Source organism: Streptomyces vulcanius, from assembly GCF_042653945.1.
Taxonomy (GTDB): Bacteria; Actinomycetota; Actinomycetes; order Streptomycetales; family Streptomycetaceae; genus Streptomyces; species Streptomyces mangrovi.
On record NZ_JBHSFK010000062.1, the window covers coordinates 1 to 57,671 of the forward strand.

At 70.2% G+C, this 57,671-nt stretch carries 41 protein-coding genes, 1 tRNA gene and 1 pseudogene (1 of these 43 running past the window's edge); 14 read left to right on the plus strand and 29 right to left on the minus strand.

From position 1 onward, the window contains the following. A pseudogene (locus ACFPIH_RS51935) lies at nucleotides 1-409 on the plus strand (mannose-binding protein); the annotation flags it as partial. A gap of 21 nt (nucleotides 410-430) precedes the next feature. Here the strand turns inward: ACFPIH_RS51935 and ACFPIH_RS51940 are convergent. Further along, nucleotides 431-943: a phosphoribosyltransferase gene (locus ACFPIH_RS51940; protein ID WP_381186654.1), complete on the minus strand. Its 513-nt coding sequence runs from the start codon at nucleotides 941-943 to the stop codon at nucleotides 431-433. 13 nt (nucleotides 944-956) lie between these two features. Beyond that, a complete protein-coding gene (dcd, locus tag ACFPIH_RS51945; protein ID WP_381186656.1) occupies nucleotides 957-1,532 on the minus strand; it encodes a dCTP deaminase in 576 nt (191 codons plus the stop codon). A gap of 502 nt (nucleotides 1,533-2,034) precedes the next feature. Here dcd and ACFPIH_RS51950 point away from each other — a divergent pair. After that, a tRNA-Gly gene (locus tag ACFPIH_RS51950) sits at nucleotides 2,035-2,108 on the plus strand. Nucleotides 2,109-2,441: 333 nt separating this feature from the next. Beyond that, complete coding sequence (locus tag ACFPIH_RS51955) at nucleotides 2,442-2,669, plus strand: hypothetical protein (protein ID WP_381186659.1); 228 nt, start codon at nucleotides 2,442-2,444, stop codon at nucleotides 2,667-2,669. Nucleotides 2,670-2,861: 192 nt separating this feature from the next. On the opposite strand, the gene arr is transcribed toward ACFPIH_RS51955, so the two are convergent. The 3 genes from arr to ACFPIH_RS51970 all read right to left on the minus strand — a co-directional run bounded on the left by arr (nucleotide 2,862) and on the right by ACFPIH_RS51970 (nucleotide 7,722). Beyond that, a complete protein-coding gene (arr, locus tag ACFPIH_RS51960; protein WP_381186662.1) occupies nucleotides 2,862-3,272 on the minus strand; it encodes an NAD(+)--rifampin ADP-ribosyltransferase in 411 nt (136 codons plus the stop codon). Nucleotides 3,273-3,710: 438 nt separating this feature from the next. After that, on the minus strand, nucleotides 3,711-6,719 hold the full coding sequence (locus ACFPIH_RS51965) for a hypothetical protein (RefSeq protein WP_381186664.1): 3,009 nt from the start codon (nucleotides 6,717-6,719) through the stop codon (nucleotides 3,711-3,713). Between the two features lie 199 nt (nucleotides 6,720-6,918). Beyond that, complete coding sequence (locus tag ACFPIH_RS51970; RefSeq protein WP_381186666.1) at nucleotides 6,919-7,722, minus strand: CAP domain-containing protein; 804 nt, start codon at nucleotides 7,720-7,722, stop codon at nucleotides 6,919-6,921. Nucleotides 7,723-8,463: 741 nt separating this feature from the next. On the opposite strand from ACFPIH_RS51970, the gene ACFPIH_RS51975 reads away from it, so the two are divergent. Then, the gene (locus ACFPIH_RS51975) at nucleotides 8,464-9,297 is read left to right on the plus strand and encodes a hypothetical protein (protein WP_381186781.1); all 834 of its coding nucleotides are present in this window, start codon (nucleotides 8,464-8,466) and stop codon (nucleotides 9,295-9,297) included. Nucleotides 9,298-9,330: 33 nt separating this feature from the next. Here the strand turns inward: ACFPIH_RS51975 and ACFPIH_RS51980 are convergent, their stop codons facing one another. After that, the gene (locus ACFPIH_RS51980; protein WP_381186668.1) at nucleotides 9,331-9,933 is read right to left on the minus strand and encodes a peroxiredoxin-like family protein; all 603 of its coding nucleotides are present in this window, start codon (nucleotides 9,931-9,933) and stop codon (nucleotides 9,331-9,333) included. A 71-nt stretch (nucleotides 9,934-10,004) separates the two neighbouring features. Between ACFPIH_RS51980 and ACFPIH_RS51985 the strand changes: the two genes are divergently transcribed. From ACFPIH_RS51985 to ACFPIH_RS52000, 4 genes are all read left to right on the plus strand, one after another. Next, nucleotides 10,005-10,637: a TetR/AcrR family transcriptional regulator gene (locus ACFPIH_RS51985; protein WP_381186670.1), complete on the plus strand. Its 633-nt coding sequence runs from the start codon at nucleotides 10,005-10,007 to the stop codon at nucleotides 10,635-10,637. 206 nt (nucleotides 10,638-10,843) lie between these two features. Beyond that, a complete protein-coding gene (locus tag ACFPIH_RS51990) occupies nucleotides 10,844-12,085 on the plus strand; it encodes an MFS transporter (RefSeq protein WP_381186673.1) in 1,242 nt (413 codons plus the stop codon). A 115-nt stretch (nucleotides 12,086-12,200) separates the two neighbouring features. Beyond that, entirely contained in the window at nucleotides 12,201-14,636 is a 2,436-nt protein-coding gene (locus ACFPIH_RS51995) for a glycoside hydrolase family 3 C-terminal domain-containing protein (protein ID WP_381186676.1), read from the plus strand. Nucleotides 14,637-14,673: 37 nt separating this feature from the next. Then, nucleotides 14,674-15,333, plus strand: coding sequence for a TetR/AcrR family transcriptional regulator (locus ACFPIH_RS52000; protein WP_381186679.1), 660 nt, complete (start codon nucleotides 14,674-14,676; stop codon nucleotides 15,331-15,333). A 135-nt stretch (nucleotides 15,334-15,468) separates the two neighbouring features. Here ACFPIH_RS52000 and ACFPIH_RS52005 read toward each other — a convergent pair whose 3' ends face one another. The 3 genes from ACFPIH_RS52005 to ACFPIH_RS52015 form a co-directional block, all read right to left on the minus strand. Beyond that, a complete protein-coding gene (locus ACFPIH_RS52005; protein WP_381186681.1) occupies nucleotides 15,469-16,680 on the minus strand; it encodes an HTTM domain-containing protein in 1,212 nt (403 codons plus the stop codon). Next, on the minus strand, nucleotides 16,670-17,359 hold the full coding sequence (locus ACFPIH_RS52010; RefSeq protein WP_381186683.1) for a DUF5819 family protein: 690 nt from the start codon (nucleotides 17,357-17,359) through the stop codon (nucleotides 16,670-16,672). The genes ACFPIH_RS52005 and ACFPIH_RS52010 overlap by 11 nt, the downstream gene beginning before the upstream one ends. 162 nt (nucleotides 17,360-17,521) lie before the next feature. Then, the gene (locus tag ACFPIH_RS52015; RefSeq protein WP_381186784.1) at nucleotides 17,522-18,739 is read right to left on the minus strand and encodes an ice-binding family protein; all 1,218 of its coding nucleotides are present in this window, start codon (nucleotides 18,737-18,739) and stop codon (nucleotides 17,522-17,524) included. 31 nt (nucleotides 18,740-18,770) lie between these two features. On the opposite strand from ACFPIH_RS52015, the gene ACFPIH_RS52020 reads away from it, so the two are divergent. Beyond that, complete coding sequence (locus ACFPIH_RS52020; RefSeq protein WP_381186686.1) at nucleotides 18,771-19,055, plus strand: hypothetical protein; 285 nt, start codon at nucleotides 18,771-18,773, stop codon at nucleotides 19,053-19,055. A gap of 173 nt (nucleotides 19,056-19,228) precedes the next feature. On the opposite strand, the gene ACFPIH_RS52025 is transcribed toward ACFPIH_RS52020, so the two are convergent. Beyond that, nucleotides 19,229-19,456 (minus strand): hypothetical protein, encoded by a 228-nt coding sequence (locus tag ACFPIH_RS52025; RefSeq protein WP_381186688.1) that lies wholly within the window; start codon nucleotides 19,454-19,456, stop codon nucleotides 19,229-19,231. Nucleotides 19,457-19,494: 38 nt separating this feature from the next. After that, on the minus strand, nucleotides 19,495-19,926 hold the full coding sequence (locus ACFPIH_RS52030; protein WP_381186690.1) for an Asp23/Gls24 family envelope stress response protein: 432 nt from the start codon (nucleotides 19,924-19,926) through the stop codon (nucleotides 19,495-19,497). 242 nt (nucleotides 19,927-20,168) lie between these two features. Here ACFPIH_RS52030 and ACFPIH_RS52035 point away from each other — a divergent pair, with 242 nt between their 5' ends. Further along, nucleotides 20,169-21,212, plus strand: a complete 1,044-nt coding sequence (locus tag ACFPIH_RS52035) for a fatty acid desaturase family protein (protein ID WP_381186693.1) — start codon at nucleotides 20,169-20,171, stop codon at nucleotides 21,210-21,212. 244 nt (nucleotides 21,213-21,456) lie between these two features. On the opposite strand, the gene ACFPIH_RS52040 is transcribed toward ACFPIH_RS52035, so the two are convergent. The 9 genes from ACFPIH_RS52040 to ACFPIH_RS52080 all read right to left on the minus strand — a co-directional run bounded on the left by ACFPIH_RS52040 (nucleotide 21,457) and on the right by ACFPIH_RS52080 (nucleotide 35,264). Beyond that, nucleotides 21,457-22,806 (minus strand): phosphomannomutase/phosphoglucomutase, encoded by a 1,350-nt coding sequence (locus tag ACFPIH_RS52040; protein ID WP_381186696.1) that lies wholly within the window; start codon nucleotides 22,804-22,806, stop codon nucleotides 21,457-21,459. A 20-nt stretch (nucleotides 22,807-22,826) separates the two neighbouring features. Further along, the gene (locus tag ACFPIH_RS52045; protein ID WP_381186698.1) at nucleotides 22,827-23,591 is read right to left on the minus strand and encodes a nucleotidyltransferase family protein; all 765 of its coding nucleotides are present in this window, start codon (nucleotides 23,589-23,591) and stop codon (nucleotides 22,827-22,829) included. 45 nt (nucleotides 23,592-23,636) lie between these two features. After that, a complete protein-coding gene (locus ACFPIH_RS52050; RefSeq protein WP_381186701.1) occupies nucleotides 23,637-24,479 on the minus strand; it encodes a polysaccharide lyase in 843 nt (280 codons plus the stop codon). A gap of 86 nt (nucleotides 24,480-24,565) precedes the next feature. Further along, nucleotides 24,566-26,533 (minus strand): right-handed parallel beta-helix repeat-containing protein, encoded by a 1,968-nt coding sequence (locus ACFPIH_RS52055; RefSeq protein ID WP_381186702.1) that lies wholly within the window; start codon nucleotides 26,531-26,533, stop codon nucleotides 24,566-24,568. A 108-nt stretch (nucleotides 26,534-26,641) separates the two neighbouring features. Continuing rightward, the gene (locus tag ACFPIH_RS52060) at nucleotides 26,642-28,474 is read right to left on the minus strand and encodes a right-handed parallel beta-helix repeat-containing protein (RefSeq protein WP_381186704.1); all 1,833 of its coding nucleotides are present in this window, start codon (nucleotides 28,472-28,474) and stop codon (nucleotides 26,642-26,644) included. Next, on the minus strand, nucleotides 28,471-29,700 hold the full coding sequence (locus tag ACFPIH_RS52065; protein WP_381186707.1) for a glycosyltransferase: 1,230 nt from the start codon (nucleotides 29,698-29,700) through the stop codon (nucleotides 28,471-28,473). The genes ACFPIH_RS52060 and ACFPIH_RS52065 overlap by 4 nt, the downstream gene beginning before the upstream one ends. A 162-nt stretch (nucleotides 29,701-29,862) precedes the next feature. Next, nucleotides 29,863-30,750, minus strand: a complete 888-nt coding sequence (locus tag ACFPIH_RS52070) for a hypothetical protein (RefSeq protein ID WP_381186710.1) — start codon at nucleotides 30,748-30,750, stop codon at nucleotides 29,863-29,865. Between the two features lie 472 nt (nucleotides 30,751-31,222). Then, nucleotides 31,223-34,348 (minus strand): PA14 domain-containing protein, encoded by a 3,126-nt coding sequence (locus ACFPIH_RS52075; protein ID WP_381186713.1) that lies wholly within the window; start codon nucleotides 34,346-34,348, stop codon nucleotides 31,223-31,225. A 208-nt stretch (nucleotides 34,349-34,556) separates the two neighbouring features. Continuing rightward, the gene (locus ACFPIH_RS52080; RefSeq protein ID WP_381186716.1) at nucleotides 34,557-35,264 is read right to left on the minus strand and encodes a DUF4232 domain-containing protein; all 708 of its coding nucleotides are present in this window, start codon (nucleotides 35,262-35,264) and stop codon (nucleotides 34,557-34,559) included. A 155-nt stretch (nucleotides 35,265-35,419) separates the two neighbouring features. Between ACFPIH_RS52080 and ACFPIH_RS52085 the strand changes: the two genes are divergently transcribed. Together ACFPIH_RS52085 and ACFPIH_RS52090 are read left to right on the plus strand one after the other, a co-directional pair. Continuing rightward, nucleotides 35,420-35,578: a hypothetical protein gene (locus ACFPIH_RS52085; protein ID WP_381186718.1), complete on the plus strand. Its 159-nt coding sequence runs from the start codon at nucleotides 35,420-35,422 to the stop codon at nucleotides 35,576-35,578. Nucleotides 35,579-35,990: 412 nt separating this feature from the next. Beyond that, the gene (locus ACFPIH_RS52090; protein WP_381186720.1) at nucleotides 35,991-39,137 is read left to right on the plus strand and encodes an ATP-binding protein; all 3,147 of its coding nucleotides are present in this window, start codon (nucleotides 35,991-35,993) and stop codon (nucleotides 39,135-39,137) included. On the opposite strand, the gene ACFPIH_RS52095 is transcribed toward ACFPIH_RS52090, so the two are convergent. The 3 genes from ACFPIH_RS52095 to ACFPIH_RS52105 form a co-directional block, all read right to left on the minus strand. After that, a complete protein-coding gene (locus ACFPIH_RS52095) occupies nucleotides 39,115-39,909 on the minus strand; it encodes an ABC transporter permease (RefSeq protein WP_381186722.1) in 795 nt (264 codons plus the stop codon). The two genes, ACFPIH_RS52090 and ACFPIH_RS52095, sit on opposite strands and share 23 nt — an antisense overlap. Next, complete coding sequence (locus tag ACFPIH_RS52100; RefSeq protein WP_381186725.1) at nucleotides 39,906-40,883, minus strand: ATP-binding cassette domain-containing protein; 978 nt, start codon at nucleotides 40,881-40,883, stop codon at nucleotides 39,906-39,908. The genes ACFPIH_RS52095 and ACFPIH_RS52100 overlap by 4 nt, the downstream gene beginning before the upstream one ends. 90 nt (nucleotides 40,884-40,973) lie before the next feature. After that, nucleotides 40,974-44,540: a helix-turn-helix domain-containing protein gene (locus ACFPIH_RS52105; protein ID WP_381186728.1), complete on the minus strand. Its 3,567-nt coding sequence runs from the start codon at nucleotides 44,538-44,540 to the stop codon at nucleotides 40,974-40,976. A gap of 194 nt (nucleotides 44,541-44,734) precedes the next feature. Between ACFPIH_RS52105 and ACFPIH_RS52110 the strand changes: the two genes are divergently transcribed. After that, a complete protein-coding gene (locus tag ACFPIH_RS52110; protein ID WP_381186730.1) occupies nucleotides 44,735-46,243 on the plus strand; it encodes a TIR domain-containing protein in 1,509 nt (502 codons plus the stop codon). Here the strand turns inward: ACFPIH_RS52110 and ACFPIH_RS52115 are convergent. From ACFPIH_RS52115 to ACFPIH_RS52125, 3 genes are read right to left on the minus strand one after another with little or no spacing between them, the layout of a single operon-like run. After that, the gene (locus ACFPIH_RS52115) at nucleotides 46,202-47,245 is read right to left on the minus strand and encodes a hypothetical protein (RefSeq protein WP_381186732.1); all 1,044 of its coding nucleotides are present in this window, start codon (nucleotides 47,243-47,245) and stop codon (nucleotides 46,202-46,204) included. The genes ACFPIH_RS52110 and ACFPIH_RS52115 overlap by 42 nt on opposite strands. A 15-nt stretch (nucleotides 47,246-47,260) precedes the next feature. Continuing rightward, nucleotides 47,261-47,977 (minus strand): hypothetical protein, encoded by a 717-nt coding sequence (locus tag ACFPIH_RS52120; protein ID WP_381186735.1) that lies wholly within the window; start codon nucleotides 47,975-47,977, stop codon nucleotides 47,261-47,263. 40 nt (nucleotides 47,978-48,017) lie between these two features. Continuing rightward, nucleotides 48,018-52,469, minus strand: a complete 4,452-nt coding sequence (locus tag ACFPIH_RS52125; protein ID WP_381186737.1) for a CHAT domain-containing protein — start codon at nucleotides 52,467-52,469, stop codon at nucleotides 48,018-48,020. 271 nt (nucleotides 52,470-52,740) lie between these two features. Here ACFPIH_RS52125 and ACFPIH_RS52130 point away from each other — a divergent pair, with 271 nt between their 5' ends. Continuing rightward, nucleotides 52,741-54,171: a PA14 domain-containing protein gene (locus ACFPIH_RS52130; protein WP_381186740.1), complete on the plus strand. Its 1,431-nt coding sequence runs from the start codon at nucleotides 52,741-52,743 to the stop codon at nucleotides 54,169-54,171. Nucleotides 54,172-54,193: 22 nt separating this feature from the next. On the opposite strand, the gene ACFPIH_RS52135 is transcribed toward ACFPIH_RS52130, so the two are convergent. The 3 genes in view from ACFPIH_RS52135 to ACFPIH_RS52145 are tightly spaced (at most 30 nt apart) and all read right to left on the minus strand, a layout consistent with a single transcriptional unit that may run on beyond the window. Continuing rightward, complete coding sequence (locus tag ACFPIH_RS52135) at nucleotides 54,194-54,850, minus strand: response regulator (protein ID WP_381186743.1); 657 nt, start codon at nucleotides 54,848-54,850, stop codon at nucleotides 54,194-54,196. Continuing rightward, nucleotides 54,850-57,273 carry a sensor histidine kinase gene (locus ACFPIH_RS52140; RefSeq protein ID WP_381186745.1) on the minus strand — a complete coding sequence of 808 codons (2,424 nt, stop codon included), beginning with the start codon at nucleotides 57,271-57,273 and terminating at the stop codon, nucleotides 54,850-54,852. The genes ACFPIH_RS52135 and ACFPIH_RS52140 overlap by 1 nt, the downstream gene beginning before the upstream one ends. Nucleotides 57,274-57,303: 30 nt before the next feature. Further along, on the minus strand, nucleotides 57,304-57,671 hold the 3' portion of the coding sequence (locus ACFPIH_RS52145; protein ID WP_381186748.1) for a cytochrome P450. It continues 40 nt past the right edge of the window; 368 of the gene's 408 nt are visible here — the last part of the coding sequence; its start codon lies beyond the right edge, outside the window; the stop codon is at nucleotides 57,304-57,306.

Genomic DNA, 57,671 nt, shown 5'->3' on the forward strand with positions numbered 1-57,671 from the left:
CCCCAGTGGCAGCCCCTCCCCCACCCCCGGGACCACCACGAGCACCCCCTCCCCCGTCCCCACCCCCGACTGGTCGACACTGGTCGTCCGCCGGGACGAGCAACTGCTCCCGGGCCAGTCCTGGAAAACGAACCGCATCACGCTCACCATGCGGCCGAACGGCGACTTCGTCCTCTACGACGAGCACGGCCGGGCCCGCTGGTCGGCCGGCACGGCAGGCACCGGCTACCGGGCCCTGATGCAGGGGGACGGCAACCTGGTCGTCCACGACAGGTCCGGCCGGCCCGTCTGGAACAGCGGCACGGCCGGCCACGACGGCGCGATTCTCTGCCTCCAGGCCGACGCGAACGTCACGATCCTCGACCAGGGCACGGCCGTATGGTCCACGGGCACCCACGACCGGAACTGACCCCCTCCGCGGGGAGGGGGATCACCCAAGCGCCTCTTTGGACGGAGTCACCGGCTCCCCCGCCGGCCGCACCACCGGCTGCACGCTCCACGGGAAGTTGATCCAGTCGTCGGTCCGCTTCCACACGTACTCGCACTTCACGAGCGACTGCGACTTCTCGTAGATGACGGCGGACCGCACCTCCGCCACGGCGTCGAGACAGAACTCCCGCACCAGCTTCAGCGTCTTGCCGGTGTCGGCGACGTCGTCGGCGATGAGGACCTTCTTGTCGGAGAAGTCGACGAGGTTCGGCACGGGAGCGAGCATGACCGGCATCTCGAGGGTGGTCCCCACGCCGGTGTAGAACTCCACATTCACGAGGTGAACGTTCTTGCAGTCGAGGGCATAGGCGAGCCCGCCGGCCACGAACACGCCCCCACGGGCGATGCTCAGGACGACATCAGGCACGTACCCGTCATCGGCTACGGCCTGAGCCAGCTCACGCACCGCGACCCCGAACCGCTCGTAGGTCAGGTTCTCCCGTGCGCCGCTCATCGTGCCGTCGTCCTCACACCTGGGTCCGATGGAAGTTACGGAAGGACCGGGAGGCGGTGGGCCCGCGCTGCCCCTGGTACCGCGACCCGTACCGCTCACTGCCGTACGGGTGCTCGGCCGGCGAGCTGAGCCGGAACATACACAACTGTCCGATCTTCATGCCGGGCCAGAGCTTGATCGGCAGGGTGGCGACATTGGACAGCTCAAGAGTCACATGCCCGGAGAAGCCGGGGTCGATGAACCCGGCGGTGGAGTGAGTGACCAGCCCGAGCCGCCCCAGCGAGGACTTCCCCTCCAGCCGCGAGGCGAGATCGTCGGGCAGCGTGATGACCTCGTACGTCGAGGCGAGAACGAACTCCCCGGGGTGCAGGATGAACGGCTCGTCCCCCTCCGGCTCCACGAGCCGCGTCAGATCCGCCTGCTCGACGGACGGATCGATGTGGGGGTACCGGTGATTCTCGAACACCCGGAAGAAGCGGTCCAGCCGCACGTCGACGCTCGAAGGCTGCACCATGGATTCGTCGTAGGGATCGATCCGTACCCGCCCGGCGTCGATCTCGGCCCGGAGGTCCTTGTCTGAGAGAAGCACGCCCCGAGGATACGCAAGACGCGCGGAGCCCCCACCATCAGGACGACCCCGCGCGCCAGCCGTTCACCGCTTCTCGAGCGCCACAGGCACCGGCACCGCGCTGCGGAGCCGGGCACACCGAGGACACCGGACGAGCCGCCCGGGGCCGAGCCGCTCGGCCTGCTGCATCGGGAACGAAGCGGTACTGAACACGTGCCCATCGGCACAACGGACGACGGTGCGCTCCATCAAGTCCATGAGTCCCTTCCCCAAGAGCCCCGTCCGGCTACTGCCCACCGGACATCGAAAGCCACATTACGGGACGAACGGGACGACCCTCCAGGCGGCACTCCGACCCCGCCCGACCCCTCTTCCACACCCCCACCGTATCCTCCAACTCCGGCCCCCCGCACACCGATCCCACCCCCTGAAACACACCTGGACCCCAGGGCATCAGCGCCGGAGGTCCAGGATGTTGTAGAGTAACGGGGCGATCAAACACCGACCTCGGTCGGCGTCTCACGCGGGTGTAGTTTAATGGTAGAACATCAGCTTCCCAAGCTGAGAGCGCGAGTTCGATTCTCGTCACCCGCTCCAATATGAACCCCCAGGTCATGGACCCGGGGGTTGTTTGTTGTCTAGACCAGCTAGCGGGGCGCGCACGCGTGTCATCGATGCGCCGTTGGAGCATCTGGATGTTCGAGGAGTGCTATGACGGCCATATCGATGTATTGGGCAAAATCTGCTTCTTCCATCAGGTCGTCATTACCGTCCAGGCAAGCGTGGGCAAACCCGGGCACAGAGCGAGGCGATATCGAAGCAACCGTTCTGCGATGGTCGCCGTCTCCACAGCACGACAGTGGTGTCGTGATCCTCACGGCTTTGCGGTGGCGTCAAACCGCCCGCTGTCCTACCCAATGGGGAGAAAAATTGAAGAACATACGTCGCGTTCTGACTATTTCCGCTGCAGGCGCCATCGCCGCTTCGTCTCTGGCACTGGGAGCCGGTTCGGCCTCCGCCGCCACCGCCACGCCTCGCCTCTTCAGCAGCGCCGTCGCCTGTCAGACCGCGGGCAACACCTGGGCTCAGCAGGGGAAGATCACGGGCTTCCGATGTGCCCAGACCAAGGACAACGCGTGGGCCCTCTACACCTGGTAGACCCTGCTCGGTAAGGGGAGTGGTGCGGACGCACCCCCTCCCCTTCATCAGGAAGGCGGCACCGGACCGCTCGCCGCATTCGTGAAACATCCGGATGCATCCGGCTACATCCACTGTGCGAATATCTCGGCGCCTCGCGAATGACGGCATGCGACCCCGCTCGCCCATCCGCCGGGAATTACGGAACAACCCTTAGTTGATGATTTCGGCGCGGTCATCCAGACGGATTGCGGCCAGGCGGTCTCGCCACATCTGGAGAGCTTCGGGTGTCTGTCGCGTCCAGTCGGTGACCTCGCCAACAATCCGGAGCGGTTCCCTGCTGCGAAAGGAGCGGGTGGGATTGCCAGGGAACTTCTTGTCGGTGACGTTGGGATCGTTCTCGAACTCCCCGGTCGGTTCGACGGCATACACTCGCGGGGCCCCGTCGCCGGCGGCGAGTTCGGCGGCGAGTCCCGCGCCGTCGCGCAACGCGGTGAAGTAGATGTGGTTCATGACGATTTCAGGCCGGTAGTTGGAACGGAAACCGGCGGTGAGGTGATCTCCAACCTGCAGCTCGGCCTTTGTACCGTGAAAGAACGGACCCTCGTCCAACGCCTCGTTCATCGCTACAGGTTATCAACCCAAGCTGTCGTGACGGCGAGCAATGCAGGTTGGCTCGGACGCCGTTGCCACACCAGCGATGGCAAGATCATCCAACCCTGACCAGTGGTTACGGGACAACCCTTGGGTTGGGCTGATCCAGCAACCTCGCCCGAGGCGATCGGGCTGCGAAAACGACCTGAGACGCTGGTCTCTTTGCCTCCGTGGGGAGACCGTGCTGGGGACGGTCGCGGGAGGTTTGGCGTAGGCCACGCAGCCGGTCGTCATGCCGTCGCCCGCAGGCTCCGTCAACATCCTTCGACACGTCCGGCGCGCCGGCATGGCCGGCTGCTGGAGACAGCATCGGGCACTTCCCGCGCGTCGCGTACACCGTGTGCCCGCCGTTCTGTGGGGCCGTGAGACGGCCGTTGTCGTGGCGGTCTCACGGCCGGGCGGGTCCGCTCAGCGGGTGACCATGACGGCGTCCAGGATGACGGTGGATCTTTGGGGTGTGCTGCCGGAGAGGACCCGCAGCTGCACCTTGTGGGTGGTGATCGTGGTGCCGAGTGTGCGGGTGAACACCACTTGCCGGTAGGCGGTCTTCGCGGCGTAGGTGTTCACCATGCCGACCGTTTTTCCGTCCACCACGACCGCGAAGCGCCCGCCGTTCGACTTCCGGGTCGCCACTATGCGCAGTTGGGTGCCGTCCGCCGAGAAGGCAACGTACGCACCCTTGGCGGCGGAGGTACGTTCAGTGCCGGACCAGGCGGAGGATGCCGCCACCGACTTCCAGGTGCCCGTGTAGTGCAGTGCGGCCGCACGGTCGTCGACCGGGATACCGGTGGTTGCCGCCTTGCTCCAGGGGCCGGTCTGGCCGGCGTCGTCGTGAGCGCGGACGTAGAACCGGTAGGTGAGTCCGGACACCGGCTTCACGGGGCTGCCCGCTTTGCCGAAGACCGCGGAGGTGGCCGTGGTGCCGGTGCGCCAGGTCTGGAGTGACCCGAGCTTCCAGACGCCCGCGCTGTTACGGGTGGCGACGCGCCAGCCGATGTCGTACGACTTCACACCTGCGGTCTTCGCCGACCAGGTGACCGGCACGGACGCGGTGGTCGCCGCGCTGCTCGCGACGGTCGGCGCGGTGACGGAGGCGGCAGGGACCACCCGGCGCAGGGTCACCTTGCCGCTGACGTCGGCTGCCGCGCGGCCGGTGACGGTGTCGCGCACGGTCAGCGTCCAGGTGTATGCGCCCTCGGCGGCTGCTCCGCCCGTTTGCGTCCTTCCGTTCCACACCGGTGCGACCTTGCCGTTGGAGGCCGTACCGGTCAGGGAACGCACCTGCGTGGAGCCGGACTTGAGGGTGAGCGTCCAGCTCACCGGCCGGTTGTAGGCCCAGGTGGGGGTCCAGGTGTCGGCCGATCCGTCGCCGTTGGGGCTGAAGCCGGCCGGAGCGGCGGCCGAGGCGGCGGTGGGAACGCCTGCCCAGGTCACGTGGGTGACGCCGGCGGCGTCCATCCAGGCCGCCCAGGGCGCGTCACGGTCGACCGCCCACCGGTCGGCGGCGGCGGAGTTGGCCTTCTCGGGGAGGGCGAACAGGGGCTGCGCCGCGGTGGCCGTCCCGCCCAGCGGCTGGGCGTTCAGCGTGACGGCGCCGCCGTCCGAGGACTTGGTGAAGGTGTAGAGGATGTCCGTGCCGAGGATCGGCGTGTGTACGGAGGCGTCCACGGCGGTGCCGGTCGAGCTCCCCGCCTTGAGCAGCAGGCCGGTGGTGGAGGCGGCCCCGCAGGTGGTCAGCAGGATCCGGGAGCCGCGCACCTGGAGGCCACCGGGAAGGCAGCTCACGGTGGCGACGGTGGTGGCGGTGCCGGTGGTCAGGTCGGTCCGGCGGATCGCCCAGGTGGACGTGGTGCCGTTCCGCACCGAGGAGTACACGGCGCCGCCGTCCAGCGCGGAGCCGGCGGGCACCCTCTGCCTGGCGTCGTTGGCGAAGGCGTCGAGGAGGAGAGTGCCGTCGGACGCGGTCGTCTTGTCCGCCAGCAGGACGTGCGCACCGTCGAAGTCCACGACGTTCACGTCCGAGAGGTCGTAGAAGTCCAGCTGTGTGCCGACCAGCTTGCCGTCCTCGTATACCTGGAGGTGGGCCAGCGCGGGGGGACCGCCCTGCCCGACCAGGACGCGTCCGCCGGCGGCGGCCAGGGTCTGGTGGACCAGGCCGTCGGAGTAGTCCAGGACCCGGGACGGCGTGCTCGCCGAGGCCCCGGCCGGGCCGGCCGACAGGTTCGAGCGGAGCAGGACGCCCTGCTGACGGGAGGAGTCGTCGGCCGTGTAGAGCGCGCCATGGGACAGGGCCAGGGCGTCCAGCCTGGCGGGGCCGGCGGGGATCGTGGTGGCGTCACCGGTGGCGGTGGACACCCGGCCGTCGGCGAGAGTCTGGATCGCGGCGTCCGCATCGGGCCGGTAGAGCGTCACGCGCATCTTGCCGTCGTCGCCGACCGAGAGGTCGGTGAAGGTTCCGCCGAGGTCTTTCGCCGCGGTGGAGCCGTCCCTGGCCATCGCGAACAGCTCGGACACTCCGTCCGACGAGTCGAACTGGTACCAGGCGAGCGTGTCATCGCTGATCCAGTGCGCCCCGCTGACGGGCAGGGTGACGGTGGACGAGCCGTCCCCGGGCGCCGACCGCTGCCACTGTGTCAGGGTCGCGCCGTCGATGACCCCGACACGGCTGGGGGTGAACTCCAGGCCCTGCGGCAGCTCGTCGGTCGTGGGCTCGGCCACGGTGACCGTGCTGCCGGTGGCGAAGTCGACGTACACGATCTCGTGGCCCCAGCCGGGCGCGGTCCGCCGGAGCACCAGGGCGCCATGTGCGTCCGAGGCGAGGATCTCGTACTGCTCGTCATCGGACAGCAGTGTGCGGTCTTCGCTGCCGGGTGCGCGCAGCAACAGGCGCACCCGGTGGGCGGAACTGTCGTCGTCGTAGCTCTGCTGGACGAGGATGGCGTTGCCGGCCTGCCCGCGGTAACGCTCGTCCCCCGCGGCTCCCGAACTGTCGTAGGCGATCGGGAGAACGTCCTCGTCACCGGAGTCGAGGTGGCGCAGAGTGACATGGTCGGCGAGGTCACCGTTCGGGTTGGCGGAGGTGGCGGCGGCCGCCACCCCGTCCTGCACGGACACCGCGTCGACGTTCACCCCTTCGTCGGTGTCCGCAAGCCGGCCAAGGTCCTGGGGGGTGCCTCCGGAGACGGCGAGCCAGCCGTGCGCCAGCGTGTCGGCGGCGGTCTTCTGCCGCCAGACGACCGCCTGACCGGAACCGGATATCTCGTCCGCGGCGGGCGCGGACGTCGTCCGCGCGGCCAGCGTGGTCGACACGTCGGTCGCAGGCACGGCGACGGCCGTGACAGGGGTGATGGCCTGGGCTACGGCGAGCGCTGTGAGGGCTGCCGGGACAGCGAGGAAGCGGCGTCTGTGGGAAGGCATGGCAGCCCGATCTCTGCTCGAACATCAAGGCGCGAATCATGACACGGAGGTCCGCTACGCACAGCGGCCTGATCTTGATTTCTCACCTAACAGGGCGCCTCTCTTACCGAGCAGAGGATTTCGGTATCGCGCCCGGCCAGGGATGGGCGGACGGTCTCAACGGCATCCGCTGAGTGCACGGGCGCTGGCGCGGGCGGGGCTACGCGGCCGACCCGAAGTCCTGGGTCCAGTAGTAACCCGGCTGCGCCAGGCCGATACCGATCTCCTTGAAGCCACAGTTGAGGATGTTGGCCCTGTGACCGGAGCTGTTCATCCAGCCGTCCATGACGCTCTCGGGAGTGTTGTACCCGGCGGCGACGTTCTCGCCCGCCGACCTGAACTTGTACCCGACGCGGGAGAGCCGGTCACTCATGGACGAACCGTCGGAACCGGTGTGGGACATGTTCTCGTGATCGGCCATGTCCTGACTGTGGTCCTGAGCGGCCTTGGTGAGCTTGGCGTTCTCGGTCAGCGGCGCGCAACCGGCCTTTTCACGTTCGGCGTTGACCAGAACCAGCACACGATCCGTGGGACCGGAATCCGCACTGCCGTCGGAGGCGCTGGGGGTGCTGCTGGGGCTCGCGGTCGGCGAGGGGCTCGACGGCGGGGTGGACTCGTCGGCCGCGTCGGCGGCGGGCGTGGCCGTCGGGCTACTGGACGCCGAGGGTGACGCGCTCGGGGTGGCGGACGGAGCGGTAGTGGCAGAGGCAGGAGTGCCCGAGGCGGAGGCGGAGGCGGTCGGGGACGCGGTTGTGGAGGCGACAGGTGACCGCGAGGGCGTCGGGTCGGCCACTGGATCCGGCTTGCCCCATCCTCCCCAGGGGAACGAGACGATGCGCCAGCCTCCCAGCGTGCTGCCGCTCGCCTGGGCGATCGAAGGAATACCCACGGCGCCCACGACCACCACGGCGGCTGCCGCGCCGGCTATTTTCCGGCGTCTCGGTTTCTGGCGATGCCTGGTCATACGTGGCCTCTTTCAGTGGTCCGGTTACCGCCAGCAAATGGTTCCCCACGGCCCATTCGCCGGTCTTGGCCCTGCGGAGCCCGGTCATTATGTGGAGCGGGCGGCGCGCCGGGCAACGAACACCCGTGCCACTTACGGGCGTTCACACCAGGTTTTCCCCGGACCACGAGAGTCCGCACATCCGGCCTTCTTCACACCCTCTCGGCCGCCCACACACACTTGCCACCAGGCCAAAGGCGCCTTTTTTGCAACCGCGACCATCACGCCGAAGGGTCCGGCGAATGACCCGCTCATGGTGGAAAGGTCCCGATCAGCCCCTAAAGCAACGCAGTTATTACCATCGGTAATCAGTCAATCGGCACCATCGAGCGCAATTCCGGCGTGACGCACATCACTTCAATTCAAGGTGTAGGAAATTGTGCTTCGCCTGTGAGGAAAAACAGGCGGCAACCTGACGGCGACGGGCGGCGACCAAGGGGTGGTCAGGTATGTCCGCAGGGGGTGTCCGCACGGGGGTGTCCGCAGTGGACATACGGGGCTGGGACGGCGAGTGGTGCGTCGATGAACCGCCGTCCACAGCCGATGTGTTGCTGTGTCACGGCTGTGCCACGGCGGTGTCCTGAAGGGAAGACTGGGGTGACCTGCGGGCTCTGGGACTCCTCATAGTCAGCACAGAGCGGGAAACCGGCGGAGAACGCCGCCGGCTCCCCAGTACCCCCGCCTCGGAAGGAACCTCCCGTGATGAACCGCCACCTGCGCAAGGCCGTCGTCGCCACCGCCGCGATCACCGCCGGGCTGCTGATGACGGCGTGCCAGAACGGCACCGACGACAGCTCGTCCGGTTCCTCCGACAAGAGCGGAACAGGCGCCCCGGTGGTCGCGGAGAAGGTGTCCGACTCCAAGAACTCGAAGGGTGTCAGCGGTTATTTCAAGAACGGCGAGGTCACCTATCTCGCCCCGGGCAAGTACATCGTGTCCGCACCGGGCAGGGACGACCAGCAGTTCTGGGTCGCCGACGACACCGAGGTCTACGGCGTCGGCACGATATGCGGCGACGCGGGGTCCAAGGTGGACGCGCCCTGCACGCTGGACCAGCTGGAGGCGGCCACCAAGAAGGGTGCCGTGAACGCCGACGTGGAGATGAAGAACGGCATCGCGAGCCTGGTGACCGAGCGGCGTGCCGCCCAGCAGGACTCCGGGTCCGGGTCGGGGTCCGGCTCGTCGTCCGGCTCCGACTCCGACTCCGACTCCGACTCGTCGTCCGACTCCGGCTCCGACTCCCGCGAGACCGCCGTCGAGGGCATCAACGAGGGCAAGGGTGTCAACGGAACCTGGTTCGGCAACGTCTCCTACCTGGCGCCGGGCAAGTACACGGTCTCCGACATGAAGGGCACCGAGCAGCAGTTCCTTGTCGCCGAGGACACCACGATCCTGGGATACGACGACATCTGCTCGGGTGAAGACGGCGAGATGCAGTGCACCGAGGCCGAACTGGAGACGGCCGCCAAGAAGGGCTTCAGCGCCGAGGTCGTGATCAGCAACGGCATCGCGACCACCATCCGCGACGACCACTGAACCGCACCGCCTCGGACGTAACCCCGCCGCCCGTCACCGACCCACCCCATGCGTACCGGGCTTACGCACGGCGTGGGCGGCCAGTTCCAGCAGTTCGTCGACCGACCACTGGTCGTAGACGTGCTCCCCGTACTTGGCAGCGAGGACGCGGCCGTCCTGCGCGATGAGGAAGTCGGCGGGAAGGCCGAGCCGGCCACCGTGCGGGTCGGCCGACGGCAGGTGCTCCTGCCCTCGTACGACCTTCCACGCGCCGCTCAGGACCGCTCGGACGATCGGTCCCCAGGCTCGCGGGCTGAGCAGGGCGCGAGGCGACCGTTCCACGCCGAACTCCGCGTACAGCCGCCTGGCCGGGTCGGCCACGACGGCGAACGGGAGATCAGTGGTGTGGCGCACCAGCTCCTCGGCGGGTGAGTGGAAGACCACGACCTCCCGTACACCGGCGGCCTCTATCTCCCGGTGCCGCCGTATCACCGACCGCAGGTGCAGGTTGCACACCGGGCAGCCGGCGAACCGCCGGAACTGGAGGTGGATCAGCCGGTCAGGGTCGGGAAGGGCGACCTGGTCGCCGGAGACGGCGGTGAGACCGCGCTCGTTCACGGTGGAACCGGGCTCCACCGGCCTGCGGGACATGCGCATGAGCGTTCCCTTCGGTAAGCGTACGGCATACGCCTACCAGCGTAGGCGTATGCCGTACGCTGTCAACCGTCATGCCACGGCCGCGTTCCCTCACCTCCGATCAGCCGGCCTCGGCCGCTCTCGCCGTCATCGACCGCGACGGGCTCGCCGGGCTGTCGATGCGTGCCGTCGCCCAGGAGCTCGGCATGAGCACCATGGGGCTCTACCGGTACGTGCACGACCGTGAGGAGCTCGAAAGGCTCGTCGTCGAACTCGTACTGGGCGCCGTGGACACCGAGCCGCCGGATCCCGACGCGTCATGGCGCGAGCGGATCGAGGCCATGGCGCGGCGCCTGCGGGACGCCGTGAGCGCCCATCCGGCGGTCGTCCCCCTCACCATCACTCACCGCCACCGCTCCCTCGGGGTGCTGCGCTGGTCGGAGGCCGTGCTCACAGTCCTCACCGAGGCAGGTGTCGAGGGCGAGCGGCGGGTCATCGCTCTGCGCGGCCTGATCAGTTACGTCATCGGAGCGATTCAGCTGGAGGACCTCGGGCCCCTGTCCGGTTCGGGGACGGCGGCCATCACCGAGCTGCCGTCAGGCGAGTTCCCGCTCATGTCCGAGACCGCCCGGCACGCCCGGAACGTCGGCGCCGACCAGGAGTTCCTGGGAGGGCTCGCCATGCTGCTCGACGGCCTCGGCGGCCTCGACAGCCTCGACGCATGAGGCGGTAGAGCCGACACAGCCCTGCAAATGACGCAGTCGTGCGCATTCCGGAGCGGCACATAACGATTTCATATACAGACCGTGTACTCGGTCTGTACACGGGATCTGTTCTCGGCCACCATGTCGACCGAAGCACCTGACGGCGAGCGGATCGCAACGAGGAGGCTGGGATGGCAGTGGTGGGATCAGGGGCGAGCGTCTCGGACATGGAGATGACGAGCCCGCCTGTACGCCCGGCCGGCAGGTGGCTGGTGACGACCATGGCCCTGGCGCAGCTGGGGCTGTTCCTCGCCCTGGCGGCCCCGTTGTTCGTCGGCCTGGCGATCAAGGCCCAGGATGTGGCGCCGGGGCACGAGGTGGCGGCGCTGGGGCTGGTGTCCACCGCGGGGGCGGTGGCGGCGTTCGTCGCGAATCCGGTCTTCGGACGGATCAGCGACCGCACGACCGGCCGGTTCGGACGCCGTCGGCCGTGGCTGGTGGCGGGCGCCGTCGGCCTGGCGGTGTGCCTCCTGGTCATCGCGACGACGCAGAGTCTGGCGGTGCTCGTGGCGGCGTGGTTCGTCGGACAGGTGTCGGCGAACGCGGCGCTGGCCGCGCACGTGGCGACGGTGGCGGACCAGGTGCCCACCTTTCAGCGCGGGAAGGTCGCCGGGCTGCTGGGCGTGGTGCAGAACTGCGCGATTCTGGGTGCCGCCTACGCCGGCAAGTACTTCAGCGGGCAACTGCTGATGCTGTTCCTGGTCCCCGGTCTGGTGGCGGTCGGACTGATGCTGCTCTACGCGGTGGTCCTGCCGGACCGTCCGCTGCTGCGGCGCCCGCCGGGCCGTGGCGGACTCAGAACGCTGCTGCAGACGTTCTGGGTGAACCCCCGCCGGTACCCGGACTTCGCCCTGGTCTGGGCGTCGCGGTTCCTCCTGGTCACGGCCGCGTATCTGTTCACCACCTTCCGGCTGCTCTACCTGCAGCACCAGTTCTCGCTGTCGGTCGGCCGGGCGACGGCGGTGATGGCCACCGGTGTCCTGGTCTACACGATCACCCTGGTCGTCGCCGCGCAGAGCACCGGACTGCTCTCCGACCGGCTTCAGCGCCGCAAGGTGTTCGTGTTCACGGCGACGCTGATCTTCGGACTCGGTCTGGCACTGCTGAGCCAGGCCGACACCGTCGGGATGTTCTACCTGGCCGAAATCGTGTGTGGACTGGGGTACGGCGTCTACATGGGCGTGGACCTGGCGCTGGTGATCGACGTACTGCCCGATCCCGACGACGCGGCGAAGGACCTCGGGGTGTTCAACATCGCCAACGCCGCTCCGCAGTCGATCGCGCCGGCCGTGGGCGCGGTGCTGGTCGGAGTGGGCGGCGGCCACAGCTACGGGCTGCTGCTGGGGACCGCGGCCGTGGTGTGTGTGGCGGGTGCGCTGGCCATCGTCCCGGTGAAGAAAGTCCGTTGAGCGCGGAAGCCCTTCGCACTGAAGCCGAAACCCTTCGTATCGAAGCGGAAGCCGTTCGTACCGAGGCGGAAGCCGTTCGAGCTGAAGCCGAAGCCGTTCGAGCTGAAAGGAAGTCATGACTTCAGATGAACTCGGTCACCTGGCGGAGCGGATCGAGAAGGCGATCGACGTGCTCGACCTCGAGCACAAGGTGCGCCTGCTGACCGGGGCGGCGATGTTCGCGCTGCACGCCGAGCCCGCGATCGACCTGGGTGAGGTGCGGCTGTCGGACGGCCCCACCGGCGTACGGGGGCCCGAGTTCACCGGCGGCCGCAGGTCCTGTCTGCTGCCCAACGCCACCGTGCTGGCCCAGCACTGGGACGCGGGCGTCGCCGAGCAGGTCGGGGAGCTGCTGGCGGAGGAGGCCGCCGCCCATGACACACACGTGGTACTCGGCCCGACGATCAATCTGCATCGCACTCCGCTGGGCGGGCGGCTCTTCGAGACCTTCAGTGAGGACCCGCTGCTGACCGGGGCGCTGGCGGGTGGCGTGGTCCGCGGGCTCCAGCGGCACGGTGTGGCCGCCACTCCGAAGCACTTCCTGGCCAACGAGGCCGAGACCGACCGGACCACCGTCGACTCGGTCATCGACGAGCGGACGCTGCGCGAGGTCTATCTGCTGCCGTTCGAGATGGTGGTGACCGACGCCCGCGCGTGGTCGGTCATGGCCGCCTACAACCGGGTCAACGGGACGGCCTCCACCGAGCACGCCGAACTGATCAAGGGCGTCCTCAAGGGCGAGTGGGGCTTCGACGGCGTGGTGATGTCCGACTGGTACGCGACCCGGTCCACCACGGCCAGCGCAAACGGGGGCCTGGACCTGGTGATGCCCGGACCCGGTGGCCCCTGGGATCACCGTCTGGTGGCCGCCGTACGCGCCGGAGAGGTCGAGGAGAGCGCCGTCGACGAGCACCTCCGGCGACTGCTGCGGCTCGCGGCCAGGGTCGGCCGGTTCCCCGCCCCCTCCGCCGGCCCGTCCCGCGTGCTGCCGGCACCCGACAGCCCTGTCCGCCGCGAGCAGTTGCGACGGCTCGCCGCGGGCGGCATGACGGTGCTGGCCAACCGTGACGCCGCGCTGCCGCTCGCAGCCGATGTCGCAAGCGTGGTCGTGATCGGCCGCCATGCCGTCGAGACCATCGCCCAGGGCGGCGGCTCGGCCAAACTGCGCCCGCCCCACGTGGTGTCCGTCGCCGAAGGACTGACCGCCGCGCTCGGCCCGGACAAGGTGTCCGTCGTCGACGGAGTGGAGGTCCGGCACCGCCCGGTGCCGGTCCCCGATCTGCTGCGCGACCCGGAGACCGGACGGCCCGGCATGCGGGTCACCGCCCGAGACGCCTACGGCGAGGTGGTGGACTCCCGGCACGTCGAAGTGACCGAACTCGTCACCGGTCGCGGCAGTTGGCTCGACAGCGCCGACACCATCGAGCTGACGGCCCGTATCGGCATGGACGCGCCGACGCGCATGCAGGTCGGCGTGACGGGCCTGGGCGAATGGACCGTGCGCGCCGGCGCCGAGCGGTACACCGTCGCCCGGGACGGTGCCGCCGCGTTCTCGGCGGGCGTCCTCAATCCGCCGTCCTGGACAACGAACCTCGACCTCGAACCCGGTGCGGTCCTCACGGCCTGCCGCCCCCGGCTGACCGAGCACAGCCGATGCGGCCTGATCGCCCGCCCCGCGTCGCCCCCGCCGGCCGCGGCGATCGGCGCGGCGGCCCGCGCCGCCGCACGCGCCGATCTGGCGGTCGTGGTCGTCGGGCTGACCGACGAACAGGAAACCGAAGGACTCGACAAGACGACCCTCGCGCTGCCCGGGGAGCAGGACGCCCTGGTCGTCGCGGTCGCCGCGGCGGCGAAGCGCACCGTGGTCGTGGTCAACGCGGCGACGCCGGTACTCATGCCCTGGCTCGACCGGGTCGACGCGGTGCTGTGGGCCGGGCTGCCCGGCCAGGAAGCCGGTGCCGCGGTCGCCGCCGCGCTGCTCGGCGAGATCGAGCCGGCCGGCCGGCTGGTCACCACCTTCCCCGCCCGGGACGGCGACGGACCGGTCTGGGGTACCACCCCCACCGACGGCGCGCTCGCCTACACCGAGGGCTCCGCCTTCGGCTACCGCGGATGGGCCGCGGATCAGGGTCCCCGGCCGCGGTTCTGGTTCGGCCACGGGCTGGGCTACGGCGCCTGGCGTTACGACCACGCCGACCTGGCCGTCCAGGACGGCGCCGTGCGGAGTGTGCGGGCACAGGTCACCAACATCGGCGCCCATGCCTCCCGGGAGGTTGTCCAGGCGTATCTGCGCCCCGCCGACCCGGCCGAGCCGGTCCGGCTCATCGGCTGGGCGGGAGCCGAGGTCCTCCCGGGGCGGACGGCCACCATCGAGGTCCCCTGCGACGCCCGCACCCAGCGGCGCTGGGACCCCGGTGCGCGCGCCTGGCGGTCCCTGGAGGGCGGCGAAGTGGTGCTCGCGCGAGGTCTCGGTGACATCCGGATTACCCTGGCCGTGTACGGACCCCGCTGACCGAATCCGGACCGCCTGGCATTGAGGAGCTCCTCGTATGTCCTTCCCACCCCGCTACCGCACCCCTCGTGCGAGGTCCAGGGTGGAGGTGGCCGGCGCCGAATCCCGTGCCAAGGCGGTCCGGGCCGCCGTCGAACTCTTCTCCACCGCCGGCTACCGCGGAACCAGCATCGCCCTGGTCGCCGAAAAAGCCGAACTGTCCCAGTCCGGGCTGCTGCACCACTTCCCCAGCAAGGCCGCGCTCCTCGCCGCGGTGCTGGAACACCGTGAGAACGAGGACGGCCGGTTCCTGTCCGGTTCCGACGAGCGCCCGCCGCTCGGCTGGGCCGCCTTCGACGCCCTCACCGGCCTCGTGGCGCGCAACTCCAACCGGCCCGAACTCGTCGGCCTGTTCGTACGGCTCTCCGCCGAGGCCACCGAGCCCGGCCACCCGGCCCATACCTGGCTGCGCGACCACTACACCAGCACCCGGAGCTGGCTCACCGACGCCATCCGGGACGGCCAGCACCGCGGCGAGATCCACCCCGACGCACCCGTCACCGCCCTCGTCCACCTGACCGTCGCCGTCCTCGACGGACTCCAGCAGCAATGGCTGCTCGACCCCGACGACTTCGACATGGTCGGCGAATTCACCACCTTCGTCTCCGGCCTGCACACGCAGTGGGACACCACCCCCACGACGAGCGTCGGCGCATAGCCGCCGGCCGAAGAGAACGAGAACCACGGCTCCCGCTTCGTGGCGGCCCCGGTGGGATCAGCGGGCGAGGGAGACGGCGAAGGGCCCCACCGATCGCGGTGGGGCCCTTCGACATTCTTCGGCTCGGTTTCCGTCTCACTTGGTCCCAGGGGGGACCTGGGGGGACGCGGGCTCGGGGGCGGGCACGGTGTCCTTCCGCCCTGCCGGGAGCATGACGTGATGCTGCGATCCACGTGCGCCGCCGGGCCCGCCCTGCGCGGGTACGGCTCCGGGGCCCGCCGCTCGTCCGGGTGCCGGCCCACTGCTGTCCGTCCGCCGTACCGGGCGTCGGCAGAGGCGGGGCAGGAAGGTGTAGAAGCGGTCGGGAAGGAACACGGCGTCCGCGACGATCATCGCGCCGGAGAAGAGAGGCAGCCCCATGAGCACTCCGATGCCGATGTGCATGCCCAGCAGCATGGCGAGAACGGGGTACTTGAGCCTGCCGAAGAGCACGAACGGGAAGGCCACCTGCAAGAGCACGGTCAGGTAGCCGGCGATCGCGACCACGAGCGTGTACTCGTCCACGAAGTGGGAGATGGCGGGCCAGGGTCGGAAGAGTTCGAGGTTCAGGACGTAGTGGAGCGCGCTACCGGCGCCCCAGGAAGCGCCCTGGACCTTGTACAGGCCGGCTGATCCGTAGAGAAAACAGACCTGTACCGCGATGACGAACATGCCGCAGTTGTGCACCACCGTGATCAAAGTGGTCCGGGCATCGCGGAGTTGCCGTGTGAAGAGGCTCGTCGTCCGCTCCGGCGCGTTGCCCGCGTGGCCCGCGTGGCCCGCGCGAACCGTCTTCAGCCGGTCTCTGCGCGCGTCCAGGGACCAGCGTCGGCCGCAGGCGGTGAGGGCGAGGTAGATGGCCATCAGCATGATCAGGTTGTCGCCCCCGTCCGTCATGAAGATCGCCCGGCCGTGGAACGAGGTCACCGCGACGGCGAAGAGGACGGACAGGACGCGGGTCCGCCAGCCCAGCATGAACAGTGCGGACGTGACGAGGGCCAGCACGTAGCAGAGCTCGAAGTAGGCGCGGCTGTCGGACAGGGCCAGGATGCTGAACCAGCCCGTCTGCTCGAAGAGCTGGTGTGCCAGGGCGGGCGTCCACGCAGAGCCGGGGCCCCAGATCTCGTCACGGTGCGGGAACTCGCGCAGCAGAAAGACCAGGTAGAGCAGTCCGTAGCCGATGCGCAGCACCGACGCCGCGTACAGGGACACCGGGCGGCCGGTCAGGCGGTCCCACACGGCGGTGATCCGGTCGGCGAGCCACCGGTCGACGCCGGCAAACGCGGTCCTCCGCGCCTCATTTTCCATGGCGGGTCACCTTCCACCAGGGCAGGAGCCGGTTCTCGACCGGAGTCGGCGGGCGATTGCCGACGGCGGGGCCGGGCCCGGCGATGGGTAGCGTGACGACGCGGAGCTGAACGAAGTCGAAGGTGCCGCCCTTGTGGGCGGCGACGCGGTCCGCGGCGATGTTGGTCAGGTACTTCTGCATCATCAGGGCGCGTTCCGTGCGCGCCTCGTCGTCTCCTCCGTGCGAGTCGACGTAGCCGGCCCAGGCGCGACGCAACATGTTCTGCGCGGTGTGGCTCGGGAACGGGTGATGTTCGACTGCGGAACCGTCCACGGCGGTCAGGTCGAACCAGGGACTCACCTGAGCCGATCCGTCGGATTCGGTGTGTGCAGTTCTCGCCAGAATCTGCCGGTTGACGGATTCCGGGTCCGGGGCGAAAAGCCGCCAATTCTGTTCGAAGAAGGGGAACACCCATGCATTGATCTGCGGGCTGTATCGCTTGGATACGGTGTTGGGCGGTGCGACATGGAAGAACACCAGCACCACGTGGACGAGACTCGCCGCCAGGCACAGGACCACGGCGGTGCACAGCCCTGCTTTGAGTACACGGGAACCTCTCGGCAAATTGGGCGGCGCGGCCGTGGCATCAGGATATTTCTGCTCCGCCGGACCGGATTCGGAATGCCGGATTTCCTTCACGCCTGCTGCGTCAATTCCGCTCGACACCGCCTACCTGTCTTTCTCATATCAGCTGCTCGCGTCTGGCGTTTCCTCGGGCTACCGCCGAAGGCGCGCGGCGGATTCGATGAGAATTCCGCCGCGCGCCGTCATCCGGTGAGCGGACCGGCCGCCGTGGGCTGCCTAGCCCTCGTGGCTCTTGGAGTCGTCGTCCTCGTAGCCCTTGGGCATGTCGTCGTAGCCGTAGTTCTCGTCGGGCTGCTTGCCATACTCGTGCTGGCCGTGGTCGTGCTGGCCGTGGTCGGGCTTGCCGTGGCCGTTCTGACCGTGGTCGGGCTTGCCGTCGTCGTGCTGGCCGTGGGCGGGCTTGACCGGCTGGAAGTAGGGGCCGAGGTCCAGCTTGCCGCCGCGGACCGGCTTGTCCGGCGCATGGCCGTTCCCGCCGGCGCTGTTCCCGGCGGTGTTGCCCTCGGTGTTACCGGTGTTCCCGGCCGTGCTGCCCGCGGTGTTACCGGACGTGTTGCCGGCGATGTTGCCCTGGGTGCCGCCGGTCCCGACGAGGATTCCGCCCAGGAGGCCACCCGTGACGAGACCGCCGCTGGTGGTCGTGCCGGTGGTGGTACCCGTCGTCGTACCGGTGGTGGTGCCGGTGGTGGTACCCGTCGTCGTGCCGGTGGTGGTTCCGGTGGTGGTACCCGTCGTCGTTCCGCCAGTGGCGGCTCCGCACGTCGGGCGGGTGATCGTGTTGTTGATCAACGACACGAGCCCGGATTCGGACACAGCACCGGCCAGCACCCGGCCCTCGACCCTCGCGCTGTCCTGCATGGTGATCGAGGTGTGGGCCATGAAGGTGCCCACGGCGAAGGAGCCGCTGCCGAAGTTGGCGGAACTTCCGATCTGCCAGTAGACATTGCAGGCCGTGGCGCCGCCGGTGAATTCCATTCGGCTGGCGGATGCCAGGTTCATCGAGGACGGGACCTGGAACACCCAGACGGCGTCGGGGCCGCCGTTCAGCGTGAGAGTGCCCGTGTTCAGGACCACGCCATCGACGAAGTCGTACAGGCCCGGAGCCAGCCCCGTCGGGCCGCCTGCGCCGTTGAGGTCCGAGCCGAGGGTGCCATCGACGGGGCCCCGGGCCTCGGCGAGGGTGTACGCGTTCTGCAGTGCGGCATGGGCCTGGTTGGCCTGCTGGTCGATCACGTGGACGGACCCGTTGACCACTTCGGCACACGGCGGAGAGGCGGGAATTGCCGGCGGTGGTGGGTCACAGAATCCGGTGACCGAGATCCCCGGCGACACCCCGGCGTCTCCGCTGATCAGGGAAGGACCGGTGTTGGTGACCGCTCCGCCGCCCAGCACCGCGAAGTCGGTGGCAGCACCAAGGGGAACGGGCGTCGTAATGGCAGCTGCCTGTGTCGGCACCATTACCACTGTGGCAGCGGCGATCACCGCCGTGATGACCGCCGCGACACAGGCGGGCATTGTGCGAGATTGGACCGCACCAGAGATTTTCTGCGTCATCGAGGGGACTACTCCTCTAGGGAAATACGGTGAGGGTTTTTTTGCTGTCCTTGTCGAGTTGCCGCGAGCCGACCTCTTCTCGCTGACAAGCGCCGTGGTTTTCAATGGCTGCTCGGCGATGCCGGGGAAAGAGGTTTGTTTCAGATTAACTGGCGAGGAACCACAGAGAACGTCAATGCGCGATGCATTTGGGTGACTTTTGACGGCCCCGGCCAGACCTGAATCGGAATATCACATAAGCTATGTGCGCGACGCCGCAATTGCCGAAGAAACGGGCGGCGGACCGTCCCGTTGTCCTGATGGTCGGCGAGCAGGCACAGGGGAACGACCGGCCTGATTCCCGGCCCGGACGCCGATCGGCGTCACCGGTCACCGCCGCCGGTCTCCCCCAGCCCGTCGCCGGTCATCGCGGATCCGCTCCTGCCGGTCCCGGCGGCGGACGAAGTCACGCGATTCCAGATCACCTTCCATGAAGCGCCCGACCACGAGGCCGACGGCGCCCAGCCCCAGCACCAGCAGGAAAGCCCAGAAGTCACCGAAATACGCGGCGAAACCCAGCGCCATTCCGGCCATCAAGCCCACCACGGCCCTGCTCATCACGCGCCCCTTCACTCAAGCAGGCTGCTCCGCCCCGGCTACTCGATCCGCTGCCGCTGCTCCCCCTCGTCCTCCTCGTCGGGCAGCTTCACGTCGCTGACCACGATGTTGACTTCCACGACTTCCCGGCCCGCCATCCCCTCCACCGCGGAGATCACGTTCTCCCGCACCGCACCGGCCACGTCCGTGATCGAGACGCCGTAGTCGACGACGATCTCCAGATCGATGGCCGCTTGCGACTCTCCGACCTCGACACTGACCCCGCGCGTGGCGGACTTGCCACTACCGGCACCAGGCATCCGCTCCCGCATGGATCCCATCGAGCGCGCGAATCCGCTGCCGAGGGCATGGACGCCGAGCACGTCCCGTGCCGCCATTCCGGCGATCTTCTCCACCACCACATCGGCGATGGTCGTCCGGCCGCGAGAACCGGGTGCACCGCCATGCTTTGCGCCAGTGTTCTCAGTCATCAGGACGTTCCTTCCTCAAGAAGCCCGCTTTGCACCCTTTATTAAGATTATATCCAGCTTTAGAGCTTTCGCCCGAAATGCAGCTTCAGAAGCCCTGTGCTGTCACGGTGTGAGACCTTCCCGGCCGGGAACCCGCATCCCAGGCAGAGGGCCTGCGCTGCCGCCGGCAGCGAAGCACACGTCTCTCAGTAACTCCCGAGGCGGCGCCGAGCCATCTGCCACCTTCGGAGAGAGTCACCGTCATGACCAGAATCACCACGGTCCGACCCCCGCCCTCGGAGAGGTCCGGCAGTGACTTCGCCCGGCTGTCGAGAAAGATCACCGATGCCGGCCTGCTGGGGCGCCGTCCCGGCTACTACGCACTGCGGATCACGGTGGTGGCCGGGCTCTACGGAGGCGGGTGGGCCGCCGTCGCGCTCATCGGCGACACCTGGTGGACCCTGGCGGTCGCCGTCTTCCTGGCCGTCGTCTTCGGCCAGGTGGCCCTGCTCGCCCATGACGCGGCCCACCGCCAGGTGTTCCGCCGACGCCGGGCCAGCGAAACGTCCGGACGGATCGCCTGTGCCGGTATCGGGATGGGATACGGGTGGTGGCAGGACAAGCACACCCGTCACCACGCCAACCCCAACCATGTGGACCTCGACCCCGACCTCGACCCCGACCTGCTGGTCTGGTCCCAGGATCAAGCCCGGGTCGCCAAGGGGCTCCCCCGGCTGCTCGGCCGCTGGCAGGCGTTCCTGTTCTTCCCGCTCCTCACACTGGAGGGCTTCAACCTGCACGTGTCGAGCGTGAGGGCGCTGGCCAATCGCTCACTCAAGCACCGAACGCTCGACGGCACCCTGCTGTTCGCGCACTTCGCGGTCTACCTGACTGTCCTGCTCTTGCTGCTCCCGCCCGGCATGGCGATCGCCTTCCTCGCCGTCCACCAGTGCCTGTTCGGCGTCTACCTCGGCTCCCTCTTCGCGCCCAACCACAAGGGCATGCCGATCCTGACGGGCGAAGACCGCCCGGACTTCCTCCGCCGCCAGGTGCTCACCTCACGCAACGTGCGCGGCGGCCGTCTCACCGACATCGCACTGGGCGGGCTGAACCATCAGATCGAGCACCACCTGTTCCCCAGCATGCCCAGCCCCAACCTGCGCAGGGCCCGGACCATCGTCCGGCGCTACTGCGAGGAACTGGGTCTGGACTACGTGGACACCGGGCTGATCACCTCCTACCGGCAGGCCCTCACCAGTCTCCATCAGGCCGGAGCACCGCTCAGGCACACCCGCGTCCCCGCCTAGGGACGTGCGGCTGGTGGCGCAGTCCGGCGACAGGACGTGTGCCACCCTGATGCCGGACCACCGGACCACCGGACCAGCCGGTCCGCGCTGAGCCGCGAACGCGGTGCCCGCGGTGGTGACGCCACGGGCACCGTGGGAGTACGGCATCCGCCACCGGGTGGGGGCGTTCCTGAAGACCGTCGCCGTCGCTTCCTGCGCCGGTCTTCCGCACGGTCGGCCCACCACCGGACAGCCCCCGTTCGCGTCAGTCCCGCACGAGGCCGAGCACCCGGTCGCGCAGGGCGTCGACGGCACTTCGGAGGGGTGCCTCGACGTTCAGCCGTAGCAGGGGCTCGGTGTTCGACGGGCGCAGGTTGAACCAGCGGCCGTCGCCCAGGTCCACGGTCAGGCCGTCCAGACGGTCGGTGGCGGCCCCTTCGCCGTGGTAGGCGGCCTCGACCCGGTCGAGGGTGCCGGGTACGTCCGCGACCACGGAGTTGATCTCACCGGAGGCCGCGTAGCGGGAGTAGCCGGCGGTGAGTTCGGACAGCGGGCCGTCCTGCTCGCCGAGGGCGGCGAGGACGTGGAGGGCGGTGAGCATGCCGGTGTCGGCGCGCCAGAAGTCCCGGAAGTAGTAGTGGCCGGAGTGCTCACCGCCGAAGACCGCGTCGTGCTCCGCCATCGCGGTCTTCATGAACGAGTGGCCGACCCGGGAGCGGACCGGCGTACCGCCGTGCTCACGGATGATATCGACGGCGGCCGCGGAGGTGATCACGTTGTGCACCACGGCCGAGCCCGGGTGACGGGCCAGCTCACGGGCGGCGACCAGGCCGACGACGGCCGAGGGGGACACCGGCTCGCCGCGCTCGTCGACGAAGAAGCACCGGTCGGCGTCCCCGTCGAAGGCGAGGCCGATGTCGGCGCCGACGGCGCGGACCCGGGCCTGGAGGTCGACGAGGTTCTTGGGGTCGAGGGGGTTGGCCTCGTGGTGGGGGAAAGTGCCGTCGAGTTCGAAGTACAGGGCGTCGACGTCGACGGGCAGGCCGTCGAGGACGGCCGGCACGGTGTGGCCGGCCATGCCGTTGCCGGCGTCCACGACCGCGGTCAGGCGGCGGTTGTTCTTGAGGGGGACGAGGGCGTTCAGGTGGGCGGCGTAGTCGCCGAGGAGGTTCTGGGAGGTGGTGGTGCCGGGGCGGGCCGCCGGTACCGGGATGTCGTCGGCCTCCAGCCAGGACCGTATCCGCCCGAGGCCGGAGTCCTCGCCGATGGGCGCCGCTCCGGCGCGGCACAGCTTGATGCCGTTGTCCTTGGCCGGGTTGTGGCTGGCGGTGATCATCGCACCGGGCAGGTCGAGGCTGCCGGAGGCGTAGTACAGGTAGTCGGTGGAGCCGAGCCCGGCGTCGACGACGTCCGCCCCGGCCATGTTGGCTCCCGCGGCGAACGCCGCGGCCAGCTCCGGGCTGCTGTCGCGCATGTCGCGGGCGACCACGATCCGGGGCGCGCCGGTGAGCCGGACGAAGAGGGCGCCGGCCTTGCGGGCGAGGCCGGCGTTCAGCTGTGCGGGGACCTCGCCGCGGATGTCGTAGGCCTTGACCAGGTGCGAGTAGTCGGTCACGGAACAGCCCTTCGTCGTGGTCAGGCGGGGACCGTCTGGACCCAGCCGAACGCCGTGATCTCCTTCGTCGCCGTCTTCAGGTCCTTGGCGTTGTCCACGCCGCGCCAGTACCCGTTGATCCGGTACGCCGACAGCCGGCCCTCCTGGGCGAGGCCGGGGAAGGTGGTGTCCTCGTGGTCGCCCAGGTCCGGCAGGAGCGCGGTGACCTCCGGCTCGAACAGGTACACCCCGGCGTTGATCCAGTGCGGCAGCACCGGCGCCTCCGTGAAACTCGTCACCCGGTCGGAGTGGGTCATCTCCACGATCCCGTACGGCGACTTGAGCGGCGTCACCGCCAGTGTGGCGAGCGCGTTCCGCTCTACGTGCGCCCGCGCCAGGTCGCGCAGCGAGAAACGGGTGAGGATGTCGCCGTTGAGGCCCGCCCACCGCTCCGAGGGGAACGGGAGGTGGGCGGCGGCGTACTTCAGGCCGCCGCCGCGGCCCAGCGGCTCGTCCTCGACGACGACCCTCACGTGCAGCGGAAGCCCGGTCGCGGCCACGTACTCGCGCAGCACGTCGGCCCGGTAGCCGCAGGAGATGACCACCTCCTCGATGCCCTCGGCCGCCAGCCAGTGCGCCTGGTGCTCGAAGATGGGCCGTCCGGCCACTTCCACCAGGGCCTTGGGGACGTGGTCGGTGTAGGGGCGCAGCCTGCTGGCCTGCCCTCCGGCGAGGATGACGGCCTGCCGGACGTGCGATCCGCCCCAGCCGGTGATGGCGAGAGCCTTGTCATGCGTGATGGTCATGTGTGGGGTCCCTTCGGGTGGGATGCTTCGGGTGGGATGCGGGGTTCAGACGCCCTGAAGCGGGTCGATGGGGGCGTCGGACACGGCGAACGCCGCGAAGTCGGCGTACTGCGAACGCGGCGTCGCCCAGCTCGGGTCGCTGCCGCCGAAGAAGGTCGAGAAGAGCACTCCGTCGATGCCGAGCTTGTCGGTGGTACGGAATTCCAGTCCGCCCCGGTTCATCACCTGCCGCCCGTCGACGTGGACGGTCACGTTTCCGTCGGAGCGGCCCGGCCGGTTGAGGCGTACGGCCTGTTCGACGCAGACCCAGCGGCCGAGCGGCCAGTCCCAGGAGCCACGGCCGAGCGAGGTGCCGTGGGCGACCGACGTCGGCAGATAGGCGTAGACCTCGGCGGCGCCGTGCGCGCGCCACATGTAGCGGGTGGACAGCCCGTCCTCGCCGTCGGGGATATGACGGCCGCTCGTCACCGTCCCGCCGTACAGGCCGGGCAGCTTGCCGCCCTTGACGAAGTCGAAGTCGTCCGGGAACCGCACGTAGTAACGGAGATGGAGGGCGTCGACGGAGCCGTTCGCCAGGGTGAGGTAGAGCTGCGCCCCTCCCTGGGGCCGGTCGTACTGTCGCGCCACGGTCGGGCTGGCGGAGCGCGCCGGGTAGCGCACCCGCAGCAGCCGGCCCAGCGCGGGGTGGCTGCCCGGCAGCAGCTCGGCGCGGGACAGGCCGAACGAGCCGCCGGAACGTGCCGTGAGCCGGGGGCCGAAGAACCGGGCCAGGGCTGCCGGGTCCGCGCTCAGCGGGGTGGCCGGGCCGGCGGAGTGGCTCGGGGAGGATGCGGAGGTGCCGCTCCCCGGGCCCGAGGAGCAGGCGGCGAGTCCCGTACTGCCGATCATGGTGGCCCCCGAAACCGTGATGAACTGCCGTCTGTGCACTGCCGCCGCTCCCGTCTGTGGTTCAGGTCCTCTCACGATCCGGTCCGTCAACTCGTGCTGACGACGCGGTAGTTCACCTCCTGTGTGGTGCCCGGAGCCGTGTGCAGGGTGAGGGTGCCGGCGGCGGAGGCCGTACCGCTCGCGAGGGTGGTGCCGCCCGTTGTCAGCGCGTACTTGGCGCCGGCGGTCAGCCCGGTGGCGGTGAAGGCGAGGTCGGTGCCGGCGGTGCCGGGCGCGACCAGGACCTCGTAGGCTCCGGCGCCGTTGGGGACGCGGCCCGTGGCGGTGCCGCTCGCGGGGACCACCCCGAGCGACTGCGGGGTGACGGTCCGCTGGGAGGTGCCGACGGTCGCCGCGGTCAGGGCCGCCGTGCTGCCGGCCCCCGGGGAGCCGAGAGTGGTGGTGACGGCCGGATAGCCGCTCACCTTGTAGACGGTGCCGGCGGTGCCGGTGAACGTCGCCGAGCTGACGGAGTCCACCGTCACCTTCGTGGACTGCCTGATGTCCTTGAGGACCATGCTGCCCGGTGTGGTCGAGTCGCCCTTCACCGAGTACGTCAGCGAGGTGGGAAGGGTGTTGCCGGAGAAGACCGTCCCCGTGCTCCACTGCGTGAGCACACCGGAGGAGAACGCGCCGCTGAAGGTGTTGCCGGAGAAGACCGTGCCGTCGGTCTGGTTCAGCTTGACCGCGTTGCTGTCGGTGGAGTCGAAGGTGTTGCCGGTGAAGAGAAGGCCACTCGGCCGTCCGGTGCTGTTGGTGTAGGCCGGGAGGTCCGAGCCCTGGTAGGTGAAGACGGCGTACTGGCTGCTGTCGCTCACCGTGTTGCCGGTCGTGGTGATGTCCCGTGAGCCGACGCTGTAGCGCAGCCCGTACTCCGCGCCGGTGACGGTGTTGTCGCGGATGGTGTCGCCGCTGCTGTCGAAGACCGCGATACCGGCGCCGTTGGGCTGGTCGTGGACGTAGTTGTCCTCGATGACGCTGTCGGTGACCCCGCGGTGGATCATGATGCCGTGGACCTGGTTGTCCGACGCGTCGTCGTCGCCGTCCGGGACGTACGGCGGGATGCCGTTGTGGTCGACCTCGTTGTACGCGATCTCCAGGTGGTCGCAGCGCTGCGAGCAGATGATCCCGTGGTCGCCGTTGTCGTGCGAGTGGTTGTGCGTGATCGTCAGGTAGTCGGAGTCGTCGTGCGGGTCGAGCCCGTACATGACGTTGTGGTCGTACTCGTTGCCCGTGAAGGTCATGCCGTACGCGTTGAACGTGTACGTGCCCATGAAGTTGTCGTGGAACCGGCTGTCGGTCTGCGAGCCGTAGACGTTCAGCGCCGCGCACACGTCGAGGTGGGTGGAGTCGCAGCCGCGGCCCTTGTAGGACACGCCGTAGCTCTCGGCGGCGTGGGAGCCGAGGTAGCCGATGTCGCTGTCCTTGATGTCCATCCGCGACTCACGCGGTGTGCCGTCCGCGTCCAGGTAGGAGAGCGCCCGGATGAAGGAGCGCGCCCGTGAACCGGCCGCGGCGTTCGCGGGCAGGTACGGGTCCGTGTCCGGGGCGCCGGTCGCGTCGTCCCACGAGGTGATGTGGACGGTGTCGATGTCGATGTCGCCGTACTGCGCGGTGATGGCGCTGACGTGGGTCGCGACGTTGTCGGACAGGCTGCGCAGCCGCAGGGTGTCGACGTCGCCGCCGACCGCCGTGCCGTGCAGTTCGAGGGTGGCGCCGTTCTGGACGACCAGGTCCGCGCTCAGTTCCCAGGTGTTGCTGCCGGGGTCCGTCTCCACCAGGGGCGCGGACGGGCAGAGGGTGTGGATGCCGGACAGGCTCGCCGTGCCCGAGGCCAGGTAGATGGTGTTGGTGCTGCTGGCGTAGCGGACCTGGCCGGAGCACGCGGCGGCCTGGGCCGGCGCTCCGAACAGCACGATGGGGCCGGTCAGCAGCCCGAGAACGCTGAGGGAGACGGCGAGGCGACGGCCACGGCTCCGGGTGGTCGCGGCTGGTCCGAGTGGCTGGTCGTTCATGCGAGGCTCCTGACATGGCCCCCGCCGTTCGGCACTGAACGGCGGGGGTGTTGCGGGTGTGGGATGCGGCGGTGCGGTGGTGCCATGGGCGCATGCGGTGTTCGCAGGTCAGGCCGTGTTCCGTACGTGGGCCGCCACCCGGGGGCGCGGTGTCCTGCGGTGGCGGACCTGGTGGATGGTCTGGAACAGCACGGCGAGGGTGAGCGCGACCAGCGCCGCGAACCCGAGCCAGGGGAACGGCGGCAGGGTCACCTCCGTGTTCCCGAGCCGCTTGATCGTGCCCTCCCCGGAGAGGGCGGTGGGGGCTCTCACCCGCGAGTCCGTGATGCTCATCCACGCACCCGCGTCCGCCTGGATTCCCTTGCGCTCGGCGAGAATGTCCAGGTCCTGGCCGCGTGCGCGCACATCGGCGGCCAGGTGCACGCCCCGGCGGGAATCGCTGACAGTCAGCTTCTCGAGCCGGGCGGAGGCGCCGAGGTCGACGGCCGTGACGGTGCCGGAGACCGACCCGCCGGTGACGACGAGGCCCGGCGACGCGGAGGCCAGGCCCTTGCGGGAGGTGCCGCTGATCCGGACGTCGGACAGGACGACGCCCTTGGTGGTGGCCGAGGCGGTGACTCCCGCCCGGCCGCCGCGGACCACCACGGAGTGCAACGCGATGTCGCGGGCGCGCCCGTAGACCTTGACGCCGGTGCCGGCGCCGGTGACGGTCGTCCCGTCCACCTGTACGGCGGGACCGCCGATCGCGACGCCCCGGTCGAAGCCGCTGATCGTGCCGCCGGTGACGGTGGCGCCGGCGATGTCCGCGGCGAGCGTCACCCCGGCGCCGTCCCCGTCCCCGCCTCCGGTGAGCCGGGCATCGCGTACGGCGACCCGTGCGCCCGGCCCGGAGACGCCGATCGCGGAGGGCGCACCGTCCACCACGGCTTTGTCGAGGGTGCAGGAGGCGCAGGAGACCAGGCGGACACCGCCGCCGGCGTCGTGGTGCGAGGCGGTTCCCGTGAGGGTCAGGCCGCGCTGGGCGGTGGCCTTGATACCGGTGCCGTGGCTGTCGCTGGTGGTGACGCCGGACAGACTGCGGCGGTCGGTGCCGCCGACGGTCACGCCGTTGCCGCCGCTGCCCTCGACGGTCAGCCCCCGTACGGTGGTGCCCCGGTCGCCCTTGAGTACGACGCCGTCCTGGACGGACGCCTTGACGGTGACCTTGTCGAGCGCCACCCCGGTCGATCCGGCCAGTCGCAGGCCGGTGCGGCCCCCCTGGAACGTCGAGTCGGTGGCGGAGCCGCTGGCGGCCCGGCCCCAGGTGACCCCGGACTCCCGGCTCGGGGCGCCGGCCCCCCGGCCGAAGCCGATCACTTTGCTTCCGGTGATCGTCAGGTGGCCGCCCGCCCCCATGGCGAGGTACGGGCGTCCGGCCAGGCCGGCGGGGGCCGGGTCGGTCCCGTCCGCGAGCGCGGACGCCAGGGTGACGTCGTCGATGTCGAGGGTGGCCCGGCTGCCTCTGATCCAGGTGCCGGACGCGGCGGTCTTCCCGGCGGTCATCAGCACGGTGGGTGTACGGCGGCCCAGTTGCAGGGTGGTGCCGGGAGCGAGCAGCACGGCCGTGTTGATCCGCACAGTCCTCGACGCACCCGACGCACCCGCCTTCCCCGGTGCGTAACCGACCCACTCGCGGCCGGCGTTGGCGGCCAGCCAGCTGAGCGGGAGCGGTCCGTACGACGGGTACAGCCGTTTCACCACCGAGCCGTGACTGACCAGTGCGACGGTGCCGGGCCTGACCACCATCAGCCGGTCCGGTCGTCCGCTGCGCTGCCAGGCGGCGACGTCCGGGTCGCCCTGGGCGGCACCGGCGGCGTGGGCGGCGGGCGCGACGGCGGCCAGCAGGGCGGCCGCGGCGAGGGCCGCGCGGGTCAGGTGAACGAGGTGCCTCATGCCGCTCATGCCGCGACCTCCGCCTCGGCGGGCTGCGCGGTCCTGACGACGACGCCGTTCTCCACCGACACCTGCCTCGTCAGCCAGCGCTGCTTGCGGATGGTGGCGAGCGCGCAGAGCTTGACGACGGCCATCATGAACGAGACCAGGACGAAGCCGGGCACCAGGAAGAACGACGAGGGCTTGCGCACCAGGTGCGGAAGGATCTTCATCGACCGGCTCACCCACCACCAGCCGGCCAGACAGGCGACGAAGAACCAGTCCTCCCGGATGATCGCCCAGGTCATGAAGAACGGCGAGAACAGCAGGGTGAAGCTGCTGACCCCCTTGTCCATCATGGTGAAGGCGAGGAAGGGGTGCCGCCAGACCCAGCGGCGCGACAGCGCCCTCAGGTCGGAGCGCCAGGTGTTGCGGGCCCAGCGCAGCCGCTGCTTGAGGAAGATCCGCAGTGTGCCGGGGAAGGTCGACCAGACGCGGGCCGAGCGCTGCATGTAGGTGAGGTGACCGCGCTCCAGGATCAGCGTGGTCAGCCGCTTGTCGTCGCCCGACATACAGGGGACGCCCATGAACGTCTCCGCCATGAAGTCGTCGGATATCTCAAGCAGCAGTTCGCGCCGGTAGACGGCGGTGCGCCCGGACAGGCACGAGACGGCGCGGCCCATGACGGTCTGCGCGGCGTTCTCGTCGAAGTACCGGTAGTCAAGGAACATGTCGTTGACCCGCTGGAGGAAGCCCTTGGGGTTGTAGACGTTCTGCCGGGTCCCGACCCCGCCGATCCTGGGGTCGGCGAAGGGCTTGCAGACCTCCCGGGCGACGTCGTCCGCCCAGATGGTGTCCGAGTCGACCAGCGCCACCAGGTCGGTGGAGCACACCTCCCACCCCTTGCGCAGGGCGTCGCGCTTGCCGGGCACGTCGGTGACGACGACGGTCACCGGATAGCGCGCCGCGATCTCCTGACAGGCCTGGTCGGTGACGTCGATGACCAGGACGACCTCGTCCACCCCGTTCGCCAGCCACGACTCGATCGCGTGGGCGAAGATCTCCGGATCTTCCTGGTACACCGGCACGACGATGCTCATCGGAAGGGAGTGGTCGTCCGTCACGGACCGGTAGAGAGCCGCGGGCGCGCGCCGCACGAGCCAGCAGGCCCAGCGGACCAGCCCGAGTATGCCCAGCGGCAGGTAGACGAGGTAGTACCGGAAGTCCAGCAAGGTGGTGTCGAAAAGTCCGCTCATGGGCCTGTTCTCGTTGGGTCCACAGGTGTCTGACAGCCTCCGCCGCCGCGCCGGCCATGCGGCACGGCAGCGGAGTGAAACGCCCGGGGCCGGAGTCCGGCCCGGGGAACCGCCCGGGAGCAGCCCGGGCAGAATCGTTTCGGCTAGCGCCGGTCGCAGGGCCTAGGCGGTCAGGGCCTCCGCCTCCATCTCGGCCACCTCGGCGAGCTTGTCGTTCACGGCGACGACCGCCTGGAGCAGCGGCATCTCGACGCCGATCGACGCGGCGAGGCCGAGGAATCCCTGGGTGTCCTTCGGCAGGCAGACACCGCCGTACGGGGCGCCGCCCCGGATGCCGTAGTGCGGGTTGTAGGAGGCCTCCGCCGAGCGGGCCACGGTCTGCGCGATCGGGTCGAGGTCGAGACCGAGGTGCTGGCCCACCAGCCACATCTCGTTCCAGAAGCTGATCTTCGTGGCGTTGTAGATGTTGTGGGCGCACTTGACGAACTCCGCCTCGGCGGGGTTCGAGAAGAAGCGTGTCTCGCCGCCGAAGGGCGCCAGCAACTCGGCCAGCCGCTCCCGGGTGCGTACGCTGCGCGAGGCGATGACGGTCATCCACGGGTGGCGGAAGTCCTCGACCGCGGTGGCCGCGCGGAGGAACTCCGGGTTGCTGGCGAGCGAGAAGCCCTCGCCGACGGTTCGGCCGGCGTGCTTCTCCAGCAGCGGCTGCACGAGGCCCTCGGCCGTGCCCGGCGGAACCGTGGAGCGGACCACGACGACATGCGTGCCCGTGGCGTCGGCCAGCGCCTCGCCCACGGAGGCGGTGCCCGCCTCGAAGGCCGACAGGTCGTAGCGGTGGCCGACGTTGGGCGTGGGCAGCGTGAGGAAGATGAACGCGTCCGACTCGGCGCTCAGATCGAGTTCGGCGCGCGCGTCCAGCCCCTGGGAGCGCAGGTAGAGCAGACGCTGCGGCGCCACATCGATGAAGGTCACGTGGTGTCCGGCGTTGAGGAACCCCTTGCCGGTGGCTGTTCCGACCACACCGGAACCCACGATGAAGATTCTGGCCATTTGAATCAGTCTCCTGTTCGGATTCGGATGCCGGCGAGCAGCCGAATACGGAAGCGGAATGAGGGAATCCGACGACAGGGAAAGGTAAACGCCAAACTGCGCGGAATGCGGCGGCCAGCACTGATGGCTGTACCTGAGCGCAGTTCGCTGTGGATTCACTGGAACGCGTGCGGCATCGACACGCCTCCCCTTGTGGCGTGCGGCCGACAACGCGACGGCGCGAGAAGACGCCGTCGACGAAAACCCCCCAAACCCCCTGTCAGTGCTGCGCCAAGTGACGACACCCCCCACTTGGTGCCTGTCGCTAAAAATCAGACAGTATGAAGTTATACACGGGATCCAGCCATCGATGGAGAGATGGCTGTTAATTGCTTATGTCGGAAGAGTAAAGCTCACCCCGCATGGAAGTGCTTATGGCATATGCCCGAATGGGGGCGTAATTACATGGCCTTTACACGCCTACACGCGAGCTTCACCCGGATGCCGGGCGGGTGGCGGGGACCGCTCCGTAGCCCAGTTGCTCGGGGAGGCTGCCGTCCTGGCCGTAGATCTGGACCTGGTAGTAGGAGGTGGCCCCGGGCGGTGCGGTGGTGTCCAGGTAGGACACGGCGGTGCCGGGGAGGGTCGAGGTCAGTTCGTCCCATGCCTGGGTGGTGGGGTTCCAGCGCTGGACCGCGGCCGAGGACAGCGGCGGGCACCAGTCGTACCGGCAGGACCACGTCCAGGTGAGCAGTACGCCGTCCGCGGAGCCGTTCGCGGCCAGGGTCATGGAGCCGCCGTAGCCGTCGCCCACCCACGGCAGCACCGCCGCCTCGGAACGCACGCCGGCGGCGTCCACGGCCACTACCCCGTAATAGGTGTTGGACAGGGGAGAGGGTGCGGCGGTGTCGGTCACGGTGGTGCCGGTCACCGGCTGCTCCTGGACACGGGTGCCGGGGTGGGCGGCGTCGTGCCAGTACCGGTAGACCAGGTAGCCGGTGGCGCCGGGGACCGGCTGCCAGGACAGGATCGCCTGGTCACCGTCCTGTCGCGCGGCCAGCCCCGCGGGTCGGTCGGGACGTGCGGTGGACTCGGGATACGGGCGCACCGCGCAGGTGTCCTCGGAGAAGTTCGAGCGGTTTCCCGCCGCGCTCACGGCGATGGTCCGGTAGCAGGAGGGCGCTCCGGCCGGTGCGCCGGTGTCGGTCCACTCCGGGGAGGTCGTCGCGGGGATGTCGTCGCCGGTCTTGATGTACACGGCCTCCGACTCGGTGCGGCGCCAGACCTCGTAGCTCGCCGCGGCGGGGTCGTTGACCGCCCAGGTCAGCCGGACGCCGTCAGCGGTACCCGCCGCGGTCGGCGTCTCGGGCTGCTGCGGGCTGCCGGGGGCCGGCCCGTCGGACGTGTCGGGGACGTCGATCCAGAGCGGGTCGCTGTAGTTGCCCTGGAAGCCGCGCACCGTCAGGCAGTAACGGCCTTTGCGGAACGGGTTGGTGTCCAGGTAGTAGGAGTCGGCCGTGTGGAAGGTGTCGACGCTCGCGCACGGGCTGCCGTAGGTCGTGCGGAACAGGTAGTAGAGGTAGACCTCGGACGGCGGGGAGTCGTCCCAGTCGAGCAGGATGCCGCCGGTGTCGCTGTCGCGGGTGGCGGTCAGCCCGGTGGGCGTGGGCGGCTTCGGCGCCGGCGGGGCCGTCCGCTTGAGCTGCACCACGGTGCCGGAGGAGCGGTTGCCCAGCTGGTCGACGGCGACGACCCGGTAGTACGGGGTGGCGTCGGCGGCGATCGGGCCGTCGGTGAGGGTGCAGCGGACCTGTTCCTCGGTGCCGGGCACGGCGGCGCACTGGGGTGTGCGGGGGCTTCCGGCGTCGGTGAACGGGCCGTCGGGGCTCGTGCCGCGGGTGACCTGGTAGCCGGCGAAGTCCTGCTCGTAGCCGGGCCAGCCGATGGTGGTCCAGGCCAGGGTGGCGGTGGTGCCGCCGTCGGGTGCGGTGGCCTCGGGCGCGGCGGGCGCACGGGGCGCGGTGGTGTCCGGCGGCAGCGGGCGGCTGACGGCGACCGGCTCGGTCCAGGCCGAGTACGCGCGCGGCGTGTCGGCGTCGGTCACCTTGCCGACGGTGCGCACCCGGTAGTGGCGGGTGCCGCCGGCGGACAGGGTGGTGTCGGTGAACTGCGACGAGGTGAGGGGGGTGTCGGCGTCGACGCGCAGGATCCAGGGACCGGAGGCCGATGAGGCGGACTGCACCTGGTAGCCGGCGGTCAGGCCGTGCACGGGGCTGCCGACCGGGTTGTCGGTCCAGTCCAGCGCGGCGTCGTCACCGCTGAGCGTGCCCTTGAGCCCGGTGGGCTGCTGCGGCGGGTACAGCCCGGTGTCGGGGCGGAGCGCGGAGGCGACGGTCCGGGCGTACTCACCGGGCTCGGTGGTGGCCGGGGCGGACTCGTTGCCGGCGGTGTCGACGGCCGTCACCCGGTAGTACGCGGTGATGCCGATCGGGGCGTTCTTGTCGGCGTAGGCGTTGTCCTGGACCACGCGGGCGTCGGCGCTCCTGATTCTGGTCCAGGGGCCGCCGGGGGCGGTGGCGCGGTACACGTGGTAGCCGGCGAAGGCGTCGGTGGTGCTGTAGTCGTCGTCCCAACTCGGGCCCCAGCTCAGGTGGTTCTCGCCGAGGTCGTCGCCGGCGTCGGGTACGCCGTTGCCGTTGAGGTCGATGTCGCCGTAGCCGTCGGCCCCCAGGATGTCCGGAGCCCGCGGCGGGGTCTTGTCGGCCGGGACGGCCGAGACGTTGGCCGAGGCACGGGACTGGTTGCCCGCGCGGTCCACGGCGGTGACGGCGAACCAGTACTTGGTGCCGTTGCGCAGCCCGGTCGAGGCGAATGAGGCACCGGTCAGCGGACGCGAGCCACTGACCCGGTGCGCGGTGTCGATCGCCACGGGCTTGCTGGTGGAGCGGTAGACCCGGTAACCGGCCAGATCCGCCTCGGCGTTGCGGGCCCAGCCGACGGTGGCCCGGCCGTCACCGGGCACCGCCTTCACGGAGGCGGGAGCCAGGGGGGCGACCTTGTCCGGAGTCCTCGGGGCGAGGCTGACGGTGACGTTGGCCGGGCCCGTGAGAGCCACGTAGTCGACCCGCACGGTGTGCGTTCCGGCGGGCACCGTCACCTTGACGCTCTTGCTCTGGGTGGAGGCGTAGTCGCGCCACAGGTTGACGTGGCGCTTGCCGTCGATCCAGACCCGGACGCCGTCCTGGGCCGCGGTCTTCAGCAGGAAGGGGCCGCCTCCGCCGAAGTTGCGGCGCATCGTCCAGCGGACACCGAAGCGGTCGTTGGGCAGGGATATCCCGGCGGGGTGTCCCCTGCCCCAGTTCTCTTTCACCGCGGTGTCGCACAGTGACTTGCGGGGCGTGCCGGTGAGGGTGGTGTTGGGGTAGTAGTCGGCCTTCCACACCCCGGCGGCGCAGCTCACGGCCGCGACCGGCGCTGCGTCCGGCCGGGCCGGGAGCCGCGACTGGGGCGGGCTCTGCACGGTACCGGCGATGAGCGCGGCTCCGGCGGCGGCGGTGAGCGGCAGCAGCAGCCGGTGCGGCGCCCGGACACGGAACGGCGGGGGAACGGGTCTGCCCATACGGGGCGTCATCCTTCCTCAGGCCCGGCGCACCACCTGTGGCATGACGGCTCGGATGGTCCCCCGGGTGGTCACATTTCCTGCCCGGCGATGATGGCATGCGAACAGATATTCGCGTGCGGAATTGTGCAGAACTCGCGCAGAAAAGGCATCCCCATACGGAAGCACTCATTCCCGCACGGTCCCCGCCGTCCGTGTTCGGTCCGCGTCAGCTCGTGAAGGGAACGGCGTCGGCTGCGGACGTGTGCCAGTTGGTGACGATCGGCTCGTCGACGACGAACGTGCCGACGTTCAGGGACTCCGGGTTCGGGTCGTCGTCGGAGACGGAGACGATGAGGAAGTCCAGTTCCTTGCCGCCGTTCCCCTTGGTGGACTTCGCGGCCACACCGGCGTAGGCGGTGACCCCGGCCCGCAGCGTGATCGCCTCACCCACGGACTGCTCCGCGGGCCCGGCTTCCGTTCCGTCCGATCCGAAGGCCACGACCGGCAGCGCGGCGGGCAGGATGCAGGTGATGCCGGACTTGGCCTTGGCCTTGATCAGGAAGTAGCCACCCGCCTGGGACTCGGAACTCACGCTCCAGGAGATGTCGTTGGTACCGCAGCTCTGCCCGTAGCCGCTCTTGTCCGCGCTGTTGTCCGTGCCGCTGTCCGCGCCGTTGTCCGCGGACGTGTCGTCGCCGTCCGTCTTCGAGGTGCCGGAGCCACTGCTTGCGCTGCTCTTGTCCCCGCCCTCGCCATCGCTGGACGCCGTCGGGCTCGCCTGGTCGGATGCCGCCGAGGAGCCCGACGAGGCGGTCACGCCGGGCGACGTGGCAGCCGGCGCCGACGACGCGTCACCGCCTTCGCACGCTGTCATCAGCAGACCCGCGCTGACCACGGAGGTGACAGCAAGGGCGGTGCGCAGACGACGGTTCATCACGGATTTCCTTTTTCAAGTGACGGTTGCGGAGCGCCAGGTGCTGGGCCACCGCGTGTTTACGATCACCATGATGATCATTCCTGGTTGCCAGGTTCATGCCGTCTCCGGCCCATGACCTGACTGTCACTCATCCGTGACACGGGCTGCGTGCGGTGACTGATGGAACCACCAGAGTCCTCACGTGGGAGGAAGACGCACGCATCGAGCTCCGCAACCTGGGCGGAGAGATCGTCATCGAGGCCAGCGCCGCCGGGCTGAAGACCCTGGCCGGCTCAGCAAGCCTGGTCTTGGAGAGGTGCGACGACGAATAGCTCGTGTACGGGAGCGGATGGAGGGGTCGCACCGTGCCTGGGTGTCGGACAGTGCGCGGGACAGCGGTGGTCTCACTCCGGCCGTTGGCCCAGGCGCACCAAGAGGCCGGGGCGGGCGGTGGACACTGTTCCTGTCGCTCGCCCGGCTGGGGCACGCGGTGACCCTGAGATGCGGCCCGGCAGGTGCTGCGCGACCTGTCCACGGCCGGTTCCCTGGTCCGCGAGGTCCTCGGGCTCAGCGCTTCCATCGCGCGCACCCGAAGGTCTCCGTGCGGGTGGTCGACCCGGAGCGGGGACCCGCCGTGGCACAGATGGTCGAGGCCGGCCCGGACAAGGTCAGGGCCTGGCTCGGCTGACCGCACAGGCACCCGTCCGCGGGTGCGCCCGGCGTTCCGCTGGTTAACCTTCGGGCATGACCACCGAGTTGGCTCTGCTGTCCCGAGTCGCCTGTCGCGGGCGGGAGATCACCGCGCCCCGGCTGCGCGGGCTGTTGGCGTTGCTCGCCGGGGAGCTGCGTACCGGTTGCAGCACCGGCCGGCTGGTGGAGGGGCTGTGGCCGGACGAACTGCCGGAGCGGCCGGGCAAGGCGGTACAGGTCCTGGTGTCGAGGCTCAGGACACAGCTGGGCGCCGAGCTGATCGTGAGCACCCCGACGGGGTACCGGCTGGCGCTGGACGAGGCGCAGGTCGACAGTTCCGCGCTGCTGCTGCACGAGGCGGCGAGTGCCGAGCGGGCGCGGGCCGGGGACCACGAGGGTGCCCTGGCGCAGGCCGAGGCCGGCCTGGCGCTCTGGGACGGGAGCGTGGGCGCCGGTGCGGGAGAGGACCTGCACGATCCGGTGGTGGCGCTGCGCGCCGACCGGGGCCGGGCGCACCGTGCGCTGGTCCGCTTCCGGGCGCTCGCGCTCGCCCGGGTGGGGCGGCGGGAGGAGGCGGCGGCGCCGCTGGCCGGGCTGGCCCGGGAGCTGCCGCGGGACGAGGAGGTGCTGGCCGAGCTGCTGCGGTGCGAGGCCGCGACCGCCGGACGGGCGGCGGCACTGACCCGGTACGACGCCTATCGCCGCCGGCTGCGGGACGAGCTGGGGACCGATCCGGGGCCCGGGCTCAGATCCGTGTACCAGGAGTTGGTGCGGGCGGACGTGCCGACGGCCCGGCACGGTGTGCCGCACGAGCCGAACCCGCTGCTGGGGCGGGACGCCGACATCGCCGCCGTGGGCAGGCTGCTGCGCGAGATGCGGGTGGTCACGGTCGTCGGTCCCGGCGGGCTTGGCAAGACCCGGCTCTCCCACGCGGTGAGCCGCGCGGCCGAGCAGCCCGTGGTCCATTTCGTCACCCTGGCCGGTGTCCTCGCCGATGACGACGTCGTCGGCGAAGTGGCCTCGGCCGTCGGCGCCGGGGAGGGCCGGTTCGGCGGGGACGCGGTGGGCGGCATCGTCGCCGCGCTGGGCGCCGGGCCCGCGCTGCTGGTGCTGGACAACTGCGAGCAGGTGATCCCCGGATCGGCGGATCTCGTACAGGCGCTGGTGTCGCGGTCGAAGGAGCTGCGGATCCTGACCACCAGCCGGGCTCCGCTGGGGCTGTCCTCGGAGTCCGTGTACGCCCTGCCGGAGCTTTCGCTGGAGACGTCGGTCGAGCTCTTCGGGCAGCGGGCGCGGGCCGCCAGACCCGGCGTGGAACTGCCCGCCGGCCAGGTGGCCGAGATCTGCCGCCACCTGGACGGGCTGCCGCTGGCCGTCGAACTCGCCGCGGCCCGGGTCCGGGTGCTCTCCGTGGCCGACATCTCGCGCCGGCTCCGCGACCGCTTCGCCCTGCTGCGCGGCGGCGCCCGCGACGCGCCCGAGCGGCATCGCACGCTGCAGGCCGTGGTCGAGTGGAGCTGGAATCTGCTGGAGCCCGACGGGCGGGCGGCGCTGCGCGCGTTGTCGGTGTTCCCCGGGGGCTTCACCGAGGACGGGGCCCAGTGCGTGCTCGGCGCGAGCGCGGACGCGCTGACGCTGCTGGAGCAGCTGGCGGACCAGTCCCTGGTCAAGGTCGGAGACACCCCGTCCGGGCTGCGCTTCCACATGCTGGAGACGCTGCGGGAGTTCAGTGCGGCCCGGCGCGCCGAGGCCGGTGAGGAGGAGGCGGTGACCGGCCGGTTCCTTCTCTGGGCCCGGGACTTCGGGCGTGCGCACCACGACGTGCTGTTCGGCGGCGGCACGCAGCGCCCGTGGCTGCGCATCCTGGCCGAGCAGGACAACCTCGTCCTGGCCCTGCGGTACGCGCTGGCCCGCGCCGACGGGCCCACCACCGCGGCTCTCACCGCCGCGCTGGGCTCGTTGTGGGCCACCGGCTCCAACTACGCCCGGCTCGCCGCCCTCGCCGAGGAGACCGCCGGACCGCTGTCCCATTTCCGTCCCGGCCCCGAGAACGCTGCGGACGCCGAAGACATCGAGACGGCCCGCAGCGCGGCGACGGTGTGCACGGCCAGCCTTTTCATGGGCCGCGGCCCCTACGCCGTACGCCATCTCGTCACGCTGCGCCGGCTGCCGCCGGCGTCGCCGGACACGCTGTCGCGGGCGCTGGCCATCGTGCTGTGCGCCTTCCCGGAGATGCACCCGCCGCGGTACACGCGGCTGCAGGAACTCTGCGACGCCGACGCGCCCATGCTGGCGGGCATGGCGGCGGGTGTCGCCAGCTATGTGTGGGAGGCCGAGCAGGACACGGAGCGCGCGCTGGTGTGCGCCCGCCGGATGCTCGACGTGCTGGGGCCGCTCGAGAATCCGGCGATGCGGCTGATCGCTCATGGGCGGATCAGCGAGCTGTGCCTGAAGTCCGGGCACGGCGCGGAGGCGTACGACCATCTGCGCGCCGCGCTGAGCGCGCTCGACGAGGTCGGCGACTGGTCGGACTTGATCGGCGTCCGCTGGGGGCTCGTGCTCGCCTGTCTGCAGCGCGGGGAGGTCGACGAGGCGGAGTACTGGCTGGGACTCGCGGCCGGGGAGCAGCAGCCGGAGTCCCCCGAGACCTTCGGCACCGATCTGTCGGCCCGCGCGGAGATCGCGCTGGCCCGCGGGCTGACCGAGGTCGGGCTCGGGCTGTGGCGCCAGGCGGTGGAGCAGAGCCGGGAGGGCATCCTGCTGCACGCCGACGATCCGTTCGTGGATCCGTGGGCGCTGGAGATCCAGTCGGCCGCGCTCGCGGCGCACGCGCAGTACGGCCGGCTCGAGCCGGTGGCCGGGCTGGCCGGGCAACTGCGGGAACGGCTGCTCGGGATGCTGTCCGGCTCCTCGGGCGACGGCTCTCCGGCGGAACTGCCGGTGTACGGCACGGTGTTGCTGGCGCTCGGCTTCGCCGGGCTGGCCGCGGGCGACCCGGCGGGCGTACGGCTGGTGGCGCTGGCGGAGCGGATGCCGGCGGTACGGGAGTTCCCCACCCTGTCCTCGGCCCGGTCCCGGCAGGCCGCCGAGAACGCCGACAGGGCGGCCTACGACGACGCGAGGTCGACGTACGCCACCCTGGAGCGGGAGGAGCTTCGGGCCGCGGCCCTGCACGAACTCAACTCCTCGGTTCGCGGTTGAACTTCGCCTTGGCCCACAGGTAGCCCAGCAGCGACAGTCCCAGGCACCAGGCGACGGCCAGCACCGCGTTCTTCGTGCCGATCTCGGTGCCCAGGAGCAGCCCGCGCAGGGTCTCGATGACGGACGAGAACGGCTGGTACTCGGCGAACCAGCGGAACCAGCCCGGCATGGCGTCCACCGGCACGAACGCGCTGGACAGGAACGGCAGCATCACCAGCGGCGTCCCGATGTTGCTGGCGCCCTCGGGGTTGGGGCTGATCAGGCCGATGCCGACCGCGAGCCAGGCCAGTGCGAGGCTGACCAGAGCCATCAGCCCGGCCGCCGCGATCCACTCCACCGGTGACGCGTCGGGCCGGAAGCCGATGGCCAGTCCGATGCCCAGGACCAGCACCAGGGACATCATCGTCTGGATCACGCTGCCGATCACGTGGCCGATCAGCACGGAGGCGCGGGAGATCGCCATGGTGCGGAACCGGGCCATGATGCCCTCGGTCATGTCGGTGCACACGGCCACCGCGGTGCCGAGCGAGGTCATGGCCACGGTCAGCAGAAGAATGCCGGGGACGAGATAGGCGACGTAGTCGGCGCGGTCCGCGTGACCGCCATTGATGCCGGCGCTCATCACGTTGCCGAAGACGTACACGAACAGCAGCAGCAGGATGACCGGGGTGAGCAGGAGGTTCAGGGTGAGGGAGGGGTAGCGGCGCGCGTGCAGGAGGTTGCGCCGGAGCATGGTCATGTTGTCGCGGAACGCGTAGGACGCGGTGCTCATCGGACGGTCTCCTTGTCGGCGGGCTGAGAAGATGCGGGGCTTGCGGTCAGGGCGAAGAACACGTCGTCCAGGTCCGGGGTGTGCACGGACAGCTCGTCGGCCTCGACACCGGCGGCGTCCAGCCAGTCGAGGACGGCACGCAGCTCGCGCTGGCTTCCGTCGCTGGGGATCTGCAGGGTGAGCGCCTCGTCGTCGCGGGTGGTCTCGCGCAGTGCGGTCGCCGCCCGCTCGTACGCCACCGGGTCGGAGAAGCGCAGCCGTACGTGGCCGCCGGGGACGAGCCGCTTGAGTTCGTCGGCGCTGCCCTCGGCGACGAGCCTGCCGCCGTTGAGCACCGCGATACGGTCGGCGAGCTGGTCGGCCTCCTCCAGGTACTGGGTGGTCAGGAAGACCGTCGTACCGCCGGAGACCAGCTCGCGGATGATCTGCCACATGGTGTGCCGGGATCGCGGGTCGAGGCCGGTGGTCGGCTCGTCGAGGAAGATGATCCGCGGGCTGCCGACCAGGGTCATGGCGATGTCGAGGCGGCGCTTCATACCGCCGGAGTAGGTGGAGGCGGGCTTCTTGGCGGCCTCGACCAGGTCGAAGCGCTCCAGCAGTCCGGCGGTGACCCGCCGGCCCTCGCCCTTGGACAGGTGGTGCAGGTCGGCCATCAGGAGCATGTTCTCCTCGCCGGTGATCAGACCGTCCACGGCGGAGAACTGACCGGTGACCCCGATGGCGGCCCGGACGGCCTGGGCCTCGGCGGTGAGGTCGTGTCCGGCGATCCGCGCCTGTCCGCCGTCGGCGGAGATCAGCGTCGACAGGATGTTGACCACCGTGGTCTTGCCCGCGCCGTTCGGCCCGAGGAGGGAGAAGATCGTGCCGGCGGGCACCTGGATGTCTATGCCGTCGAGGACGGTCTTGTCCCCGTAGGACTTCCGCAGCCCGGTGGCCGCGATCGCGGGTTCGTGTTCGTGGTTCGTCGTCGTCATGCCGCAGAGCTTGCGGGCCGGGCGGTTCAGAACGGCCTCAACCCGGTTTCAGCCCGCCTGCGAGAGCTTCAGGGCGTTGAAACCCGCAGTTCAGACCAAGGCTTGCACCGATTCCAGCAGTGTGCCGGCGGCCATTGCCCAGGTTCGCCTCACCGCCATCTCATCACGCAGAGTCCTGGCCGCTGCGAATGTCGGCCTCGGATTGTTCAAAACCGCGATGATTGCGTCACCCCAACGAAGAGCGTCCCGTTTTTCACCGGTTACGGGGATGATCCGGTTCGACAACTCGACGGACAGGTCGGCGCGAAGCTCATCGAGCATTGCGCCCAGGCCGCTTCGCTTGCTGATCAGTGTCGGCACACCCATGGTGATGGCCTCCAGGCCAACGAGGCCAAATCCCTCCGTGCGGGAAGGCATGACAACCACATTCGCATGGTGCAGGTCCTGGCTGAGCGTCGTCCTGTCGGAAGAATAGGGACGGGGAGTGACGCGCAGCGCGGGTGTACCGGCCCAGCCCCGGACCGCGTCCACCAATTCATTCGCTTTCCCGGACTCGACACCTCTCAGGACCAGTTCGACCTCTGGGTCGTTCGGCCCTCGCTGCCCCAGTGCGTATCCCAGCGCACGGGCGGCGATGTCCAGGCCTTTCACCCTCGCTTCGCGCAGGTTCAGGCGCCCGACCAGGAGAACACGCACGGTGTCGCTCGGCGGTGGGGGTTCTGGCACCTCCTCGAGCGCGTCGAAACCCGGATCGAACCGCAATGGTTCCGGGCACCGTGAACCACGCAATCGGTCGCGCAGGTAGTGGTGAAGAACCGGGCCCACGCCAATCGCCAGGTCGGCTCTTCTGGCGATCGCAAGCTCACGCTGAATGCGTTGCTCGGCCACTGCCATGGGATCACTGTCCGGGCCGTCATTCTTCTCGAACTCAACTCGGTCGGAGATCACATGGAAGAAATGCAGTAATTTCGCGTTCCGGAAGTGGTCGTCGACCAGCCACATGGCGGCCTCGCCGGTCTTGCGGCCATGGCCGATCACGACGTCCGGGACGACGCCCGAGGGCAACTCGGGGGGACGGGACAGGGCGGCTTCTGGGAGACCGAGCGAGGGTGGCGGATGGACCAGGCGGACACCCACCGCCTCGGCGTCGCGACGCTCCTGCTCGGATGCCTGCGGTGTCGAGCAGAGGACCGTGGCTCCTTGCGCCGCGAGGGCCTTGCAGAGCTCGCGGTTCAGCGTGCTCAACCCACCATGCGCGGACGACCATTCGGTGTTGACCGCGAGTACGTTCAGCGGTCGCCCGGCCCTGGCTGTCACCCGTGGTCTCCTCTCGCTCCACGCACCGGACTCCCTGCGTTCCTTCCCGTTCTGTGCGGTTCGTTCGGCCCGCAGACGTTCTGCTTCCTCGGTCGCGCCCACCTCCTCGTAGAGAGCGATCGCCGCTGCGCGGTGGGCGTCGGAGTCGACGGCTCGGCCCTGCATGCCGGCCGCCCGGCTGAGGCCCTCGACCGCCGCCGCCTCCTCCCGAAGCGCTCCAGCCGACCGGGCATGCAGTATTGCCTGGTGGAAATGCTCGACAGCCATTTCAGTCTTGCCCAGGAGCAGCTCGGTCCGGCCGAGATGGGAGAGAAGCTGGGCGGTGTCCCCGTCGAGAAAACGGAGCCCTACGAAGTCACTGAGCGCCTGATGGAAGTGCCTTTCTGCTTCGGCAAGCATGCCGAGCCGCAGTTCGCAGCGCGCGATGCAGTCCAGAGCGATAGCGGCGTTGGGGTATTGTTCTCTGCTGCGGTAGAACTCCCATGCCGTCACCCCCAGGTCGAGCGCCTGTTGAAAGTCGCCACTGTCGTAGGCCAGCCAGGAATGGTTCGCCACGACGTTCATCTCCCCGTAGGGATCACCGGCTTTTGCAAACTCGCCCCGCGCGCGGGAGTAGAGGCGCATCGCCTCGTCCTTCCGGTCGATCTGGGTACAGGCCAGACCCAGGTTGTTCAGGACGATTGCCATGACCTTGTGGTCACCGGACTTGGTCGCGGAGACAAGTGCTCGCTCGTAGCAGGCAACCATGAGTTCCCACTGCTTGGTGGTGTAGAAGTATCCCCGGAGGTAATAGGCGAACTGCCAGCAAGCGGTGTCCTCACCGTGCTGCGCCATTTCCTGGACTATGGGTAAGAAGTTGTCGACCTCGTGGTCCATCCATTGCTTGGCCGAGCCGGCGTCCCGGAACTCCGGAACAATCACCGCAGATGACGGTGCGTCCAGCGGCATTCGATACCGGTGCTCGTCAATCCGAGTGTCCGCCGCAGCAGCAGCGTGCAGGCAGTAGTCGAAGAGCCTGCGCCGGGCCGCTGTGGCCTCCGGTTCAGACAGAATCCCGGCCTCGGGCCGATGCAAGTGATCACGCAGCAGGTCGTGCAGCCGGTAGGCGTTGTGCGAGTGCCGCTCCAACATCCCAGACCTGATCAGCTCGTCGAGCCGGCCTTCGGCATCCGCAGGCGCGACCCCGGCCAAGGCGCCCGCCGCGTGCGCGTCCACCCGAGCACCCGGGTGGAGAGCGATGAGGGCGAGCATTGCCTGCTGAGCGTCGGAGAGAGTCGCGCAGGACGCGGCGAACACCGTGGTCATGCTCCGCATGCCGTCGTCCAGTTCTCGCGGCCGCACAGCCTGGTCGGCCAGGCGAGCTGCGACGTCCTCCAGCCGCCGCACGGGGTTGTCGCGGAACCGGGACGCCACAATGCACAAGGCCAGCGGTAGTTCGCAGCACAACTTGGCGATCTCGGCGACCACGGCCGGGTCACCACGTTCGTCGGATCCCGGAGGTAGTTGGGCGACCCAGTGAAAGAGCTCCGCGGCGCTTCTCGGGTCCAATGCCTTGATCTGCCGATGAAACACCGCGTCCAGGGCACTGAGCGGCTGCCTGCTCGTGATGACCACCGCAGAGCGGCCGTTCGGAGGCAGCAGGCGGGCGACCTGATGGGCATCGCTCACGCTGTCAAGGATCAGCAGCACGCGGCGATGGGTCAGCTTCTGGCGCAACAGCGCCCCACGGTCCTCGACGGCCCGCGGCACCAACTCACCGGGGACCCCCAGGCGGCGCAGGACGCGGTCGAGGGCTTCGTCTTCCCCGGTAGGGCGGTTGTCCAGGCTGTACCCCTGCATGTCGAAATACAGGCAGCCGTCGGGATAGTTTTCGCGCAGCGACTCTGCGACCCACAGGGCGATCGCCGTCTTGCCGACACCCGGCATGCCGTGCAGAACGCATATACGGGCCGCCCTCCGGTCGTCGACAACCAGCAGGTACCGCTCAAGTGCCTCGACGTCGTCCTGCCGGCCGATCAGCCTGCGGGGGCCCGCCGGCAGGTCGAACGTGCGCTCAGCCTGCGCTCGCCGATGCCCCATGGCCAGTACGGCGGCAGCGCGGGCCAGCTCGTCCCCGGTGCCGAACTCCCGATCGCAGGCAGCCGCGAAGGTCGTCGTCGGTGGTGAGAGCCCTTGCTCCACCCGACTGATCTGCGCCTTGCTGTAGTGGATAAGAGCACCGAGTTCCCGCAAGGACAGGCCGGCCGCCAATCGCAAGGCGCGCACCCTGGTGCCGAAGTCCGTCCGGTCTTCCACCGCTCCCCGTTCCCCCTTCTCTCTTCTTTCAGCCGCCCGTTCCATCGCCCCGTCCTGATTGTGGCTCAGGAACCCCGGGTGAGAAGTCGGCCTCATCCGGCTGTGCGTTACGAATCGAGAGGGAAACGAATGTAACGGCTGGGTCCGAGACACGGCCTCGTCCGGTGAGAGAACCTCGGGCGAGAACATTGCCTGAGGACGGTGCGGTTCTGCCGTCGGCCGGAGAGGAACCCAACGGTTTGCTGCAACCGATCTATGACGTCTTCCTGTCCGTCTCGGGTGCGGACCGGGAACCGGGCCGGGAACTCGCGGCCGAGCTGCGGGCGCTCGGCCTTCGGGTCTTCGTCGACGAAGACCGGATCGAGCCGTTCACCAGCATCACCGCAAGCATCCAGGACGCCCTCCGCACGGCGAAGACGCTCGTTGCCTACTACTCTGCCGACTATGCGGCCCGGCCGGCGTGCCAGCGGGAACTCATGACGGCCTTCCTTGCCGGGCAGTGGGAAGGGGACCCCTGCGGGCGCATCATGGTGATCAATCCCGAACCGGGCACGGACCACCTGCGGCCGGTCCAACTGGCCGATGCCAAGTTCGCGCTGCCGGCCACCGGCGTCGCTGAGATAGCACGGCTGGTGGCGAAAACCGCCACGGGGATTGAGGGATCGATCGGTGAGGTCCCACCGGCCACGAGACCACGCTGGTCCGCCCGACGATCCGGCTGCATGCGGAACTTCACCGGCCGATACCGCGAGCTCTGGGATCTGCACACCGCGCTGCACGCGGCCGATTTCCCGCTGATCCAGGAGACGGCCCGCGGACCGTTCGTATCGGTGCGCGGGTTGCCCGGGGCGGGCAAGACCGCGTTGGTCACCGCCTATGCCTGGCGGTTCGCTGCCGCCTTCCCCGGCGGGATTCACTGGGTGAGCCTCGCAGGCGCGAATGCCGACCCCGACGCCCTGCGCGAGCGGTACACGCGTGAACTCCGCCGCGTCGCAGGAGAAATCGACATCGACCTCAGGACGGTTCCCGACGATCACGTGGCCGATGCGGTGGCCCGCAGGCTGCGGTGTGCAGGTGCCGCCAGCCTTTGGGTGATCGACGACATGCCGGATGGTCTGGGCCCTGCCGTCCTGGATCTCCTGCCGCTCCCCGCGGAAAGCGGGGCGCGGACCGTCCTCATCAGCGAAGAGGACGCTTTCGGCGATCTGTTTCCCGTGGTGCGAGTGGGCCCGTTGCCCGTGCTCGACGCGGTCGGACTCCTCGACGGCTACCGCCTGCCGGACGGTGATACCGACAGCCAGGCGCGGAACAGTGTCGTACTCGGCTTGGGCGGCAACGCCGGTGCTCTGGTCGCCGTGGGCGAGCACCTGCGGGACCGTCATGGACTGTCGTCCTACTCTTCCATAGCTGCGGAGGTCGACACTGTCGGGGACCTCGCCAACGCAGTCTTCGGCGGTGTCCGCCGCCTCCTCGAGAGGATGGGTCCGGCGGAGCTGGCCCTCCTCCGGCTGGCCGACAGGTCGGGGGGCAACGTGTTCCCGGCCAGGCTCCTCGCAGCGCTGTTGCCGAGTCTCACCACGACCGAGGTCGGCACGGCCCTGAAACGACTGTCCTCCCGGTCGGCGGCTTCCCGAGTGGGCGCCACGTGGTGGCTGGACCCCCTGGTGGTGCGCGCCGCACGGGTGGGAAGCAGTGCCCGGCCCGGATCACCGCGGCGGCGCGACGCCGAGTCCCATCGCCTCTCGTAGATCGCACCAGTCTCCGGTGGACCGGAACCGGGCGTGCAGGGCTTTGGTCAGGGTTGACCGAAAGGTCGGCAGGAGATCGTGGCTCGGGCCCGCGGTGCGGACGGCTGCCCGTGCGGCGGTGAGCGCTTCGTCCAGATCGGCTGTTCCGGTTCGGCTGCCCAGCCGCTGGTGGCGGTGGCAGAGGTAGAGGCTGAGATTGTTCTGGAACATCGGAAGGTACTTGTGACCGTCGGCAACGGCGGCGCAGGCCGCACGGGCCGTGCTCACGGCCTCGTCCAGGTCGGCCTGGTGGCCCTGTGACCGGAAGCGCTTCTCCAGCGCGCCGCTCAGCCGGTGGAGGTAGAGGCCGTGCTCGGGGGTGGCGGGAGGAGCGGACTTCACCGCGTCGCGCCAGGCGCGTATGACCGGTTCCAGGTCGGCCGGTTCGCCGGACAGTCTCTCCCTGGTCTCCAGGGCCAGGGAGAGGTCATGGAGGCGCTCGGCGCGCTCCGCGGGCGCCGCGGAAGGGTCGTCGTCGAGGGAGTGGCGGAACAGCTCGATGGCGTGCAGCAGTTCCGGCGCGTCGGCTGACGTCGGCTTGCACCTCCTCATGATGTCCCGGGCGCTCATCGCCTTGAACCTGCCGAAGGTCATGCCCGGGGTGCGGAGTTCCTCACGCAGGCCGACCGGCAGCAGGTCGGGGTCCGCCTGCGCGAAGATCTTGAGCAGGCGCCGCACCTCGGGGTCCCAGCGTGCGAAGGGCAGGAGCAGTCCGACGGCCTGCACCAGTGACGTCCGGCCCTCGGCTGCCGGCAGGGCCGCGTACCGCAGGTGGAGGAAGCCGGCCACGATGACGGCGACCAGCTGTTCCTCAGGTCCGCCACGTGCCGCTGTGAGAACCAGGGCGGCCTCGTCGTCGGCCTCGGGCGCGAGACAAGGCGCTGGATCGAACACACTGTCGATCCGCTTGCTCAGGCTCTCCAGGGCCCGACGGGCGAGAGCGTCGTGCGGGAAGGGGATCATGGCTCGCTCATGTCCTCAGACGGGCCGGGGGCCGGCCAGGTGGAGATGGCGCTGGATGTCCCGCGCGCGGGCCAGCAGGGGGATGGCGGGCCGGCCTCGGAGCGAAGCCTTGACCCGGACGGTGAGCTCGGCCCGGACCGGGGTCGCGGCCGGCGCGCTCACCAGGAGGTGCAGTTCCTGGTCGGTGTGGAGATAGCCGGACCTGGGATGGAAGTCCCAGCACGCCTTGCGGAAGCCCACTCCGGACGTGGTGAGGGTGGGCACGTACACGGTGCGCGTCGTCGCGCGCTCGGACTGGGCGGTCAGATCGGCGACGCTCGCCACGGTCTTGAAGGACAGGCCGACCACCCGGCGGCTCTCGACTTCCATGGGCAGTTCCTGCACCTCACGCGGCGACATGTCGATGACGGTGGTGCCCGGAGTGGGGCCGAGGTCGACCTGGACGCGCCCCCAGGAGAAGGTGCATTCCGGGTGCGCGTGCAGGATGAACAGCAGCGGTACGTGGTAGGCAGCCGACTCGACCGGCAACTCGGCGCTCTCCACGGGCTCCGGGGTGCCGCGTGCGATGGCGATGCGGTTGCCGCGCCGCAGGATCCTCAGCTCCTCGTCGCCGAGGACCACGGGCGGCTGCGTCACGCCCGGATCCGCTCGCAGGGCGAGGCCGGGGTCCCATGCGTCCGGGTCGACGTCGAATTCCAGGTCGACGCTGTGGTGGAACTCGTAGTCCGTCATCTTCGCTCTGTCCGCTCCGTGTTCTTCCCGTGCGCTGCCGTCAGCGCCAGTCGCCGGTCAGTTGGAATCCCGCCCAACGGTCGAACCGTTTCGGGCCGTTGTTCTCCCGGGCCGTCAGTACGGCTTCGCGCAACGCGTCGGTTCTGCTGAGGCAGCGCCGGCCGATGCCGTCGTAGAACGCGCCCATGATCTCGGCCGTGGGACCGTCCGGCACCTTCCACAGGCTGACGAGCACGGAGTCCGCGCCGGCGAAGAGCAACGCGCGGGTGAGGCCGGTGAGTTCGTCGGCCGCGTCGGTCGCGCTCACTCCCGTCTCGCAGGCCGACAGCGTCACGAGGGACAGGTCCGGCGCCCGGTGCCGGATGATGTCCCGTGCGGTGAGCAGTCCGTCGGCGAGGACGAGACCGGAGGCCAGCGGGTCGGTGGCGTCGAAGCGGGCGTGCCCGGCGACATGCAGAACGGACGTCCGGGTGAGCGCGTCGAGGACGGCGCCCATGGTCGCGTCCCGCCCCAGCACAGGCCGGACCCCGAACTCCGCGGCGAGGCGCAGCGCCTCCACGCGCGTGCCGTGCAGATCGCCGGTCGGATCGCCGAAGACCTCGACGCGGCGGTCGGCGGAGCCGGACCGCGCGGACCCCACCACCCGCAGGAAGGAGCCGCTGGGCAGCAGGCTCACCGGGTTGCGCTCCAGCAGGGTCCGCCCGCCGGTGTTGATCGCCCCCAGCGGAACGTGGTGCAGGAAACCGGTCGGACAGACGAGCAGCACGTCCTCCGGATCGGAGACCGAGGCCAACAGGTCCGCAACAGGGGCGAGTTGGTGCTGGAAGAGGTCCTCCATGTCGGCTGCCAGGGGCCGTACCCGGTCGCAACCACCGAAGTTCTGCCGTACGAACCCGGCCAGCTCACTCACGTCGGCCGACAGGCTGCGGAGCCGTGGGCCGGAGCCGTCGGAGCGCAGCGCGATCACGCCCAGCCGCCGGTCGTCGAGCAGGACCAGACTGGCCAGCACCACGGTCCGGCCCTTCACCAGGGTGGTCAGGGTCCTCGCGATGTCGTCCGGGTCGGCCGGACGACCCTGCCGTGCCTCGGCGTAGGCCGCGGCAGCCGGGGCCTCCTGCCGCATGGCCGCCCAGATGTCGTCGAGCTCGCCCTGGACTTCGCGGTACGACTCCCAGAAGTCCGGGCTGCGCTCGCCCGTCCAGGCACGCAGGCCCGCGCGCCGGGCGAGCAGCTCCGCCTCGCGCCGTACGAGCCCGGCCGGCACCTCGGCGGGCACGGTGAGTTCGGCCTCGCCCAGCACGTCGAGGAAGGTCCTGGCCCGCATCGCCTCGTGGGCGGCCCAGGCATGCCGGAACGCATCCGCGTCACCGTCGCCGTCGGCACGACGGAAGTGGATGCGGGTCAACTCGGCGAAGGAGCCGACCTGTTCGTTCTGGATCGCGATCCGCTGGTCGGCGTCGGCCGCGTTCGCATGCAGCAGGTCGGCGACGTACGTGACCACCGTCAGCAGTTGCACGGCGGTGTCGTCCTCGCCCGACTCCTGGAACAGCCCGGCGAGTTCCAGCAGCGCCGGCTTGGCCTGCTCGGCCTTGGTCACCCGGTACCGGACCCCGTCCGACGCCGTCCAGCACAGCGGGTCCTCGCTCCCGGCGCCGGTCTCGTCACGCACGCTCGCAAGGAGAAGCTCCTGCTCCGCGTGGTGCCGTGCGTCGCCGCCCAGGGCCTCGCCCAGGTCGGGGCGGGCGCGGAGCACACGGGCGATGTCCAGGTGGCAGCCCGTCGCCCGGCGGGACATGCCGGTCTGCTCCTCGAGCTGCCGGGCCCGTGCGAAGCACGCCAGAGCGCTGCGGTGCATCCCCATGGTGTGCCGCGCCCGCCCCAGCCCGACGATCGCGTTGATCAGTGTGACGGGCACGACGAGGTTCGGGTTCTCGTCCTCCGCGAGGCGCACGGCTTCCTGGAACGCGCCCATGCCGAAGTCCCGCTTGCCCTGCCGCAGGGCGTTGCGGCCCGCGGCAACGTACCTCTCGACCTCCGTGCGGGTCGTGGGCCGGTCCTCCTCCGCCCGCTGCGCCTCGTGGGCGTACGTCAGTGCGGCCATCCGGTCACCGAGCCGGCGGCACACCATCGCGAGCCCGCGCAGCACCGTGGCGAGGACGCTGCGCGGGGCGAACAGCCGGTCGTACTCGGGCACGCCCGCACCGGTCCTGCCGCGCACAGCCTCGTCCGCGAGCAGCAGATCCCGGGCCCGTCGCAGACACGCCTGGGCCTCCGGGAGCTGGTGGTCGGCGATGCGGACGTCGGCGACCGCGGAGAAGGCGTAGGCGAGCAGCCGGTCACGGCTGAGGCCGAGTCGGCTCGGGTGCGCGGCGAGGTCCGCGGGCAGGGCCTGGGCAAGCCTCAGCATCCGCTGGGTCCAGAGCTTCCAGCGGGCGATGTCCCGGTCCTTGTGGTGATAGTGCTCCGCGATGAAGGACGCCTGCAGGGTCGCCCTGACGAGGCGGTGCGGGCCGGCCGCGGCGATCCAGGCGGACGCACGCCGTTCGTCGTCGGCGACGTGCACGAAGCCTCCGGGCTCGTTCTGCCGCACGGCGGCCAGCACGGCGTCCCCGACTCCGGCCACGTCCGGGGGCGGGGCCGAGGACCGGCGGGACGGGTCGACGGGGGCGACCGGGCCGAGGAACATCGCCAGGCCGAGGACGTAGTCCTGGCGGTCCGGGGTGGCGTCCAGACTGCCCGGACGGCTGAACGGCCAGGCCGGCTGCTCCTCGTCGAGCTTGGCCAGCGCCTCCCGTGCCTGTTCCTCGGCCGGATCGAGTTCGAGGGCCTTCGCGTACTGCTCCCGGGCACGCCGCGGTCCCGCCCCGGTGCTCAGCAGGCATACGGCGAGCAGCGCGTGCGCGTGAGCGGTGGGCTCGATGGCCAGGGACTCCTCGCTGTACGCCTGGGCGAGGTGGTGCTGCCCGCGGTAGCGGAGAACGACGCCCAGACGGTGCCAGGCCTCCGCGTGGTCGGGGTCCTGCTCGATGGCCGTCTCGTACTCCCGCTGTGCCTGGTCGAGCCTGCCCGCCGCGAAGTGCCGTTCGCCTCTGCGGAAGTGTTCGTCGGCCACGTTCCGCGTCGTGAGGGACGACACCTCGGCGGTCTGTTCCGGATCGTGCCCGGCCAGGTCCCGGAGCAGGCCGGCACGCTCTCGTTCGGGCAGCCAGGCGGCGATGGCCGCCATGAGGTGGGCCTGGTGTTCCTCCTCCGACAGGGACTTGACGTCGACTCCGGGGTTGAAGTTCAGATACCCGTCGGCTCCGCGCCGTTCCATGTGCACAGCCGTGCGGGGTGTCCGCGGCGCCCTTCGCTCGGGGCCGCCCACGAACATGTGGGTGAACGGAACGCCCACCTCCAGTTCCTCGACCCACTTCTTGAATTCTGGACCGTGGTCCTGGCCGAGGGCGACCGCCAGGTCGCACAGCACCTGGAGGGTGGCCATGTGCCGGATGCCCACACGCTCGCCGACGCGGTATCCCATCAGCCCCGTCAACAGTTCCTTGGCCTTGGGCCAGTCGCCGAGTTGTCCGTGGCACCGGGCCATCCGATGGACGATCTCCTTGTCCTCCGGCGCGGCACGGTGCTGTTCGTCCAGCACCCGGAGGGCGTCCCGCCACGCTTCGCGCCGGGTCAGCTCCCCCACGAGCGCGGTCAGCGCGGTTGGCGGCCTGTCGAGCCCGGCCAGCAGCCGGTCGGCCTCGCGGGCGTTCTCGACGGCCCGTTCGATGCCGTCGGCCAGCCGCAGAGCCTCCTTCTGGAGGTGCTCGGCACGCTCCAGAGTGGTTGGCCCGGGCGGACTCGCCGCCGATCCCCCGACCACGCCCTTCCGACCGGCGGTGTCCGTCCGCAGGGCGCTCGCGCGCCCCGCGTCCAGGGTCTTCCCGCGGTCGTCCAGGGCCCGCTCGAGCTCCGCCGCGGCCTTGGGCTCCAGCTCGGCCAGTCGGTCGACGGCCGTCCTGACGTCTCTTGTCCCGCCGAGGTCACGTCCGGTGACGGCCGCGGCGAGCGAGGCGAGGGCCGCGAGACCCCGGGCTCCGCCGTCGCGGCCGGCGGCGTACTCGTCGGCGGCCAGCCGATAGGCGCGGCGGGCCTGCCATCGCGCCGCCGGAGGCTGTGCGGCGCCGACGATGAAATGCCCGTGCGCCTTGAACAGGTCCCAGCCGGGCACTATGCCCTGCGCCGCTCTCCAGCCCTGCGCACCGTCGGAGGTCGCAAGGACGGTCAGAAGCAGTTCCCCGGCTCCCTGGACGGGCGGTCCGGTCTCGTCCCCCCGTGCCATGCCGTCCCGCGCGCTGCGCAGCAGTGCGATCGTCCCTGTCGCCCGTAAGCCCGGATGCGTACGGCGGACGCGTTCGTGTACCGCCGCCGGGCGGCCCAGCAGCGTGAGTTCGGCGACCCAGCCTCTGGCAGCCGGGAGGTCCTCCTCGGCCAGGCCGGGTAACCGGATCATGCCCGCCCAAGTGCCGGCCAGAGTTGTGAGAAACGTGTCCACCCGTTGCGCCCGTCTGTGGGGTCCCGCCGTTGCCGCGCATATTGCCATCTGTAACCATGGCAAGCACAAAAACTGGACAAGTACCCTTAGCCATAGTCGAGTTGCCTTGCTCACACTCCATAGCTGCAACGTCCTGCTGCCGCTCCTTGTGGGTGTGCCGTGCAACCCTCCCTCGGCCTCGCGAGTCACCACGCTGTACGTCATCCCGTTCACAGCGCGAAAGGTCCCCGTGCGCCAGAAGAGTCTCGTCGCCGCCCGGGCCGGTGGTGCCATGTCCGCCGTCGTCCTCGGCAGTCTGCTGACCGCCGCCCCGCAGGCGGCAGCCGCCGACGTCACCTGCTCGGCCAACGTCTACAAGCGGACGTTCTACAAGAACACCTCGTTCTCCGGCTCCCCGGTGAGGACCGACTGCGACAGCGCCGTCAGCGAGAGCTGGTCCGGCAGCCCGGTCTCCCGTGTGCCGTCGAACAACTTCGGTGTCCGCTGGTCGGTGACCCGCGACTTCGGCTCCGGCGGCCCCTTCACGTTCGCCGTCTCCGCCACCGACGGCGTCCGCGTCTACCTGGACGGCGCCCGCAAGGTCGACCTGTGGAAGAGCACCGGTGACACCGCCCGCGCCAAGAGCGTCAACCTCACCGTCCCCCGCGGCAAGCACACCCTCCGCGTCGACTACGTGAACTGGACCGGCGCCGCGAAGGTCAAGTACACGTACACGCCCCGGACTTCGGCCACGTACGACAGGACGAAACCGCTCGCCCCCGTCGGCGTGAAGACCGCCTACAACACCACGACCCGCAGGACGACCGTCTCCTGGTCCGCCAACAAGGAGATGGACCTGGCGGGTTACTCCCTCTACCGGCGGCCGGTCGGCTCCGGTACCTGGACGAAGGTCACCACGACCACCGCCCGCGCCCACACCGACCCCCTGGTGAACCCCGACGACCGCACGCCGTACTCCTACGAGGTGCGCGCCAGGGACAAGGCGGGCAACACCTCACCGGGGAGCACGGACGTCGTGGTCCGGCCACTGCCCGTCGTCGCCTCCCTGACCGGCGGCTACGACGGGGCGACCGGCAGGGTCACCCTGAAGTGGCCCCTCAACACCGAGCCGCACTTCGACCACTACACGGTCCTGAGCAACGACCTGGTGGACGGCAATTACGCCTGGGTCCCGCTCGGCACCACCAAGGGCAACACCTGGACCACCGGCACGATCACCGCCGACGGCGAGTGGCGCCACTACCGTGTCCTCGTCACCAACGACGGCGGCACCACCACCTACAACCCGCTCGGGCTCAACGCATCCGCCACCAACGAACTCTGGCTCGGCATCCCCGACGGCATCGCCCCCGCCTACGCCCCCGGCCTGACCCTGGGCTCCTGCGCGAGTGGCATCCGGGCGACCGCCACCGACTACACGCCGGCCCCGATCCGCGACTTCCACGGCTTCGAGATCGAGCGCCGCGAGGCGGGGACGGACACCTGGTCGGTCGTCCTGCACAAGGCGTTCGACCCGCGCCTCGACCCCGCCACGGCCACCGTCTGCGACCCGCTGCCCGCCGACGGGCGCAGGTACGAGTACCGGGCCCGTACCTATGACGCGGCCGAGAACTACTCGCCGTACAGCGACATCCGTGCCCTGACCGTCCCGGCGGGCTGACGGTCACGGCCCAGGGGGCCGGTCAGCCCGGGAGTGCGCCGCGGGGGCGGATCAGGCCGGTCTCGTAGGCCAGGATGGTCGCCTGCACCCGGTCGCGCAGCCCCAGCTTGGTGAGCAGCGCGTTGACATGGGTCTTGACGGTTCCGGTGGCCACGCCCAGGGTGGCCGCGATCTCCGCGTTGGCCAGGCCCGAGGCGATGTGGAGCAGCACTTCCCGTTCGCGCGGGGTGAGCCGGCCGAGGACGCCGGTCACGGCGGGCGGCGGGGGCGCGCCCTGGGCGAAGGCGTCGATCAGGCGGCGGGTGACGACCGGAGCGAGGATGCCCTCGCCGGAGGCGACGACGCGGAGGGCGGTGAGGAGGTCCTCGGGGTGGGTGTCCTTGAGCAGAAAGCCCGAGGCACCGGCGCGCAGGGCCTCGTACACATGGGCGTCGAGGTCGAAGGTGGTGAGCACCAGAACGCGGGGCCCCGGCTCCAGCGCGGTGATGAGACGGGTCGCGGTCAGGCCGTCCATGCCGGGCATCCGGATGTCCATCAGGACCAGGTCGGGTGCCACGCGGCCGGCGAGTTCCACGGCACTCGTACCGTCGCCGGCTTCGCCGACCACGGTCATATCGGGTTCGGCGTCGACGATGGCGGCGAACCCCGCACGGACCACCGCCTGGTCGTCGACGACCATCACGCGTGTGGCGACGGGGACACCTCCTGGGCGGTGACCGGACCCGGTCCGGCCGGCAGCGGCAGCAACGCCCTTACCGTACCGGCCGGTTCGAAGGTGACGTCGGCTTCCGCGGCAGCCGCCTGCGCCCGCAGGCGTTCCGCGACCGGGCCCGTCGCCGCCAGGCGCACACCGGTGATCGTGAGGTGCAGCGCTCCCGGGCGCCGTCGCCGGCGCGTCCGCAGGCGTACCCGGACAGGTCCCCGGTCTCCCGCGCCGAGTGCCGCTTCCAGCATCCGGTACGCCGTCAGCAGCACCGGCTCCGGCAGCCCCGCGGCGGCCTCGGGGAGGCCGTGCACACGCACCTTCCGGCCGTCCCGGCCCGCTGCCCGGCACAGCGCGTCGAGGTCGGCCGCGCTCGGCTGCGACGGGATCCGCCGCGCGGAGTCCCGCCCACGCTCCCTTCCTCCCTGGGCACCCTCTCCGTCGTTCATGCCGTGGAGCAGTTCGCGCATGGCGGTGAGGGCCGCGCGGGCCTCGGTGGCGACCTCCTCCAGTCGTCCCTGGTGGGCGAGTTCGACGAGCGTCGAGGTGCGGTGGAGCACCGCGTCACGCAGCCGGGCGGCCAGCCGGTACCGCTCGGCGCCCGCCGCGGTCTCCGCCTGCCACAGGGAGTGGCTGAGGGCGAGGTCGTCGCGGGCCACTGCGCGCAGCCGCCGGCTCCGGACGACGAGCCCCACGCCCCACGCCAGGGGGAACACCAGACACAACAGCACGCTCAGCGGCACGATGATCAGCAGCGCGGTGAGCGGGGAGGGATCCCCGCCGGCCAGCGCGCCGTCGACGGCGGCCGTCACGGTCAGCGCACCGGCGCTCGCTCCCGCGGCCAGGAACGGCGAGGGCCAGGTGTCCGCGGCGCCGCGACCGTAGGCTCCCAGGGCGTACACGGCGAGTGTCTCGGCCATCAGGCCGCCCGCCAGGAACTGCGACAGCTGTCCCGACAGCGAGGTCGACACGCAGGCCACCGGCCACAGCCACGACGTGGCCAGTACTCCGGCGAGAACCGCCCAGGGTGCGCGTCGCCGCCACAGCAGCGGCAGCGCGTGCAGCGTGAGCAGCGCGGACACCAGGGCGATGCCCCAGGCGCCGGCGCCGCCGTCGTACTGGTTCCCGTCCTCCGCGGCGACCAGCAGGACGATCAGGGGAAGCACGGTCGCGGTGAAGACGAGCGCGGTGTCCGTCACCCTCTGCTCGCGCGGGAAGTCGCGCCGCCGGGGACGTACCGCGGACTGCCGGGGGCCCGTGGTGTCGGGCAGCACGGCGTGGACGCGCCAGCCCCCGTCGGGACCGGGGCCCGCGCTGAGTTCCCCGCCGACGGCCGCCGCGCGCTCCCGCATGCCCGTGAGGCCCCTGCCGGATCCCATGCCGCCGTAGTCGCCGTGGCCGCCGTGGTCGGCCGTGCCGCGCGCGGTGGCGTTGGCGGTGTTGGTCACGGTCAGTTCCAGCGTCCCGTCCGTACGGCGTACGGCGACCCGCACAGCCGCTCCGGGCGCGTGCCGCAGGGCGTTGGTGAGGGCCTCGCGGACGATGCCGTGCACCGCCTCGGCGGCGGGCCCGGCGAGGTCGTCGGGTATCTCGACGGCGATCGGGCGGCCCAACCGGCCGAACGCGGAGACCAGTTCCTGGATGCGGCCGGTCATCGGCCGGGCGTCGGTGTGACCCGCGTCCCGCATCACCGCGACCAGCCGCTGAATCGCCGTCAGGGTCTCGCGTCCCGCCCGCTCGGCGAACTCCAGCGCCTCGGCGACGAGTTCGGGCTTGCGGTCGCCGAGTCTGCGGGCCGCGTCCACGGTGACCACGACCGAGGTCAGATGGTGCGCGCCGACGTCGTGCAACTCCCGTGCCAGTCTGCCGCGTTCGGCTTCGCCGGCCTGCTGCCGGGCCTCCTCCGCCGCGGCCAGCACGCGGGCCGCCGCCAGCCTCCCGGCCAGCCACTGCCGCCGCGCCAGCCCGAGGCCCACGCAGATGACGTACGTGGCCGCCTGGAGCACGAGTTGGGTGACCAGTGCGGTGTGGGGGCCGAACCGTACGGCGGCCAGCAGCCAGCACGAGCCGACGACCGCGGCGAGGGCGCGCGAGGTGACCGCGGCGGGGCAGCGGACCACGACGGAGTAGAGGGCGACCGGCAGGCCGAGATCGGCGTACTCGTCGTACGCCGTCGCCTGGCCCAGGACCGACGCCCCCAGGGTCCACACCAGCGCCCGCACGGGTGTGCGCCGCCGCCGGCTCAGCGCGACGGTCTCCACCGTGACGGCGACGAGAATGCCGACGACGCCCACCGGGCCCGGTGGCCGGCTGTCGAGCAGCTCGGCCCCGGGCCACAGCATCAGCACCTGCGCGGCGAGAAGCAGCCCCGGCAGCGCCCAGTTCCGTGTCGTCTCCATGTCGGGCACGAGCGTAGGGCCCGCCGGGGATCACCCCGCCATCAGGGCCGGAGTCAGGGTCGCGGGGGTGGGGCCGTCGGGGCGGACGGTGATGCCGTACACCGCCTTGGTGGGAGCGGAGTGGAAGGCCGGGGTGTGGGCCGGCAGCAGGTGTTCGAGCAGGACGGTCGATTCGCGGAGCGCGAACTGCAGACCGAGGCAGGCCCGGGGACCGATGCCGAAGGGGAAGTAGGCGCCCGGGTGGGTGGGCCGGCCGTCCGGGGCGGTGAAGCGCCGGGGGTCGAACCGCTCCGGGTCCGGCCACAGTTCGGGGTCGCGGTGGGTGAGGTACGGACAGACCAGGAGGTCGGTGCCCGCCTCGACGGTGTGGCCGGCGGCGTCGAAGGCTGCGAGCGCGG

Bases quoted from the DNA above. Each gene is read 5' to 3' on its own strand.
- ACFPIH_RS51940 (WP_381186654.1), bottom strand. From the start codon at position 943: ATGAGCGGCGCACGGGAGAACCTGACCTACGAGCGGTTCGGGGTCGCG.
- arr (WP_381186662.1), bottom strand. From the start codon at position 3,272: ATGAACGAGGCGTTGGACGAGGGTCCGTTCTTTCACGGTACAAAGGCC.
- ACFPIH_RS51965 (WP_381186664.1), bottom strand. From the start codon at position 6,719: ATGCCTTCCCACAGACGCCGCTTCCTCGCTGTCCCGGCAGCCCTCACA.
- ACFPIH_RS51970 (WP_381186666.1), bottom strand. From the start codon at position 7,722: ATGACCAGGCATCGCCAGAAACCGAGACGCCGGAAAATAGCCGGCGCG.
- ACFPIH_RS51975 (WP_381186781.1), top strand. From the start codon at position 8,464: ATGAACCGCCACCTGCGCAAGGCCGTCGTCGCCACCGCCGCGATCACC.
- ACFPIH_RS51980 (WP_381186668.1), bottom strand. From the start codon at position 9,933: ATGCGCATGTCCCGCAGGCCGGTGGAGCCCGGTTCCACCGTGAACGAG.
- ACFPIH_RS51985 (WP_381186670.1), top strand. From the start codon at position 10,005: ATGCCACGGCCGCGTTCCCTCACCTCCGATCAGCCGGCCTCGGCCGCT.
- ACFPIH_RS51990 (WP_381186673.1), top strand. From the start codon at position 10,844: ATGGAGATGACGAGCCCGCCTGTACGCCCGGCCGGCAGGTGGCTGGTG.
- ACFPIH_RS51995 (WP_381186676.1), top strand. From the start codon at position 12,201: ATGACTTCAGATGAACTCGGTCACCTGGCGGAGCGGATCGAGAAGGCG.
- ACFPIH_RS52000 (WP_381186679.1), top strand. From the start codon at position 14,674: ATGTCCTTCCCACCCCGCTACCGCACCCCTCGTGCGAGGTCCAGGGTG.
- ACFPIH_RS52005 (WP_381186681.1), bottom strand. From the start codon at position 16,680: ATGGAAAATGAGGCGCGGAGGACCGCGTTTGCCGGCGTCGACCGGTGG.
- ACFPIH_RS52025 (WP_381186688.1), bottom strand. From the start codon at position 19,456: ATGAGCAGGGCCGTGGTGGGCTTGATGGCCGGAATGGCGCTGGGTTTC.
- ACFPIH_RS52030 (WP_381186690.1), bottom strand. From the start codon at position 19,926: ATGACTGAGAACACTGGCGCAAAGCATGGCGGTGCACCCGGTTCTCGC.
- ACFPIH_RS52035 (WP_381186693.1), top strand. From the start codon at position 20,169: ATGACCAGAATCACCACGGTCCGACCCCCGCCCTCGGAGAGGTCCGGC.
- ACFPIH_RS52045 (WP_381186698.1), bottom strand. From the start codon at position 23,591: ATGACCATCACGCATGACAAGGCTCTCGCCATCACCGGCTGGGGCGGA.
- ACFPIH_RS52050 (WP_381186701.1), bottom strand. From the start codon at position 24,479: ATGATCGGCAGTACGGGACTCGCCGCCTGCTCCTCGGGCCCGGGGAGC.
- ACFPIH_RS52055 (WP_381186702.1), bottom strand. From the start codon at position 26,533: ATGAACGACCAGCCACTCGGACCAGCCGCGACCACCCGGAGCCGTGGC.
- ACFPIH_RS52060 (WP_381186704.1), bottom strand. From the start codon at position 28,474: ATGAGCGGCATGAGGCACCTCGTTCACCTGACCCGCGCGGCCCTCGCC.
- ACFPIH_RS52065 (WP_381186707.1), bottom strand. From the start codon at position 29,700: ATGAGCGGACTTTTCGACACCACCTTGCTGGACTTCCGGTACTACCTC.
- ACFPIH_RS52070 (WP_381186710.1), bottom strand. From the start codon at position 30,750: ATGGCCAGAATCTTCATCGTGGGTTCCGGTGTGGTCGGAACAGCCACC.
- ACFPIH_RS52075 (WP_381186713.1), bottom strand. From the start codon at position 34,348: ATGGGCAGACCCGTTCCCCCGCCGTTCCGTGTCCGGGCGCCGCACCGG.
- ACFPIH_RS52080 (WP_381186716.1), bottom strand. From the start codon at position 35,264: ATGAACCGTCGTCTGCGCACCGCCCTTGCTGTCACCTCCGTGGTCAGC.
- ACFPIH_RS52090 (WP_381186720.1), top strand. From the start codon at position 35,991: ATGACCACCGAGTTGGCTCTGCTGTCCCGAGTCGCCTGTCGCGGGCGG.
- ACFPIH_RS52095 (WP_381186722.1), bottom strand. From the start codon at position 39,909: ATGAGCACCGCGTCCTACGCGTTCCGCGACAACATGACCATGCTCCGG.
- ACFPIH_RS52100 (WP_381186725.1), bottom strand. From the start codon at position 40,883: ATGACGACGACGAACCACGAACACGAACCCGCGATCGCGGCCACCGGG.
- ACFPIH_RS52105 (WP_381186728.1), bottom strand. From the start codon at position 44,540: ATGGAACGGGCGGCTGAAAGAAGAGAGAAGGGGGAACGGGGAGCGGTG.
- ACFPIH_RS52115 (WP_381186732.1), bottom strand. From the start codon at position 47,245: ATGATCCCCTTCCCGCACGACGCTCTCGCCCGTCGGGCCCTGGAGAGC.
- ACFPIH_RS52120 (WP_381186735.1), bottom strand. From the start codon at position 47,977: ATGACGGACTACGAGTTCCACCACAGCGTCGACCTGGAATTCGACGTC.
- ACFPIH_RS52125 (WP_381186737.1), bottom strand. From the start codon at position 52,469: ATGATCCGGTTACCCGGCCTGGCCGAGGAGGACCTCCCGGCTGCCAGA.
- ACFPIH_RS52135 (WP_381186743.1), bottom strand. From the start codon at position 54,850: ATGGTCGTCGACGACCAGGCGGTGGTCCGTGCGGGGTTCGCCGCCATC.
- ACFPIH_RS52140 (WP_381186745.1), bottom strand. From the start codon at position 57,273: ATGGAGACGACACGGAACTGGGCGCTGCCGGGGCTGCTTCTCGCCGCG.